General features: G+C 42.1%; 50 protein-coding genes, 2 tRNA genes and 1 pseudogene (2 of these 53 cut by a window edge). 25 read left to right on the top strand and 28 right to left on the bottom strand.

Going from position 1 to position 57,671, the window contains the following annotated elements; translation table 11 throughout:
• The 8 genes from infB to HMPREF9331_RS03610 all read right to left on the bottom strand — a co-directional run.
• On the bottom strand, positions 1-1,725 hold the 5' portion of the coding sequence (gene infB / locus HMPREF9331_RS03645; protein WP_016419786.1) for a translation initiation factor IF-2. Its footprint begins 1,149 nt before the window's first position; the window shows 1,725 of its 2,874 coding nt (coding positions 1-1,725); its start codon is at positions 1,723-1,725; its stop codon lies off the left edge, out of view.
• A 68-nt stretch (positions 1,726-1,793) separates the two neighbouring features.
• The gene (gene nusA, locus HMPREF9331_RS03640; protein WP_016419785.1) at positions 1,794-3,029 is read right to left on the bottom strand and encodes a transcription termination factor NusA; all 1,236 of its coding nucleotides are present in this window, start codon (positions 3,027-3,029) and stop codon (positions 1,794-1,796) included.
• Positions 3,030-3,037: 8 nt separating this feature from the next.
• Positions 3,038-3,502, bottom strand: a complete 465-nt coding sequence (rimP, locus tag HMPREF9331_RS03635; RefSeq protein WP_009642479.1) for a ribosome assembly cofactor RimP — start codon at positions 3,500-3,502, stop codon at positions 3,038-3,040.
• A gap of 133 nt (positions 3,503-3,635) precedes the next feature.
• Complete coding sequence (mnmC2, locus tag HMPREF9331_RS03630) at positions 3,636-4,298, bottom strand: tRNA (5-methylaminomethyl-2-thiouridine)(34)-methyltransferase MnmC2 (RefSeq protein WP_016419784.1); 663 nt, start codon at positions 4,296-4,298, stop codon at positions 3,636-3,638.
• Positions 4,295-8,284, bottom strand: coding sequence for an AAA domain-containing protein (locus HMPREF9331_RS03625; protein ID WP_016419783.1), 3,990 nt, complete (start codon positions 8,282-8,284; stop codon positions 4,295-4,297). The genes mnmC2 and HMPREF9331_RS03625 overlap by 4 nt, the downstream gene beginning before the upstream one ends.
• Positions 8,285-8,397: 113 nt before the next feature.
• Complete coding sequence (locus HMPREF9331_RS03620; protein ID WP_016419782.1) at positions 8,398-9,207, bottom strand: enoyl-ACP reductase FabI; 810 nt, start codon at positions 9,205-9,207, stop codon at positions 8,398-8,400.
• A gap of 356 nt (positions 9,208-9,563) precedes the next feature.
• On the bottom strand, positions 9,564-12,161 hold the full coding sequence (gene mutS, locus HMPREF9331_RS03615) for a DNA mismatch repair protein MutS (RefSeq protein WP_016419781.1): 2,598 nt from the start codon (positions 12,159-12,161) through the stop codon (positions 9,564-9,566).
• A 3-nt stretch (positions 12,162-12,164) separates the two neighbouring features.
• Positions 12,165-12,440 carry a Sec-independent protein translocase subunit TatA/TatB gene (locus tag HMPREF9331_RS03610; RefSeq protein WP_016419780.1) on the bottom strand — a complete coding sequence of 92 codons (276 nt, stop codon included), beginning with the start codon at positions 12,438-12,440 and terminating at the stop codon, positions 12,165-12,167.
• A gap of 253 nt (positions 12,441-12,693) precedes the next feature.
• On the opposite strand from HMPREF9331_RS03610, the gene HMPREF9331_RS03605 reads away from it, so the two are divergent.
• On the top strand, positions 12,694-13,398 hold the full coding sequence (locus HMPREF9331_RS03605) for a phosphoadenylyl-sulfate reductase (protein ID WP_016419779.1): 705 nt from the start codon (positions 12,694-12,696) through the stop codon (positions 13,396-13,398).
• Positions 13,399-13,402: 4 nt separating this feature from the next.
• Here the strand turns inward: HMPREF9331_RS03605 and HMPREF9331_RS03600 are convergent, their stop codons facing one another.
• Positions 13,403-14,056 (bottom strand): alpha/beta hydrolase, encoded by a 654-nt coding sequence (locus HMPREF9331_RS03600; protein ID WP_016419778.1) that lies wholly within the window; start codon positions 14,054-14,056, stop codon positions 13,403-13,405.
• 139 nt (positions 14,057-14,195) lie between these two features.
• The gene (locus HMPREF9331_RS03595) at positions 14,196-15,446 is read right to left on the bottom strand and encodes a dihydroorotase (RefSeq protein WP_040357007.1); all 1,251 of its coding nucleotides are present in this window, start codon (positions 15,444-15,446) and stop codon (positions 14,196-14,198) included.
• Positions 15,447-15,749: 303 nt separating this feature from the next.
• Between HMPREF9331_RS03595 and HMPREF9331_RS03590 the strand changes: the two genes are divergently transcribed.
• The 5 genes from HMPREF9331_RS03590 to HMPREF9331_RS03570 all read left to right on the top strand — a co-directional run bounded on the left by HMPREF9331_RS03590 (position 15,750) and on the right by HMPREF9331_RS03570 (position 20,897).
• Positions 15,750-18,305: a TonB-dependent receptor gene (locus tag HMPREF9331_RS03590; protein WP_016419776.1), complete on the top strand. Its 2,556-nt coding sequence runs from the start codon at positions 15,750-15,752 to the stop codon at positions 18,303-18,305.
• A gap of 110 nt (positions 18,306-18,415) precedes the next feature.
• The gene (locus tag HMPREF9331_RS03585) at positions 18,416-19,243 is read left to right on the top strand and encodes a hypothetical protein (RefSeq protein WP_016419775.1); all 828 of its coding nucleotides are present in this window, start codon (positions 18,416-18,418) and stop codon (positions 19,241-19,243) included.
• Positions 19,243-20,196, top strand: coding sequence for a transketolase family protein (locus tag HMPREF9331_RS03580; RefSeq protein ID WP_009642465.1), 954 nt, complete (start codon positions 19,243-19,245; stop codon positions 20,194-20,196). The genes HMPREF9331_RS03585 and HMPREF9331_RS03580 overlap by 1 nt, the downstream gene beginning before the upstream one ends.
• Before the next feature lies 1 nt (position 20,197).
• On the top strand, positions 20,198-20,518 hold the full coding sequence (locus tag HMPREF9331_RS03575; protein WP_016419774.1) for a translation initiation factor: 321 nt from the start codon (positions 20,198-20,200) through the stop codon (positions 20,516-20,518).
• Positions 20,519-20,537: 19 nt separating this feature from the next.
• Positions 20,538-20,897 (top strand): diacylglycerol kinase, encoded by a 360-nt coding sequence (locus tag HMPREF9331_RS03570; RefSeq protein ID WP_009642463.1) that lies wholly within the window; start codon positions 20,538-20,540, stop codon positions 20,895-20,897.
• Between the two features lie 3 nt (positions 20,898-20,900).
• Here HMPREF9331_RS03570 and purE read toward each other — a convergent pair whose 3' ends face one another.
• Positions 20,901-21,392: a 5-(carboxyamino)imidazole ribonucleotide mutase gene (gene purE / locus HMPREF9331_RS03565; RefSeq protein WP_009642449.1), complete on the bottom strand. Its 492-nt coding sequence runs from the start codon at positions 21,390-21,392 to the stop codon at positions 20,901-20,903.
• Between the two features lie 176 nt (positions 21,393-21,568).
• Between purE and obgE the strand changes: the two genes are divergently transcribed.
• From obgE to HMPREF9331_RS03545, 4 genes are all read left to right on the top strand, one after another.
• Positions 21,569-22,567: a GTPase ObgE gene (gene obgE, locus HMPREF9331_RS03560; RefSeq protein WP_009642472.1), complete on the top strand. Its 999-nt coding sequence runs from the start codon at positions 21,569-21,571 to the stop codon at positions 22,565-22,567.
• A 153-nt stretch (positions 22,568-22,720) separates the two neighbouring features.
• Positions 22,721-23,194, top strand: a complete 474-nt coding sequence (locus HMPREF9331_RS03555; RefSeq protein ID WP_016419773.1) for a hypothetical protein — start codon at positions 22,721-22,723, stop codon at positions 23,192-23,194.
• A 90-nt stretch (positions 23,195-23,284) separates the two neighbouring features.
• Entirely contained in the window at positions 23,285-23,554 is a 270-nt protein-coding gene (gene rpsO / locus HMPREF9331_RS03550; protein WP_009642492.1) for a 30S ribosomal protein S15, read from the top strand.
• A gap of 131 nt (positions 23,555-23,685) precedes the next feature.
• Positions 23,686-25,902 carry a polyribonucleotide nucleotidyltransferase gene (locus tag HMPREF9331_RS03545; RefSeq protein WP_016419772.1) on the top strand — a complete coding sequence of 739 codons (2,217 nt, stop codon included), beginning with the start codon at positions 23,686-23,688 and terminating at the stop codon, positions 25,900-25,902.
• Between the two features lie 596 nt (positions 25,903-26,498).
• Here the strand turns inward: HMPREF9331_RS03545 and HMPREF9331_RS03535 are convergent.
• From HMPREF9331_RS03535 to metK, 8 genes and pseudogenes are all read right to left on the bottom strand, one after another.
• A pseudogene (locus tag HMPREF9331_RS03535) lies at positions 26,499-26,783 on the bottom strand (alpha/beta hydrolase); the annotation flags it as partial.
• Positions 26,729-27,025 (bottom strand): hypothetical protein, encoded by a 297-nt coding sequence (locus HMPREF9331_RS03530; protein ID WP_016419770.1) that lies wholly within the window; start codon positions 27,023-27,025, stop codon positions 26,729-26,731. The gene HMPREF9331_RS03530 and the pseudogene HMPREF9331_RS03535, both read right to left, overlap by 55 nt.
• Before the next feature lie 53 nt (positions 27,026-27,078).
• On the bottom strand, positions 27,079-27,360 hold the full coding sequence (locus HMPREF9331_RS13185; RefSeq protein ID WP_016419769.1) for a hypothetical protein: 282 nt from the start codon (positions 27,358-27,360) through the stop codon (positions 27,079-27,081).
• A gap of 21 nt (positions 27,361-27,381) precedes the next feature.
• Positions 27,382-27,567: a hypothetical protein gene (locus HMPREF9331_RS13180; RefSeq protein ID WP_016419768.1), complete on the bottom strand. Its 186-nt coding sequence runs from the start codon at positions 27,565-27,567 to the stop codon at positions 27,382-27,384.
• A complete protein-coding gene (locus tag HMPREF9331_RS03520) occupies positions 27,564-27,851 on the bottom strand; it encodes a hypothetical protein (protein WP_040357003.1) in 288 nt (95 codons plus the stop codon). The genes HMPREF9331_RS13180 and HMPREF9331_RS03520 overlap by 4 nt, the downstream gene beginning before the upstream one ends.
• A gap of 57 nt (positions 27,852-27,908) precedes the next feature.
• Positions 27,909-28,613, bottom strand: a complete 705-nt coding sequence (locus tag HMPREF9331_RS03515; protein WP_016419766.1) for a YARHG domain-containing protein — start codon at positions 28,611-28,613, stop codon at positions 27,909-27,911.
• 7 nt (positions 28,614-28,620) lie between these two features.
• Positions 28,621-29,772, bottom strand: a complete 1,152-nt coding sequence (nhaA, locus tag HMPREF9331_RS03510) for a Na+/H+ antiporter NhaA (RefSeq protein WP_016419765.1) — start codon at positions 29,770-29,772, stop codon at positions 28,621-28,623.
• Positions 29,773-29,943: 171 nt separating this feature from the next.
• Entirely contained in the window at positions 29,944-31,194 is a 1,251-nt protein-coding gene (metK, locus tag HMPREF9331_RS03505) for a methionine adenosyltransferase (RefSeq protein WP_016419764.1), read from the bottom strand.
• A 221-nt stretch (positions 31,195-31,415) separates the two neighbouring features.
• Between metK and HMPREF9331_RS03500 the strand changes: the two genes are divergently transcribed.
• Positions 31,416-31,488: transfer RNA gene (locus HMPREF9331_RS03500), tRNA-Gly, on the top strand.
• A gap of 23 nt (positions 31,489-31,511) precedes the next feature.
• Positions 31,512-31,584, top strand: a tRNA-Gly gene (locus HMPREF9331_RS03495).
• Here HMPREF9331_RS03495 and HMPREF9331_RS03490 read toward each other — a convergent pair.
• From HMPREF9331_RS03490 to gltX, 4 genes are all read right to left on the bottom strand, one after another.
• Positions 31,584-31,769, bottom strand: coding sequence for a hypothetical protein (locus tag HMPREF9331_RS03490; RefSeq protein WP_040356933.1), 186 nt, complete (start codon positions 31,767-31,769; stop codon positions 31,584-31,586). The two genes, HMPREF9331_RS03495 and HMPREF9331_RS03490, sit on opposite strands and share 1 nt — an antisense overlap.
• 68 nt (positions 31,770-31,837) lie before the next feature.
• Positions 31,838-35,068, bottom strand: a complete 3,231-nt coding sequence (locus HMPREF9331_RS03485) for a UvrD-helicase domain-containing protein (protein ID WP_016419763.1) — start codon at positions 35,066-35,068, stop codon at positions 31,838-31,840.
• A gap of 7 nt (positions 35,069-35,075) precedes the next feature.
• Entirely contained in the window at positions 35,076-35,642 is a 567-nt protein-coding gene (pth, locus tag HMPREF9331_RS03480; RefSeq protein WP_016419762.1) for an aminoacyl-tRNA hydrolase, read from the bottom strand.
• Between the two features lie 6 nt (positions 35,643-35,648).
• Complete coding sequence (gene gltX, locus HMPREF9331_RS03475; RefSeq protein ID WP_016419761.1) at positions 35,649-37,175, bottom strand: glutamate--tRNA ligase; 1,527 nt, start codon at positions 37,173-37,175, stop codon at positions 35,649-35,651.
• Positions 37,176-37,278: 103 nt separating this feature from the next.
• On the opposite strand from gltX, the gene HMPREF9331_RS03470 reads away from it, so the two are divergent.
• The 12 genes from HMPREF9331_RS03470 (at position 37,279) to HMPREF9331_RS03415 (ending at position 45,809) form a co-directional block, all read left to right on the top strand.
• Positions 37,279-37,704, top strand: coding sequence for a hypothetical protein (locus tag HMPREF9331_RS03470; RefSeq protein WP_009642446.1), 426 nt, complete (start codon positions 37,279-37,281; stop codon positions 37,702-37,704).
• Positions 37,685-38,017, top strand: a complete 333-nt coding sequence (locus HMPREF9331_RS03465) for a type II toxin-antitoxin system PemK/MazF family toxin (protein WP_016419760.1) — start codon at positions 37,685-37,687, stop codon at positions 38,015-38,017. The genes HMPREF9331_RS03470 and HMPREF9331_RS03465 overlap by 20 nt, the downstream gene beginning before the upstream one ends.
• 30 nt (positions 38,018-38,047) lie before the next feature.
• On the top strand, positions 38,048-38,587 hold the full coding sequence (locus HMPREF9331_RS03460; protein ID WP_016419759.1) for a tyrosine-protein phosphatase: 540 nt from the start codon (positions 38,048-38,050) through the stop codon (positions 38,585-38,587).
• Positions 38,588-39,660: 1,073 nt separating this feature from the next.
• On the top strand, positions 39,661-40,362 hold the full coding sequence (locus HMPREF9331_RS03455; RefSeq protein WP_016419758.1) for a hypothetical protein: 702 nt from the start codon (positions 39,661-39,663) through the stop codon (positions 40,360-40,362).
• A gap of 17 nt (positions 40,363-40,379) precedes the next feature.
• Positions 40,380-41,180 (top strand): SH3 domain-containing protein, encoded by an 801-nt coding sequence (locus tag HMPREF9331_RS03450; protein WP_016419757.1) that lies wholly within the window; start codon positions 40,380-40,382, stop codon positions 41,178-41,180.
• A gap of 20 nt (positions 41,181-41,200) precedes the next feature.
• On the top strand, positions 41,201-41,884 hold the full coding sequence (locus tag HMPREF9331_RS03445) for a hypothetical protein (RefSeq protein ID WP_016419756.1): 684 nt from the start codon (positions 41,201-41,203) through the stop codon (positions 41,882-41,884).
• Positions 41,885-42,217: 333 nt separating this feature from the next.
• Positions 42,218-42,934: a hypothetical protein gene (locus HMPREF9331_RS03440; protein WP_016419754.1), complete on the top strand. Its 717-nt coding sequence runs from the start codon at positions 42,218-42,220 to the stop codon at positions 42,932-42,934.
• A gap of 1 nt (position 42,935) precedes the next feature.
• The gene (locus HMPREF9331_RS03435) at positions 42,936-43,694 is read left to right on the top strand and encodes a hypothetical protein (protein ID WP_016419753.1); all 759 of its coding nucleotides are present in this window, start codon (positions 42,936-42,938) and stop codon (positions 43,692-43,694) included.
• A 24-nt stretch (positions 43,695-43,718) separates the two neighbouring features.
• Positions 43,719-44,054, top strand: coding sequence for a hypothetical protein (locus tag HMPREF9331_RS03430; protein ID WP_016419752.1), 336 nt, complete (start codon positions 43,719-43,721; stop codon positions 44,052-44,054).
• Positions 44,055-44,245: 191 nt separating this feature from the next.
• Positions 44,246-44,467: a succinylglutamate-semialdehyde dehydrogenase gene (locus HMPREF9331_RS13490; RefSeq protein ID WP_172539826.1), complete on the top strand. Its 222-nt coding sequence runs from the start codon at positions 44,246-44,248 to the stop codon at positions 44,465-44,467.
• On the top strand, positions 44,464-44,694 hold the full coding sequence (locus HMPREF9331_RS03420; protein WP_016419750.1) for a hypothetical protein: 231 nt from the start codon (positions 44,464-44,466) through the stop codon (positions 44,692-44,694). The genes HMPREF9331_RS13490 and HMPREF9331_RS03420 overlap by 4 nt, the downstream gene beginning before the upstream one ends.
• A gap of 44 nt (positions 44,695-44,738) precedes the next feature.
• Entirely contained in the window at positions 44,739-45,809 is a 1,071-nt protein-coding gene (locus HMPREF9331_RS03415; RefSeq protein WP_040356929.1) for a DUF3810 domain-containing protein, read from the top strand.
• A gap of 9 nt (positions 45,810-45,818) precedes the next feature.
• Here HMPREF9331_RS03415 and HMPREF9331_RS03410 read toward each other — a convergent pair whose 3' ends face one another.
• The 4 genes from HMPREF9331_RS03410 to secA all read right to left on the bottom strand — a co-directional run bounded on the left by HMPREF9331_RS03410 (position 45,819) and on the right by secA (position 55,951).
• Positions 45,819-46,433, bottom strand: a complete 615-nt coding sequence (locus HMPREF9331_RS03410) for a deoxynucleoside kinase (protein WP_009641861.1) — start codon at positions 46,431-46,433, stop codon at positions 45,819-45,821.
• Between the two features lies 1 nt (position 46,434).
• Positions 46,435-46,920, bottom strand: a complete 486-nt coding sequence (locus tag HMPREF9331_RS03405) for an Lrp/AsnC family transcriptional regulator (protein ID WP_009641853.1) — start codon at positions 46,918-46,920, stop codon at positions 46,435-46,437.
• A gap of 40 nt (positions 46,921-46,960) precedes the next feature.
• Complete coding sequence (locus tag HMPREF9331_RS03400; RefSeq protein WP_040356927.1) at positions 46,961-52,405, bottom strand: alpha-2-macroglobulin family protein; 5,445 nt, start codon at positions 52,403-52,405, stop codon at positions 46,961-46,963.
• 183 nt (positions 52,406-52,588) lie between these two features.
• Entirely contained in the window at positions 52,589-55,951 is a 3,363-nt protein-coding gene (secA, locus tag HMPREF9331_RS03395) for a preprotein translocase subunit SecA (RefSeq protein WP_016419747.1), read from the bottom strand.
• Positions 55,952-56,463: 512 nt separating this feature from the next.
• On the opposite strand from secA, the gene HMPREF9331_RS03390 reads away from it, so the two are divergent.
• A complete protein-coding gene (locus HMPREF9331_RS03390; RefSeq protein WP_016419746.1) occupies positions 56,464-56,826 on the top strand; it encodes a hypothetical protein in 363 nt (120 codons plus the stop codon).
• Positions 56,827-57,087: 261 nt separating this feature from the next.
• Here the strand turns inward: HMPREF9331_RS03390 and HMPREF9331_RS03385 are convergent, their stop codons facing one another.
• Positions 57,088-57,671, bottom strand: partial view of a RecQ family ATP-dependent DNA helicase gene (locus HMPREF9331_RS03385; protein WP_234945848.1) — the 3' portion only. Its footprint extends 1,372 nt past the window's final position; 584 of the gene's 1,956 nt are visible here — the last part of the coding sequence; its start codon lies off the right edge, out of view — the gene reads right to left on this strand; it ends in the stop codon at positions 57,088-57,090.

The following is a 57,671-nucleotide window of genomic DNA, read 5'->3' as shown; positions in this document are numbered from 1 at the left end:
TGGATTGGCCGCAGGCTTATCTATCTTGTTGATAGCAAAGATAATAGGTACGCCTGCCGCTTGTGCATGGCTGATGGCTTCCTTGGTCTGTGGCATGATGTCGTCATCGGCCGCAATTACGATAATAGCAATATCGGTAATCTGGGCACCACGGGCACGCATGGCGGTAAAGGCCTCGTGTCCTGGGGTGTCAAGGAAGGTAATACGTTGCTTGCTACGCTTGAGGGTTACCGAGTAGGCACCTATGTGCTGGGTGATACCACCACTCTCACCGGCAATTACATTCTCATTACGGATATGGTCAAGCAAGGAGGTTTTCCCATGATCCACGTGCCCCATAACGGTTACTATAGGCGCACGAGGAACTAAGTCCTCTGGACGATCTTCCTCGGTAGGGATAGCCTCATCAATACCTGCAGTGGAGAACTCTATCTGGAAGCCAAACTCATCGGCAACGATAGCGAGTGTCTCCGCATCCAAGCGCTGGTTCATCGTAACGAAAATACCCAAGGACATACAAGCTCCAATCACTTTATTGACAGGTACGTCCATCATGGTAGAAAGCTCATTGACTGTAACGAACTCTGTTACGCGTAAGATGGTGCTTTCTCTTTCTTGTTGTGCTATTTCCTCCTCGCTCTTATGGCGATGGCTGTCGCGTTTTTCTTTACGATACTTAGCACCCTTGGATTTGACAGATTTTCCTTGTAGTTTCTCCAAGGTTTCGCGTACTTGTTTTTGTACTTCTTCCTCGGTAGGCTCTGTTTTTACAAAGATTTTTCCGTCTTTCTTCTTATTTTTGTTTTTGTCTTTGTTATCTTTGTTGTTGCTGTTTCCTCCTTTTGGTGCATTAGGATTGGCTGTATTTTCTTTTTCAGAAGAGATACGTTTGCGCTTGCGCTTTCCTTGCTTATCGCCGGAGGCAGCATCTTTGTTTTTATCCTTGTCCTTGCCGTTCTTTTTCTTTTTAGGCCGTTCGAACTGTGACAAGTCTATTTTTTCACCTACGAGCTTAGGCCCTGTTAGTTTGGTGTATTTGGTTTCTATTACACCAGGTTCGGGTTCTATTTGAGGCTTTTTCTCTTCTTTTTTAGCAGCATCTTTGGAAGAGAGGATAGGCTTGCCAGAGAGTAGTTCTCTACTCTTGTTCTTAAGGTCTTTTTCTTGTTTGCTAAGGGGGCTTTTGACATCTTTCTTGTCTTTATCCTTGTCCTTATGCTTATTTTTGTCTTTATCCTTGTGCTTGTCGGAATGGTTTTCCTCCAGAGCGGGTTCTTTGTGGACTTCTTTTTCTACTACAGCAGGTGTTTCAGAGGCAGTTTTCTCCTTAGGGGTAGTCTCCTGCTGGGGGGCTACCTCTTGGGGCGTAGCTTTTTTAGGCTGATCCAAGTCAATTTTTCCAACGACTTTGGCGCCTGCAATAGTGGCTTTGGCACGAATAATTTCTTGTTCTTTCTGTGCCTTTTCCTGTCTTTCTTTTTCTAAAAGTTCCTGACGGATAGCCTCTTTTTCCCTACGTTGCTCCTGAGTGATTTCTTTAGAGGTCTCACGACTTTTCTTGTCAGAACCAAACTCTTTTTCAAGGAGAGCAATTAGTTCTGCTGGGATTTTGGTGTTGGGTTTGGGATCTATAGTATGCCCTTTTGATTTGAGAAATTCAACTACTCTATCGGTAGAGATGTTGTATTCTTTTGCTGCTTTATTTAATCTTTTATCCTCGGCCATAAATTTTTCTAAGCTCGTTTTTTTATTTTGTCTGATGTGTGTTGGTTGTGTATTATTTGGTTTTTAGGCTAATTTTCAAATTCTTCCTTGAGAATACGCAATACTTCTTGGATTGTTTCAGCTTCCAAATCTACGCGTTTTTCTAATTCTTCAGCACTGTATTCCAAGACACTCTTGGCAGTATCAAGGCCTATGCGGCGGAACTCTTCTATTACCCATGGTTCTATATCGTCTTCAAATTCGGAGAGTTCTACGTCTTCTTCGGCGCCTTCACGGAATACATCTATCTCATAACCTGTAAGCAGGCTCGCCAAGCGTATATTGCTTCCTCCCTTACCGATAGCTTTGGAAACTTCCTCGGAGGCCAAGAGAATCTCGGCGCGCTTGGTTTCCTCATTCACTGTGATAGAGGTGATTTTAGCGGGAGCTAAAGCCTTGCTAATGAATAGGTTGATATTGCTTGAATAGCTGATAACATCTATATTCTCATTGCCTAACTCGCGTACGATGCTACGGATACGAGCACCATTCACGCCCACGCAAGCCCCTACAGGGTCTATGCGATCGTCATAAGTATCTACCGCAATTTTAGCTTTCTCCCCTGGAATACGGGCTACCTTTTGGATAGTGATAAGCCCATCGGCAATCTCTGGAATCTCTTGCTCAAAAAGGCGTTCCAAGAATACAGGTGAGGTGCGGGAAAGAATGATAGAGGGCTTATTTCCTTTGAAATCTACCGACTCTATAATCCCCTTAGTGGTTTCTCCTTTCTTGAAGAAGTCCGATGGGATTTGCTTGTCTCTAGGCAAGAGGATCTCATTGCCTTCATCATCAAGCAAGATCACTGTTTTTCCCTTAATATGGTGTATCTCAGCGGTGTATATAGTTCCGATGAGTTCTTTGAATTTCTTATAAACGGTATTGTTGTCATACTCATGTACCTTGGAGATGAGATTCTGTCGCAAGGCCAAGATCGCACGACGGCCGAGCTGACTGATTTTCACCTCTTCGGAAACCTCTTCCCCTACCTCAAAGTCCGATTCTATTTTGAGTGCCTCGCTCAGTGGTATCTCTGCATTGGGATTCTCCACCATACCGTCATCTACAATAATACGATTGCGCCATATCTCTATGTCACCCTTATCGGGGTTGATGATGATATCAAAGTTCTCATCCGAACCGTATTTTTTCTTCAAAGCAGTCTTGAACACTTCGTCCAAGATGGACATCAGTGCCTCGCGATCTATGAGCTTGTCGTCTCTAAATTCTGAAAAGGATTCTATCAAATCGAGATTATTTTCCATGAGAGTATCTAAAATTTTAATTTTAATTTTGCTTCTTTTATCTCTTCTATAGGCAGAAGAATTTCCTCGGTAACGGTAATTTTCCCTTTTCCTTGTGGTTTGGGCTGGCGCGAGGTGACCTCAAGGGTTACTACTGCATTACTTACCCCTTTAATTACCCCTGTATGGCTTGCTGTAGCGGTCTTGACCTCTACCTCGCGACCTATGTTTTTGGTATATTGGCGCTCTAAAACAAGAGGAGCGGAGATACCACAAGAGCTTACTTCTAAGGAAAAATCCTCCTCTTCTCTGTCCAAATTATGTTCAATAGCACGGCTTAAGGCTACACAATCTTCTATACCGACTCCATTATCGCCATCAATAATTACCTTGATGAGGTTGTCCCCACCTACTGAATAGTCAATGAGAAAGAGTGAAGGATTCTCCTCTAACCCCTTGTCAATCAGTTCTTTTACACGTTCTTTTAAGTTCATATAATTATAAAAAAAGAGGACTTATCCGCCCTCTACCTCTTAATTACCAATTCCGAGTGCAAAAATACAACTATTTTATTAAAAAACAAATGTTTATTAAAAAAATAATTTTTTTTGCACCCAAGGCTCATTTTTATTCTTTTTTAGCTCGGAGCATATCTCGTTTCCCTAAAGCACCAGGGAGCTTTTCTACTTTGAAACCAACGGCTTGCATGGCTCGGCGCGCACTCCCTTTGGAGGCGTAGGTAACCAAGATGCCGCCTGTTTTGAGTGCTTGGTACATACGTTCAAAAAGGGTCTCTGTCCATAGCTCTGGTTGTACACTGGCCGAAAAAGCATCAAAGTAGATAAGGTCAAAACGCTCTTGGTCGCAGATTTGCTCAAAGGATTGTAGCCGCTTTTTAAGGGTAAAAGTGGGGGAGAGGGAAACTGTCTCGTCCCATGGGGTGCTGTGTAGTAGCTCGAAGACAGCCTTCTTATCTCCAGCGTGCAATAGTTCAGGATAGTTCAAGCAGGCGACTTCCTCAGCCGTTAGGGGATAGGCCTCCACACCTTCGTAATGAATGGTCTGCTGCTGCCGCTCATGTTCTAAGAACGTAATAAAGGCATTCAGGCCTGTTCCAAGGCCTATTTCAAGCAAAAAAATCTCTTTTCTGGCGAAGAGTTCTAAACCTTGGTGAATGAAAACATGGTAGGCCTCGCCTATAGCGCCTCGCATGGAGTGATAGTGTTCGCCCCATGCTTCTATTTCTAAGGTAGTGGAGCCGTCTTGGGTGTATATGATCTTTCTTTTCATCGGGTAGCGAGTGTTTTTTCAAGAGCGGAAAGGGCGCTTTTGATGGGCTTATCGGCATGGATACGCATATAATCAAGGCCTGCATCACGGAGAATCTGTTCCTTGTGTAGGTCTTCCAAATAGCCCATAGGCTGCTGGTAGATGGGCTTGCTCAGACACTCTATGGCGATGGGCTTGCCTGAAGGGGGCGTCAGTAGTATATCGATCATATAACCTCCGAAAGGCTTATCCTTGCTAAGACTAAGGGTAGGAAATTGTGTAGAAAGTAGCGCAAAAACTTCTTCTTTGAATAGCAATTGTCCTTGGGTAGTGGCTTCTTTCCTCAGGTTGCCATAGAGGGCGAGACTTTGTAATACTTCCCCCATAGCTTGACTATTTCCCTCACTTACCGCTTTGGTATAAGCCAGATAGGCATAGAGTACGGCCTTGCGGTTGTTGGCCTGCTCTTGGGCTAAGGCATCAGCATAATTGAGAAATACCGCCTCAGGTATGGAATTGCATACATAGATTTTTTCTTTGGCACGGGTGATGATCACATTGAGCAACTTATAGCCTTTTTGTTGGTTTAGGGGGCCAAAACTCTGGACAAACTTGCCATCTTTCTTCTTTCCATAAGTTACCGAAAGGATAATGATATCTCGTTCGTCTCCCTGTATATTCTCTAAGTTCTTGATAAAGAGGCCTGCTTGTTCTAGTGCGGTGAGTTTCTCGGCAAATTCTTGTTCGGTAGGCTGGTTCCTGAGCCACAGCAGTTTCTTTCGGATAAGGTTGCGCTGGGTGATGTTGAAAGTGGCTACCCCTACGGAGGGGTAACTGCCGTCCTCTCTGGGGGTGATTTCTCTGAGAATCTCAATGACCTTGAGTGCCTCGGCTTCGTTGGTATATTCGTGAAAAGTGCCATCTACCTGGTAGAAGTTGATAGGGTTTTCACTCTCAAAACGAGGCAAGGGGCGTAGTTTCCCATTGTAGAAAGCTACATTGGAAAAATCTATCAAGTAAGGGTGTTTGGAACGGTAATGGAAGTCCAGATGATGCTTATCGTACTTGTACTCAAGGGCAAAGTCAAGCAGCGACTCTACCGAGAGCAGCGAGTTCTTCTGGAGGGCTTGGTCTTCCTCGTCTATCTCTTCCTCATCTTGGTAGCCGCCGTCAAAGATCTTACTAAAGTAGTTGCTCGGAGGCATCTGGTGTTCGTCCCCTGCGATGATAACAGTTTTTCCCTTGAGAATAGCAGGGAGGTTGTCTTCCAATTTCAGCTGGCTGGCTTCATCAAAAACGACATAGTCAAAGTAGAAGTTCTTTCCTTGGAAAAGGTTACAACAGCTATCGGGGGTGGTGAGTACTATAGGGAAAAAGGTGGTGAATAGGTCTGTATCTTTGCAGGCTATCTGCCTGAGGGATAGGCGGCTGTGCTTTTCACTTCGGCGCTTATTATATAGGTTGGCCACTGTCAGCTCCTTGTGGTTGGTCTCAAAGTCCTTGACGGCTGCTATTTGGGCTTGATCCCAGTATTGGGTAATCAGCTGCTGTTGTGAGGCAGCAAAGCGGCGGAGCTTTTCTCTGAAATCCTCATAAGTATTGGCCGAAAAGGCGCTGAGTGTCTCCGATTTTTTGAGCAAGAAAGCCTCATAATAGGCATATAGGAAAGAGGCTTCCCAGTTGAGTGCTTGGGCTTGTTCCAAGAGCAGCAAACATTGCTTAAGTAAAGCAGAAAGTTCTGCTTCGAAGGCAAACCATTGATAACCTACCTCTAAGGGGTTGTTGTGATCGTTTTGGTATTGGTTGTGTTGCTCCAAAGCACCCTCTATATAACGCTTGAAATCAAAGAAAGTCAGCCCCTGAGGGGTAGCGGCTATATAAGCATGCTCCTTTATTTGTTCTTTTAGTTGGCTTAAAGCTCTGGTGAGCGCATGTAGGGTATCGCTGGCAAACTTAGGATCGTAGAAGTTGGCCACATCCAAAGAGGCAAAGTCAGCAGCTACTTTTTCCTCGAAGTGGGCACTGGCTCGGCCAAGTTCCTCTCGATAGCGAAGAATCTGCTCCTTATTGGAAAAGAGGTTATCGGAAAGGGAAAGCGGGGCAAAATTGGGATGTAGGCTAATCTTCTTAATCTCTTGGCAAAGCCATAATAAGCGTTTTTGCTGAGTGATAGCCTCCTTGCGTTGGCTCATGAAGAGTGCGCTAAGCTTATAGAAAAAGCTTTCGGTACGCTTACGATTGTATTGGTCGGCATCGGCAGGAAGCAGGCTGGTAAGGGCTTCTGTCTCATTTATATAGGTAGTGAGCAGTTGGATTTGCTCAGAGAGTTCTTCCTTGCGCTTATATAGATATTCCCCCCTATACTGCTCATATAGGGAAAGAATCTGTGCCCATTGTTCTTTATAGCTGTTAAAAGTGGCTTCTGTATGATGTGCTGTTTGCTGATAAGGCTTGGCTATGAGTGTCTTAGGGTTGTATAGATAGCCCTCTTTGTAGGGGGCAAAAGGGGTGTAAAGTCGCTGGGCTGGGGCGAGGGTTTCCCTGAGCGCCTCATGTTCCTCATCGGTAAAGCTTAAGGGGAGTCCTTGTAGGGAGAGAGCAGTGCGCTGTGGAGCATACTTGAGCAGTTGTCCCATAAGTTCCGTCCAGTTTTCCCCAGAGAGTAGGGGAGTGAATAGCTCTTTGTGGTGTAGGTTGATGGCTTCTTTTAGCTGCTTTAATCCTCCAATTTGTGTGTCTTTGGCCTCTTGTGGGTAGGGGGGAATTGCCTTTTTGAAAGCGGGGTCGTCCAAGATATTGCGCACAGCATCCACTACCAATTTTCTATCGGCTATGCTGTCCTTGATAAGAATGGTGTATTTGCCTAAGCCATGATTCTCTAAGGAGTGGTGTAGTACCTCTAGGGCGGTTTGCTTCTCACAGACTACCAAGACCTTCTGTTGGTTCTCCAAGGCATTGACCAAGATAGCCGTAAGGGTTTGGCTTTTTCCCGTACCAGGGGGGCCTTGTATGAGCAGGTGCGATTGGGTGCGGAGTTGCTCTAGCACTTCCTGCTGAGAAGGGTCGGTAGGAATACTGGTAAAGGTTTGGAAATCCTCTTTAGGCGTACTCTCGCGTGGGGAAAACTGCTCCTTAAGGCTTTGGTAATCATTGATGATGTTTTGTTTCTGTACCTCAAAAAGGGAAAAGAGTCCAGCCTTCTCAATCAGCGCATTGCCTTTTTCAGGCAGGAGTGCCTCGTAGGCGGCCTTGGTTTTGATAGGGCTTATCTCTGCATAGTTGTTCTCTAAGAAATCAAGGTTCTGTTTGATTTTTAGCTGACTGAGAAGGTCGGTACATATCTGGTAGAGTTCCGCTTTGTCTATCTTGCCGTCTTCGAGCATTTGGTCAGGGATAGGGGCAATGGTAACATGGGAGTCGTTCTGCAAGTGATTGATAAGCACTTCGTTGATATAGATAGGATCATCCTCACTGCGGCTAATCTCCCAAGTGTTGAGCTGGGAGGTAGGACGTATTCTCACCGACCAGATAAGTATAGGAGCCACTGTGATCTGCCCATCAGTCAAATCGCGTCTGGCTAAGATAGGAAAACCAAACCCCAACGCATTGACACCTTTTTCCTGAAAGATGGCCTCACTCTGGAAAATGAGATTATCTACCCCATCGGAGAGTTTTTCCAAAAGCTCTGCTCGCTCTTTGTTCTCGTCTTTTTCGGTTGTTTGCTTTTTTGCTCTTACAGCTTCAGCGGTTTCTACTATGGTATAATCCCGCTCATCAATAGCTGTAGAGGGTGTATCGTGCAGGGAGAAGGTGAATTTGAGGTTTTTCACGGTCAGTAAGTCCAAGACGAACCGCTCAGGTAGGCTCTTGAATATAGCTGAAAGTCGCGCTAAATCGAACTTATAGCGCGAGTTGCTCACTACCGCATTGAGGTGTACCCCTCGGCGATTTCCTATTTTTAATTTCTGCCCAAAAAGATCAAATACTTCTTTGCTAAAAGGCTCCATAATAATGACTAATGATTAATGACTAATGACTAATGACAAGTAATGAATGACAGATAACAAAAAACTATCATTAATAGCAATGATAGTTTTTTGAATTATATAAAATGAAAAAATTATTTACTCATATGAGCGATTACCTCAGGAGTGACCCCTACATTGGAGAAGCCGCCATCGTGATAGAGGTTCTGCATGGTAACCTTACGGGTAAGGTCGCTGAAGAGGGTAACAACATAGTTGGCACAGTCATCAGCAGTGGCATTGCCCAGTGGAGACATTAGCTCAGCGTAGGTGATAAAACCATCAAAGCCCTTCACACCTTGTCCAGCAGTGGTAGGAGTAGGGGACTGGGAGATGGTATTGATACGCACATGCTTATCCTTACCATAGAAGTACCCAAAACTACGCGCGATAGACTCCAAGTAAGCCTTGTTGTCGGCCATATCATTATAGTCAGGGAAAGTACGTTGGGCCGCGATATAAGTAAGTGCTACGATACTACCCCATTCGTTCATTGCGTCATTCTTATGGAGGGCTTGGCACACCTTATGGAAAGAAAGCGCCGAAACGTCCCAGCCCTTGGCATAAAAGTCATAGTTAGACTCAGTATAAGGGATATTTTTACGTACATTGACCGACATACCTATGGAGTGTAGTACAAAATCCAGCTTACCACCGAGGATTTCTACCGCTTTGGTAACCAAATTCTGTAAGTCGTCCATATTGGTAGCATCAGCAGGGATTACTTGAGCACCTGTTTTTTCAGCTAATTCATTGATTTTTCCCATGCGCATCGCAATAGGCGCATTGGTAAGGACAAACTGGCCTCCTTCTTCATGTACGCGCTCAGCGGTTTTCCATGCTATGGAGTTCTCATCTAAAGCACCAAAGATGATGCCTCTTTTTCCTTTTAATAAGTTATACATAATATATTGTATTTAATTCTATCGCACAAAAGTAAGGATTTTATTTGAAATAACAAGCGGAAATGAGTGAAAAGTGAAAAATGAATAATGAAAAGTTTTTGCAAAGATACAATTTTTTCTCGTAAATAACAATTGGTCACTTGTCACTAGTCGTTGGTCACTTGTCACTAGTCGTTGGTCACTTGTCACTAGTCGTTGGTCACTTGTCACTAGTCGTTGGTCACTTGTCACTAGTTGTTAGTCACTTGTCACTAGTCGTTGGTCACTTGTCACTAGTCGTTGGTCACTTGTCACTAGTTGTTGGTCACTTGTCACTAGTTGTTGGTCACTAGTCACTAGTCGTTAGTCATTACTCACTATTTTTTGAGCATTTTCTTAATACTATTGAGTTTCATCAGTGCCTCTATGGGGGTGAGGTTGTCTATATCGGTATGAATGAGCTGTTCCTTGATACTTTCCAAGAGGGGATCGTCCAATTGGAAGAAACTCAGCTGCATACCTTCTTTGTTCTTTTCACTGAGTTGCTCCTTGTTGTCTTCTAGCTGATGTGTTTTCTCCAATTTCTCAAGCACTTTTTCTGCTTTTTCTATCACATAGGGGGGCATTCCTGCCATTTTGGCTACATGAATACCGAAACTGTGTTCGCTACCGCCCTCCACGAGCTTGCGCAAAAAGAGAATACTTCCCTTGACTTCCTTGACCGAGACAGAAAAATTCTTGATACGGGCAAACTCGTTTTGCATCTCATTGAGTTCGTGATAGTGAGTGGCAAAAAGGGTCTTGGCATGGGTAGGGTGCTCATGTAGGTACTCGGCTATAGCCCATGCAATAGAGATACCATCATAGGTACTGGTACCACGACCAATCTCGTCCAAGAGGATAAGGCTTCGCTGGGAGAGGTTGTTGAGAATCAGAGCGGCCTCATTCATCTCTACCATGAAAGTAGATTCCCCTTGTGAGATATTATCACTGGCACCTACACGGGTGAATATCTTATCTACAATACCTATCTGTGCTTGCTTGGCAGGGACAAAACTACCTATCTGAGCCAATAGGACGATTAGGGCAGTCTGTCTCAGGAGGGCAGACTTACCACTCATGTTAGGCCCTGTGATCATCATAATCTGTTGGCGCTCATTGTCTAAATAGATATCATTGGCTATATAGGGTTGGGTAGGGGGGAGCTGCTGCTCTATCACAGGATGGCGTGCTTCCTTTAGGTTGATAACTAAGGAATCGTCCAGCTGTGGGAGCGTATATTGGCGCTCTGTAGCCAAAAGAGCAAACCCACAGAGGGTGTCTATCTCTCCTATGGCAATGGCTGTCTGCTGTATAGGAGAGATATAGGCGATGACCTCTTGGATGAGCGAGGCGAAATATTCCTGTTCTAAGATAGCAATACGCTCCTGAGCATGGAGGATTTTCTCTTCATATTCCTTGAGTTCTTCACTGATGTAGCGTTCGGCATTCACCAAGGTCTGTTTGCGTACCCAGTGAGCAGGTACCTTGTCCTTATGGACATTGCGCACCTCAAAATAGTAACCAAAGACATTATTGTTATCTATCTTCAAGGAAGAGATATGGGTCTGGGCAATCTCTCTCTCTAATAGCTGGTTGAGGTACTCCTTACCAGAATGGGAGAGGTTGCGTAGCTCATCTAGCTCGGCCGAGAAGCCCGCTCGGATGGTATTGCCTTTTAGGATATTCACAGGGGCATCCTCTTCAAGGGTATGGCCAATTCTCTCACATAATTCCTCTAGGTCACAGATACGCTCAAAAAGTCTCTTGAGGGCAACTTCTTCGAAGGGGAGAGTAATTGCTCTTAAGGGAAGTACAGCAAGTAAGGAGTTTTTCAGATAGATAAGCTCTCGTGGAGTGATTTTTCCTGTGGCTATCTTGGAAAGCAAGCGCTCAATATCGCTTACCTTGTGCAGGTGATCCCTTACTTGTTCTCTAAGTTCGGTGTGGGCGACTAAGGCTTGTACCACTTGGTGGCGCTCTTGTATCTGGCTAAGGTTTGTTAGTGGTAGGGCAAGCCAACGCCTAAGCATACGGCTACCCATAGGGGTCAGGGTCTTATCAATGACTTCTAAGAGGCCGACACTGCCTGCTTGTCCTCCGCCATATAGTTCCAAGTTTCGTATGGTGAACTTGTCCATCCATACATATTCTTCGTTTATGATAGGACGAATACTGGTGATATGCTGTAGCTGGTGGTGCTGTGTCTCGGATAGGTAGTGTAGTATAGCCCCTGCACTGATCCAGCCTTGGCGTAGCTGTTCTACGGCAAAGCCCTTTAGAGAATTGGTCTGGAACTGCTTGGTTAGTGCCTCATAGGCAAAATCTTCTTTATAGACCCAGTCTTCCAAACCGAAGTAGTGCCAGCCATTTCCAAAGGCGTCTTCTATCTCCTTGCGCTGTTTTTTGGCAATGAGCACCTCATTGGGCTGAAAATTCTGTAGGAGCTTGTCTATACAAGGGATATCCCCTTCAGCCAAGTAGTACTCACCTGTGGAGATGTCCAAGAAAGATACCCCACACAAGGGGGTATGTAGCCAAACAGAGGCTAAGAAATTGTTCTTACGCGTCTGTAGTATGTCGTCACTGAGGGCAACCCCAGGGGTTACTAGCTCCGTAACGCCACGCTTGACGATGGTTTTGGTAAGCTTAGGGTCTTCTAATTGGTCGCAGATAGCCACGCGGTAACCAGCCTTGACGAGCTTCGGTAGATAATTGTTCAGGGCATGATAAGGAAAGCCAGCTAAGGAAGTGTCCTCACTGCCATTATTGCGAGAAGTCAGTACGATACCCAACACTTGTGAGGTCTTGACGGCGTCCTCCTTGAATGTCTCATAGAAATCGCCTACCCTGAAGAGCAATAAGGCATCGGGATACTTTGCCTTAATCTGGTTATATTGTTTCATCAAGGGGGTTTCTTTGCTCGTCTTTGCCATGTGTTATCGGTTTCGTTTGATACTTCCCAGTGGGTCTTCTAAGCCTTCTTTGGCTTTCTCTACCTCTTGTTTTACTTCATCAATCAGGGAGGTATCTATACCTGATTTCTCTACGCTTTTGTTGATTTCTTCCTTAATCTCGGCGGTGGCATCCCTGAGTTGTCGCATGCCTTTGCCCAAGGTACGGGCGATTTCAGGAATTTTATTGGTGCCAAAGAGCAGCACCGCCACAAAGAGTACAAATAATAGTTCAGGAGTACTTATAAATAAAGGTATCATTGAGCCATGAAAATTTTCTGCAAATGTACAAAAAATGTACTAAACAACAAAAAATACATCAAAGGAGTTTCTAAATATAAACACTAATCAAGAATCATCTTAGTCAGCATCTATATACTACACAGTATCAATCTATTACACTTATTTGGATATAATCTAAAACCATATATAAAAGCTCTTTGAGTAATTAATCATTAATCATTAACCATTAATCATTATTTTTCGTATTTTTGCATTTCCAAACCTAAAAATAATGCATCCTGATATAGATTCGTTGCTCACAGCAACGGCCTCTCTTACAGAGACAGAAATACTCGCCCTCCTTACCGAGCGCTATCCCGATAAGGTGGTTTTCTCCACTAGCTTTGGTATGGAGGATCAGGTGATTACCGATTTTATCATGAAAGGACACTTCCCTGTCAAGATCTTTACTCTAGATACAGGGCGCCTTTTCTACGAGACTTATACTACTTGGCAGCTTACCAATGAGTATTACCATACCAAGATTACCCCTTACTATCCCGATGCAAAAGCGATAGAGGAGTATGTACAGGACAATGGTATCAATGCCTTTTACCAGTCCGTTCCCTTGCGACATGCGTGTTGTCATATCCGCAAGGTAGAACCGCTCAAGCGTGCTTTGCAGGGGAATAAAGTATGGATCACAGGACTTCGTGCCGAACAATCACCCCATCGCGAGCAGATGCCCATGGTGGAATGGGACGAAAGTAACCAAATCATCAAGGTACATTTGCTCCTACATTGGAAAACAGAGCAAGTGTTATCCTTCCTTCGTAGCCATGGAATCCCCTATAACCCATTGCATGACAAGGGTTACCCCAGTATTGGCTGTGCCCCCTGTACACGTGCTGTCAAGGAAGGCGAAGACTTCCGTGCAGGCCGCTGGTGGTGGGAGCACAAGACCAATAAGGAATGTGGGTTACATGTGCATAAATAGCGTTTTATTCTCTCTGCTCAATCCAATTCTTCATGGCGTAGAACATCTCGGCTGAGAACACATGTCCCGAAGCAAACGTCTGATAAGAATAATCGATATGTAGCTTCTTGAGTAGCTCTATGGTTTCTTCTGCCCAATCCAAGGAGACAATTTCATTGGAATATCCGTGTAATAGACAGATTTTCAATTTCTTAAAATTGTTTTTTTGATAGTTAAAACTCAATAATTTTTTATCTATGTAACTATTGATGGCCACAACTCTTTGGAATTTATCGGGGAAAGAAAGAGCTAATGTAAGACTAAGGATACCACCTTGGTCAAATCCTATAAGGGTGATCTGTTCTGTATCAATATTGAACCGATCACAAGCCTGTCCTAAAAAAGTTAGGAGCTTCTGCTGTGCAGCTTGTGCTTGCACTATATCGCACCATTTGGAGGCCCCAAACTCTATAGCATACCAAAAAAACTCAATATCTGATAGCTTGTAGGGAGCTTGTAGGGAGATTACAATATACTCCTGAGGGAGTTCATTGGCTATGGAGAAGAATTCTTCTTTGTTTTGTCCATAACCATGTAGCATGAAAATGGCGGGAGACTTGCCACTCTCCTGCTCTATAATAGCAGGTCTTACCAAATAGTTTAAAGAAAAACCTTTCATCTTTTGGTAGAAAATGGTAAAATATTGGTACACCTATATGTTTGGAGCATATAGGGAAGTGTTTCTAATTTTTGTTAGAGTTTTTTTTCCTGAAGTTAAACAATAATATATATATACTTTTTGTAGAAGTTGGAGTAGCTTATCTTGAGAACCAGTGACCCCTAGGGGAGATCACGCCCAAGACTTTTCCTTTGACTGTCTCTGAGACAAAGGCACAATTTTTAGAAGAAGATTTGATCGAATCTTTGTCAAATACCCGCTCTCCCTTGTCGGTAAAGAGGGTTATATCTGCTTTCTGGCCTACTGCAATAGGCGATACAGGTAGGGAGAAACGTTTTTTAGCAGCGGTAAGCATCTCCACAGTTTTTTCCACTGAGAAGTGTCTTAGCATGATTCCTAAGGTAGCCTCAAGACCTATGCTTCCGAACTCTGCAAGGTCGAACTCCTTAGCTTTGCATTCTATATCAAGGGGGCAATGGTCAGAAGTTACCATATCTATAACCCCGCTTTCCACTCCTTTGCGAAGGGCTTCTACATGCCGCGTATCACGCAATGGGGGAAGTAGTTTGTAGTCAGTATTGAAGTTGCCTAAGACTTCATCTGTAAGGTGTAGATTACTCACTGCCACACTACAGCTCACATCTAGGCCTTTAGCTTTGGCTGCTGCTATCAGAGCGACAGATTTTTCAGTAGAGATTGTCGGAATGTGTAATCGTCCACCAGCATATTCGAGGATGGAGAGGTCTCTCTCCACAATAATTTCTTCAGCAAGTGCGGGTATTCCCTTTAGTCCTAATCGGGTAGAAGCTATATGTTCATTCACTACTCCCTTGCCCATGATAGAGCGGTCGCAAGGGAAAGAAATCACGATACCACTAAAAGGCGCTGTGTATTGCAAGGCAATCTTTAGCAGATTGGCTTGCGGAATATACCGCTTATAATCTCCAAAAGCCACTGCCCCTGCACTTTGCATATCGTACAACTCGGCTAGGTATTCTCCCTTGCTCTCAGTGGTGAGAGCACCTATAGGGAAAATCTCTGTAATGGCTCCTTGGGTAGCACGTTTTAAAAAGCCTACTTGGCTTCGGCTCTCTGTAATAGGGTGTGTGTTGGGATTGAGCATCACCTGCGTAAAGCCACTCTCACAAGCTACCTTTACGCCATGGGCTAAAGTCTCTCGCTCCTCGTACCCTGGTTCTCCAAAACTCACACTGCTATCAGTCCATCCTTGTGAAATGTAACAATTCTCTAACACTTCATCGGCATCTTGGCAAGTGATTTCAGAGCTAATTTGTTTGATGTTTCCATCTTCTATCAAGATATCCTGGGTTTGTCCATGGTAGGAACTGTCCGTGTCTATGATAGTTACATGCCTTAACAAAGTTTTCATAATTCCCTTTATCTTCACCACAAAGATAATCATTAAATTTTAAATAGCAAACGTTTTTCCCGTTTTTTTTGTGTTAAAGTTTCAGAAGTAACGAAAAAGCTATCTTATAGGAGAAACGAGTCTTTTTTATTAATATTAATTATTAGATAGGAATGTTAAAACATCTTGTAGATAGATGCTATAATTGATTTTATTTATTAGAAATAAAGTAAAATAGTTAAAAATAAATTTATTTCGCAACTATTTGTTATATCGGGAAAAACTCGTAATTTTGTCCCAGTCTAAATAAAAAATATTTAACAAATGATTTTACACAAAAATCTCTTACTATTTATTGTGCTTTTGTTGAGCGTGAGCCTTCAGGCACAATATAAGATCAAGGGTAAGATCCTTGATGAAAACAAGTTACCTATCACCCAAGCGACTGTCAAATCGGTAGCTACAGGAGAGAGTACCCTTACCGATGAGAAGGGAAACTACACTCTTACCACCTCCGATGAGCATCCTTCTCTGCAAGTAAGCAAGGAGGGCTACGCACCTTTGGAGTTTCCAGTAGTCCTACAGGACAATGAAAATAGGGTTACCTATGTGGAGACAACCCTTCGTCGCAATGCGGAAGAGACACTCGCGGGGGTTGTAGAGTTACAGCCTGTGGTGATCTCAGACAACCCAAGCCTTGTAGCCAACTCGGTGGGATTGGCTAAGATAAAACTTGACAAAGTGGCAGGAGGTACCAACTTGGCCGACCTAAGAAACCTAAACATACAGCGTTCCCAAACCCTCAAGGATGCTCTCCAACGTGAACCTGGAATTATTATCCAAGATTTCTTCGGGGGTAATGACCAACCGCGTCTTAATATCCGCGGTTCAGGTATCCAAAGTAATCCACAATCACGTGGGGTGGCGCTCTCCCAAGATGGTATTCCGATCAACTTTGCCGATGGTTCTTATATAATAGGTGTATTAGAACCCCAAGTGAGCAACCTCGTGGAAATCTATCGTGGTGCCAATGCGCTCGAACATGGAGGCGCTACCCTCGGTGGGGCTATGAACTTTGTTACCAAGAATGGCTACAACGCTTCTCCCCTAAGTGTGAAAATGGAAGCTGGTAGCTTTAACTACTTCAATAGTACGATTTCCTCAGGCTTCTCCGCTGGTCGCAATGACCTCTTTGTAGCTTCGTCCTATAACCATAGTGATGGCTACCGTACCTATAATAGCTCTAAGCGCTTCAATGCTTTGCTTAATGTAGGGCGCAAGTTTACCGATAAGTTCGAGGCACGTCTCTATGCCTCCTTCACTGACCTTTATTTTGATATCCCAGGCCCTCTTACCCGCTACCAGATGGAAAGTGATCGCAAGCAAATCAACAAAGCACCTAAGACAACTTTCCCATATGCCTTTGGCCCTAATGTGGTACGCGACAAGCCTAACCGAAGCAGTAAAATCGCTCGCTTTGGTACCAAGTTGGCTTATCAGATCAATGCCAATAACCTTATCTTAGCTACCCTTTATTACCAATATGCCGATGATGCCTTTACCTATCCTATCGCCAACGGAGTACGTCAGGACTTCAATAATGACTATGGGGTACGCCTCTCTTATACCAATACAACCGAGAAAAACGATTTTACTCTTGGCTTACAATACAGCCAAGGCCTTATGCACCAATCCCGTTTCCACAACGATCGCGGTAATTTCGGTGTCCTCTTTGCCAAACAAGATCTTACAGCCAACCATGCCATAGCTTATGTATCTGATACATACAAGATTACCCCTTCCCTCTTGGCCAATGTAAGCGTACAAGGTAGCTACGATACTCGTAAGGTAGAGGACAAGTTCACAGGGGCTAAGCGTCCATTCCTCTTTGTGGCACCTAATGGTTTGCAAGCTCGTGCCTTGCCTAACCCCAACGCAGCTACTCCTGTAACAGGTGATTTCTCTTACAATGCAATCAATCCTAAAGTAGGGGTGATCTATAAGTTTACTGACCGAGCACAAGTTTTTGCCAACTTCTCTCGTAGCTACGAACCACCTACTTTCTTAGAAATTGTACGTCTTACAGGTAGTGCTATACCTAATCCTAACCGTCCTCCCGTACCTGATCCTAACCATCCTGTACCTCCAATTTATAGCAATAGCTCCAATGTCAACTCAGGCCCTACCACCATTACCATCTCTGATCTTAAGGCTCAGCAGGCCTCCACTGTGGAGCTCGGTACCAAAGGAAATTTAGGACGGGCTTTTGTATGGAATGTAAGTGCTTACCACTCTTGGGTAAAAGATGAAATCTTCACCATAGCCGATGGTAGTGTAGGGGTAGGAGGTAATACCGTTAATACGCCTTATGCTACTATCCACAGAGGGTTGGAGGCTGGTTTGCAATCTACTTTCCTTACTCATATATTCTCTGCCAAAGAAGATACTTTCACCCTTTCTGTTAATTATAATTATAGTGACTTCTACTTTGATGGAGGAGAGCTTAAGGGCAACCAAATTGCGGGTATTCCTACCCATTACCTCTTTACAGCCCTCACCTATAAGCACCCTATAGGAATCTTTGCTGAAGTAAACCTCGAATCACTTCCAGTAAAGACCCCTATTGACCATAAAAATACGCTATACCAAGACCCTTACAGCCTTGTAGGGGCACGCTTGGGTTACAAAAAAGGACAATGGACTTTCTTCTTGCAAGGCAACAACTTAGCTGATAAGGTATATGCCTCCAGCTATTTGGTACAAGCAGAAGTTACCGCACCCCCTATGCGACTTAACCCTGCCGCTACCCCCGATGATAAAACCAACTTTATCCCTGGGGTAGGAAGAAACATCATAGGCGGTCTCTCCTTTACTTGGTAGTGGTTCTTTTTCACATCTTTCATAGAACTTTGTCAGCGCAAAAACGCTGGCAAAGTTTTTTTGTCTAATAGAATTAAAAATAGTATCTTTGCACGCCGATAGTAAGCATTATGAAACTGACTACTCTGTTGGAAACAAAAGGGATAGACCCGCAGCCTCTACAGGATTTCAAACCTCATGGGGGTGTTATTCTCATCGACTACAACGAGCGTGAGGTAATCCTTGAGTGGATAACACAATGTAACCTTGGCTTTGAGCTACTGCCCTTGTTCTCCAACCAAGAGAGTGATTGTGTGGCTATCTATACTACGGGCTTTCTAAAGGGTAAAGTGGTAATTGTAAGGCACGATGAGGCAGTATTTGCACCTCAGTTTAGGAGTTTGGACTCGTTCCTAAAGGCTTACGAAAAGGCAGCTATGCAGGCCGACTTCTACGATTGGGAGGATATAGAAGTATATGATTATGACTATCCTATAACAGAGGAAAAGCAGGCGGAGCCAGCTATATGGCAGGAGTGTTGGCAGCATATAAAAGCCAATGATTTTACCTCCGATGTACAAAAGGAGACGATACAAATCATGGCCATTTGTCTCACCCCGACTTCCCAGTTAGATACTTTATTGCCCTTCATACAAAAAGAATTTGCTCTTAAAGAAGATATGTCAGTGATAGCTTATGCTATAGATGTGTTAGGCATTACCCATCAGTATGAGCCAGCCAAACCTTTGATAGCAGAATTGCTTAAGACAAGGCGATTTGCTGCCTATTACAGGCGAGGGGAGTTGTACCGTGGAGAGTTTGAAGTAAAAGAGACTTTTATAAGGAAAATCATGTGCCCACTGCTTAGGGTGATTAATGTTCCTTTTATGTTGTTGAGTCTTTTTTTGTGGAACTCAAAGATAGATTTAAAAATAAAAACGTTAAAAAATAATATCTGATGAAAAAATATACCGATACAGGCAAAAAGGACACCCGAAGTGGTTTCGGTGCAGGACTTGCCGAACTGGGACGTAAGAATCCTAATGTAGTGGCGCTTTGTGCCGACCTCATTGGCTCACTCAAAATGGAGAAATTCCAAGAGGAAAACCCTACTCGCTTTTTCCAAGTGGGCATTGCCGAAGCCAATATGATGGGTATTGCCGCTGGCCTTACCATAGGGGGAAAGATTCCTTTTACAGGTACTTTTGCCGCCTTCTCCACTGGACGTGTATATGACCAAATACGCCAGTCTATCGCGTATTCCAATAAGAATGTAAAGGTGTGTGCCTCCCACGCGGGATTGACCCTCGGTGAGGATGGTGCTACTCACCAAATATTAGAGGACATAGGGCTGATGAAGATGTTGCCCAATATGGTGGTCATCAACCCTTGTGATTATAACCAAACCAAGGCAGCTACCCTTGCCATAGCCGACTATGTAGGGCCTGTGTACTTGCGTTTTGGCCGCCCTGCGGTGCCTAATTTTACTCCAGAAAACCAAACCTTTGAGATAGGTAAAGGGATTTTGCTCAACGAAGGTACCGATGTGACCCTCATCGCCACAGGTCACCTTGTATGGGAAGCCCTCCTAGCTTGTGAAGTCTTAGAACAAAGAGGTATTTCGGCCGAGGTGATTGATATTCACACTATTAAGCCTTTGGACGAAGAGATGATACTTGCTTCTGCTCGCAAGACCAAAGCGGTGGTAACTTGTGAGGAGCACAACTATTACGGTGGCTTAGGTGAGAGCGTAGCACGTGTATTGGCACAGCACTACCCTGTACCACAAGAGTTCGTAGCGGTTGATGATACCTTCGGAGAAAGTGGTACCCCTGCCCAGCTCATGCAGAAGTACGGGCTAGACAAGGACGGTATACTTAAAGCAGTAGAAAAGGTGCTTAAAAGAAAATAAGATGCTCAGAGAACAACTCCAACAACTCTTTCCTGACCATAAGGAGGAAGTACTCCCCGAAGAACCTACTTCCAATATTTGGCTACAGGACGAGCCTCTCTTGTGCAAATACGAAAAGCGCAATGGCAAGCCTATCACTCTGATAGAGGGCTATACAGGTGCCGATGCGGACTTCAAAGTATTGGCCAAGGAACTCAAAACCCGCTTAGGGGTAGGAGGAACCGTGAAAGAGGAAAAGATCATCATCCAAGGGGATTACCGTGATAAGATTATGGAATTTCTCAAGGAAAAAGGGTTCAAGCTAAAAAGAGTAGGGGGGTAAAGTCTCAAAAATAGATAAAATGAAGAAATTTGTAATTGGCAGGCTCAAGAGTATGGGCTATGCCCTACAAGGGTTTTGGCTGCTCATTCGCACCGAAGACGCCATTATTACCCATAGTATAGGTTGTTTGTTATTTGCAGGATTGGGGTTGTATTTTCAGATTACCCCAGACCAATGGATGTTCCAGCTCTTAGCTTTTGGAACGCTCTTGGCTGTAGAAGGGCTTAATACAGGCCTAGAAAAGCTCTGCGACTTTGTCCATCCCGACTTTCATAAAAAAATAGGCGAGATTAAGGACATTGCCGCAGGAGCCGTTACCATGATATTCCTCGCTGTGGCAGCAGTATTAGCGTTTATTTATATACCATACCTGATATAATGATTAATGATTAGTCACTTGTAATTTGTCACTAGTCACTAGTACTGCTGCTTCCAATGATTTTTTGTATTGGGAGATTCCCTCTTGTATCTCTTTGTGAGCAACCCCCAAGATCTGGGCGGCGAGAATCCCTGCATTCTTAGCCCCGTTCAGGGCAACAGTGGCCACAGGTACTCCCGCAGGCATCTGTAGGATAGAAAGCACAGAATCCCAACCATCTATGGAGTTGCGGCTCTTGATAGGTACCCCAATCACAGGCAGCGGACTTACAGCCGCAAGCATACCAGGGAGGTGTGCTGCGCCTCCTGCTCCTGCAATAATCACATCTATCCCCTGCAAATGAGCATTTTTTCCAAAGGAAATCAGCTTCTCAGGGGTGCGATGGGCTGAGACTATATCCACTAACACAGGGATTTGCATCTCTTTTAAGAAGTCTATGGCTTCTTGCATAACGGGAAGGTCGCTCTGACTTCCCATAACTACAGCTACTTTCATTACTATGAAGAATTAAAACAGAAAGCAAAGATACAAAATTAATGATTAATAAGATAATGATTAATGATTAATTTAACTAATGAGTCAATGAGTCAATGAGCCAATGAGTCAATGAGCAAATCGGCAAATTGACAAATCGGCAAATCGGCAAATTGACAAATCAACTAATTAAATTTATGACAGAAGGAAATTTCACCGATTACGTAAAAGTATATGTTCGTTCAGGCAATGGGGGCAAAGGCTCCACTCACTTACATAGGGAAAAATTCGTAGAAAAGGGCGGCCCTGATGGGGGCGATGGAGGTCGCGGAGGCGACATTATTATCCGAGGTAATAAAAACCTATGGACACTCATCAACTTTAAGTTTCAGCAGCACTTCCGTGCCGAGCATGGGGGCGATGGCGGTGCCAATCGCAGTACAGGGGCGGACGGAAAGAGTGTCTACTTGGAAGTGCCCTTAGGAACTATTGTCAAGGATGCCCTCACCGATGAAGTACTTTTTGAAATTACCCAGGACAAAGAGGAAAAAGTAGCCCTCAAAGGGGGCAAGGGCGGACTGGGCAACTGGCACTTCCGTACGGCAACCAACCAGACCCCTCGCTATGCCCAACCTGGTATACAAGGGGAGGAGAGAGAACTGCTCTTAGAACTGAAAGTCTTGGCCGATGTGGGCCTTGTAGGTTTCCCCAACGCGGGCAAGTCTACCCTGCTTTCTGTGCTTACCTCGGCTAAACCCAAAATAGCTGACTATCCTTTTACAACCCTAAAACCTAACTTAGGTATCGTTCAATATCGTGATTTCCAGTCTTTTGTCATAGCTGATATCCCAGGGATTATAGAGGGTGCCTCCGAGGGGAAAGGCCTAGGCCACTATTTCCTACGCCATATAGAGCGCAATTCAGTGCTCCTCTTCCTCGTTCCTGCCGATAGTCCTAATATAGTGGAGGAATACCACGTCCTTCTGCGAGAGTTGGAACGCTATAATCCTGAGCTATTGGATAAGCAACGAATCTTAGCCATTTCCAAGACAGACCTCCTAGATGAAGAACTCAAAGAGATGATCGACACCGAGCTTAAAACAGCTAATTTACACCTGCCTTATTGCTTTATTTCCTCCGTCGCAGAACAAGGAATTTCCGCCCTCAAAGATAGATTATGGCAAGCGCTCCAATAATTAATATAAATTATATTATGAAACAATCGTTTATTCCATATAAACACTTAAATATAAAAATAAAAATAACATTTAATTAACGTGTTAAAATATAGCCAATTTATTTTTTTCCTTTAATTTTGCACCACTTAAATCTTAAATATAATAGGCTAAATGAAACGAGCCATAGTTGACTACAAAAAACTAACTAAAGACATCTTAGCCCTGCTGGTGGAGAAGTATCCAGAGGGCTATCAGGATCGAGATGTTATCCGATTCAAGAATGCTAAAAACGAGACAGTAGAAGCCCTTGAGGTGCGTACTGAAGACACCATTTACTTGGTGAAGGTAAGTACCCGTTTGGCCACTACCATGGAACGTTATGACGAAGATGATGATGACTATTACTATGGAGAGGGTATACAGGCAGACACCTTGGAAATGACCAAAGAGGACGAACTCGCCCTTAAGCGCAAAAAGGATATTTCCAAGACTTCTTCTCGCGTAGAAGAAGATGACGACGATGATTATGAGGATGACGAGGATGATGATTATGATGATGACGAGGATGATAACGAGGATGAAGATGACGAGGATGAAGATGATGAAGACGAAGACGAGGATGATGACGATGAGGACGAAGATTAAATATTTTTAAAAAAAGTTGTGTGTGAAAAATATTTATAGTATCTTTGCCCCCGATTTTAAAATACATAATAATCATTAAATAATATTGGAATGTATCTAACAAAAGAAACCAAAGCAGAAATTTTTAAACAACACGGTGGCAGCGAGAAAAATACTGGCTCAGCTGAGGGACAAATAGCCCTTTTCACCTTTCGTATCAATCACTTAACAGAGCACTTGCGTGCTAATCGAAAAGATTACAATACAGAGCGCTCTCTTGTAAGACTCGTAGGTAAGCGCAGAAGCCTACTGGACTATCTCAAAGAAAAAGATATCGAGAGATACCGTGCTATTATTAAGGAATTAGGCATCCGAAAATAATTTTGTTATCAAACAAAAGGGGCTTTATGCCCCTTTTGTTCTATATAAAAGGCCATAAGATAGTAGTTTTTCATTGGAAATAAACACAAAACACACAACACTATTTGTTTCATTTTTAATAAAAAACTTTTATGATTCCAGAAGTAAAAAAAGAAATTATTGCTCTTGGTGATGGACGTACTATTTCCATAGAAACGGGCAAACTCGCCAAGCAGGCAGATGGTGCTGTGGTGGTACAAATGGGCAATGCTATGCTCCTGGCTACCGTCGTGGCCAACAAAGAAGCTGGCGAAGGGGTGGATTTCCTTCCTCTAACAGTGGATTACCGTGAAAAATTTGCCGCTGCTGGACGCTTCCCCGGTGGCTTCTTCAAGCGTGAAGCACGCCCAAGTGATCAGGAAATCCTCACTATGCGTTTGGTAGATAGGGTATTGCGTCCGCTCTTCCCTAAGGAATATTATTGTGAGGTACAGGTGATGATTCAGCTGATGTCTCATGATGAGAATGTAATGCCCGATGCCTTGGCTGGATTGGCTGCTTCGGCTTGTTTGGCAGTATCGGATATTCCTTTTGATGGCCCTATTTCAGAGGTGCGTGTAGGACGTATCAACGGAGCGTTTATCATCAACCCTAGTGCACAGCAATTGGCAGAATCCGATATGGATATCATGGTAGGAGCTTCTAAGGAGTTTGTAGCTATGGTGGAAGGGGAGATGGACGAAGTATCTGAAAAGGATATGGCCGACGCTATCCACTTTGCCCATGAAGCGATTAAGGTACAGATAGAAGCCCAAGAACGCCTCCGCGCTCAGGTAGGTAAAACCATACGCGCCTACGAAGTGCCTCAAGAAAACGAAGAAGTAGCTAAGAAAATATATGAATTCTGCTATGACAAATGCTATGAAATAGCTAAGGAAAATACGACCAAACATGAGCGTAGCGATAAGTTTGACGCTGTAAAAGAAGCCTGCAAAGCGCTCTTTACCGAAGAGGAATTAGAGGAATATGAGCCTTTGGTAAGCAAGTACTTCTCTAAAGCTCAAAAAGAAGCAGTACGCAACTTGATTCTCAACGAAGACCTCCGTTTGGATGGTAGAAATACCAAACAAATACGCCCTATATGGTGCGAAGTAGGTTATTTGCCTTCTCCTCATGGGTCGGCTATCTTCACCCGTGGAGAAACACAATCCCTCACTACCGTTACCTTGGGTACTTCTCGTGAGGCCAATGTGATAGATATTCCTTCCGAGCAAGGAGAAGAGCGCTTCTACCTACATTATAACTTCCCTCCTTTCTCCACTGGTGAAGCACGTCCGCTTAGAGGGACTTCTCGCCGTGAGGTAGGACATGGAAACCTCGCTCAGCGTGCCCTCAAGCGCATGATTCCAGAGGATTGCCCTTATACAGTACGTGTGGTGTCTGAGATATTGGAGTCCAACGGTTCCTCATCTATGGCCACTGTATGTGCAGGTACCTTAGCTCTTATGGATGCAGGTATCCAGATGAAAAAGCCTGTTTCAGGAATTGCCATGGGACTCATCACCGACGGAGATAAGTATGCCGTACTTTCCGACATCTTGGGCGACGAAGACCACTTGGGTGATATGGACTTTAAGGTAACAGGTACTAAGGATGGTATTACTGCTTGCCAAATGGATATCAAGATCAAAGGACTTACCTACGAAATCCTTGAAAAAGCCTTGGAGCAAGCCCGCGAAGGTCGTATGCACATCTTGGGCAAAATCACCGAAACGATAGCCCAGCCAAACCCAACCGTGAAGCCGCATGCGCCTAAGATTGTACGTCTTGAAATGCCTAAGGAATACATCGGTGCTTTCATTGGTACAGGTGGTAAGAATATCCAAGACCTACAAGCCCGCACCAAGACTACCATTGTGGTAGAAGAAGTAGGCGAATTAGGTATTGTAGAAATCCTCGGTACCGATGCCGATGGTATCCAAGAAGCGGTAGATGCTGTATACCATGTATCTTTTGAGCCTGTAGAGGGCGAGATATACAAGGTACGTGTAGCCCGTCTGGTGGATTTTGGTGCTTTTGTAGAGTTTGTACCAGGCAAGGACTCCCTCCTACACGTTTCTGAAATCGCATGGGAACGCGTAGAGAACCCTGCCGATGTACTCAAGGAAGGGGATATAATAGAGGTAAAATACCTCGGTATAGACCCTAAGACCAAGAAGACCCGTGTATCCCGCAAGGCACTCCTTCCACGTCCTGAAAACCTAGAAAAGCGTGAAAGACCTCATGACAAGGAAAAATCTCGCGATAAAGAAAAATCTTCCGATAAGGAAAGAAAGGACAAACCCCACTTCAAAAAAGACAAAAAATAGCCTTTTAAGTGAATAATTAATAGTGAAAAGTGAAGAATTACCCTGCATGATTCTTCACTTTTTCATTATTCTAACTACTAACCACTAACCACTGACTACTAATCTAGTATAATTTTTGCACTTACTAATAGAAAATAATTTGTACCTTTGTACTCAGAACTCAGATATAATAGATAAAATTAATACTGTTTTTTAGATTAGTATTTGTCTATGCCAAGAAAATTGTTTTATCTTTGTTGTATCTGTATAAACAGAAATAGGCTCTGCTGGGGAGCAACCTATCAGGGATAATACAGATGTTATACAAAATGTTGATGAGAGGTTGTTTCTTTTTAGGACAACCTCTTTTATCAATATTTTGGTAATCCTATGCCTTTAAAAAAAACATCTTTTCAAATAGCTGCAAAGGTAGATAAAATAAGGGATTACACAACTTTTGAGCAACATTTTTGTCCATTAAGTTGCCTTTTACTATTTGCCTATATTCCCAAATCAAAAACAAAAGGGGGACTGAAAATAGTTGGTTTTATGCAAAACATAAAAATAACTACTTTCAGTCTCCCTATTTCAAGAAATATTAGCTTGAAGCTTATTTTTTATTGAAGATTTTCACTAAAGAATGTCTCCAACTTATCAAACGGAATTATACCAGCTTGATTGTCGTAAAAATCAGTATGACGGGCATTGGGGACAATAAAAAGTTCTTTCTTCTCGGTACCAATTGATTTGTAGGCATCTTCACTCATATAACGTGAATGAGCATTTTCTCCTGCAATCATAAGGGTTGGCACCTCAATTTCGTTCGCATAGGCTAACAATGGAAAATTCATAAATGAAAGCAATGTAGTGGCTGTCCAAACATGATTGGAAACAGAACGCTCACCGAGAAAACACCTTCATTAACTAATTTGCATTGTTTATCCAGCAAAGAAATAAGCGCTTCGGGAATGTTATAAGTAGTGGTAATCTCCCCTACAAAATGTTGATATTGTATGCCCTTAGCCTCATACGTTCTATGCCAATGGTAGGTGATTTCCCAAAAAGGAGTATTGTGGTTATCGGTAATAAGGTCTATTAAATTCATATCAATCATAAAAACCCCTTTCTCGCAGTTGGACTTCATACTGCTAATGATTTTTCAATATTTTGGAAATCTTTTCGATAATACTTTCTTCTTTAGGAAGATCCGCCTTCTTTTTCCTTATTTATTATAGCGTTATCAAGTATCGCACTTTCATAGTCGGCAGGCTCTAAATCACCATATATATATTCATTATTTAGCTGATATTGTTTTGCTATTTGTTCTTCCCAATCAATATATTCTTCCTTAAAATCAATAATACCAGAAGGATACCCTTTTAACCAATACATATTACCTTTTACAAGCAACATCGCCCAATGATACTGTTCTTCATGAGTGATAAATGCTACTTCATTAATAGATTCAGGCATACGCATCCAGTCTGAGTTTTCTACCAGTCAAGTAGCCTCTTCCATAGTCACCCCACCATAATGCACTGCCAAATGCTTAAGCCACTCACAAGCGGAATAGTGGTTATACACACAGAAATCACCCTCTTCATTATAGTAAATTATCCCATCTCTAAGTCCGTTAGGATGTGGGGTAGTATCAATATCTTTTAATGCTTTTTCAAGTTCGGTCATATTGTTTGTGCTGCTATAATTAGTTCCTTTATTTGAGTAGTAGGGCATTCTCCTTCTAAAAATAGCACTCCTGTACACCCTATATCTATAAAATCAATAGAACGGCCATACATTTCTATTTGTTTTAGGGTGAAATTTACCTCTACCAAAGTGTTATTGTCCATTTTTATAAGATTGAAAACCTCTCCTTTGTGAATAATATCCCCTGCAATCATTCTTCCTGCCACTGAAAATGTATTTTCAGTAATAACTGAAAGCTTTTCTACTTGAAATATTTTATTCATAGGCATAAAAGTAATTCATTAGTATCGTCAAAAGAAAAAGAATATCACTTTTTCTCTTTATCCTGCCATTACAGACTCTATAAATACCAATTTTTGTTTATCCCAGCGGAACTCCCAACTTATATTGCTTTCTATAACCTCAAACTCATCCGTGTCATAGACTTCCTTAATCTTATCTTCTGATACTTTTTTAGAATGACCATTTTCATCACACTGAATTGTCACTTTATTACCTTCAATCCATATAAAATATCGATTTGTCTGTTTAAAATCATCAATTTCTGCACTATAATACCCTTGATTTTTAATCCAATGAATATCATCTATATCTATTTTAGCAATGGTTTTACTAAAATGCTCATTATAGTTGCCTTGGGGAATAGGACTATTGCCTTTTAGGGTTGCTACTTTTAAACTTCGCAATGCTTCTAATAGTCTTTCTCTATCAGCTTTTAGTATTGCCGTGCGTTCTTGAAATAGCTTTACATTTTGCTCTTCCACTGCGTTGAGTTTCACTTTACTATTGTCACTCACAGGTTTATACCACGGTTTTTCTTCAAAGTAATTGCTTATTTCATAATCCTTGAACTTATAGCCTTTGCGAGCGTAAAGGTCGTTGGTAAGGAAGCGCAATTCATCTATGCTCAATTTGCTGATTTGTTGTTCCTTAATCACTTGGGTAGCACAAGTAGCACAATCTTTTAGCTGTGCCGTAGCGCTTAATGAGAATAACGCTATTGATAAAAAGTATAGGTGTTTCATATAGTTTCTAAACAGATTTGTTTTCTTTCTTAGTGACACTTCTTAGCAATATATATCCCAAAGCCCCCGCAAGTATGGAGGCCGTTAGAATAGCAAATTTGGCTGCATCTTGTAGTTCATGTTCCTTAAAGGAAAGCAAGGAGATAAAGATAGACATGGTAAAGCCTATCCCTCCCAATAGCCCTACGCCTATCATATGTATCCAACGACTGGCATGTGGTAAGGTGCTTATCTTTAGCTTAACGGCTATAAAGGAGAAAAGATTGATCCCTATGAGTTTGCCCAAGATAAGCCCTAAAACAACTCCTACTCCCAAAGAAGAGGATAATCCCTCTATCATACCTGACTTATAGGTGATATTGGTATTGGCCAAGGCAAAAATGGGCATAATGATATAGCCTACAGGGATTTGTAGGGCATGTTCCAGCTTTTCTGAAGGAGATTTTTTACCTTTTTCCGCATTAGCAGGCATAGTAAAGGCTAAAATAACCCCTGCTATAGTAGCATGTATTCCTGAATGGTGCATACAATACCACAAGAGTACTCCTAAGAGCAAGTAAAATACGATTTTTCTCACCTTAAGATAGTTCAATAGGCATAATACGGCTATGATTCCCCCACTATAGAGCAGGTAACTCCAGTGAATCGCATCGGTATAGAAGAGGGCAATCACCACAATAGCTCCCAAGTCATCTACTATGGACAAGGCTGCTAAAAAGACCTTAATCGCTATAGGCACCCCCCTGCCCAACATAGAGATGACTGCCAAGGAAAAGGCAATATCTGTAGCCATAGGAATCGCCCAGCCCTTGCTATAAGGTGTCCCATAATTCAGTAAGGAAAAGATAACCGCAGGCACGATCATCCCTCCTATAGCAGCTACTATCGGGAGGGAAGCACTCCTGATATCGGAGAGTTCGCCCTTGAGGATCTCCCGCTTGATCTCCAATCCTACCAATAGGAAGAAGATAGCCATCAGGGCATCATTAATCCACATACTGATCGAATAAGGCCCTACCTCTTGGTCTAAGAGTGCCTGAAAACTTTCCGCCATAGGGGAATTGGCGATTGTCAAAGAAAGTACTACACAGAGGATCAACAACACCCCTGAGGACTGATTCTTAGAAAAGAATCCTTTTAAAATTGCAATTAGTTTCATGATAGTTAATCTTTTATTATAGTTTGATATTTAAATATTTATAATTGGGGAATCTGTGATTTACACTTAGTTTTACAATACTGAATTGTGCGAATAGTGTTCACTTTAATAATAAAAAGAGACTATCCTTATCGGGGTAGTCTCTTTGGTATATTAGAGTTCTCTGAGACGTTATAGTCCGAAAGCCTTTCGGATCGTCTCTACATAGTCTAATTTTTCCCAAGTGAAGAGTTCTACCTCTATGGTTTTGGTGTTATGATAAGGAGAAGCAAATACTTTCTTTACCACTTCAGGGTTTCTTCCCATATGTCCGTAAGCGGCGGTTTCGCTATAAATAGGATAACGCAGCTTCAGGCGCTGTTCTATATCATAAGGGCGCAGAGAGAAAATATCTCTGACCTTCTGAGCAATTTGTCCATCGGTAAGGGCTACCTTGGAGGTGCCATAGGTATTGACATAGACACCTGTAGGCTCGGCTACCCCAATGGCATAGCTTACCTGTACGAGCATCTCATCGGCTACGCCTGCCGCTACCATGTTCTTTGCTATATGGCGGGTAGCATAGGCAGCACTTCTGTCTACCTTGCTAGGGTCTTTCCCTGAAAAAGCCCCCCCTCCGTGAGCCCCCTTGCCCCCGTAGGTATCTACAATAATTTTGCGCCCTGTAAGTCCTGTATCTCCGTGAGGTCCTCCAATGACGAAAACCCCTGTTGGGTTGATATGATATTTGATATTTTCATCAAACAGATGCGCATATTTTGGGTATTGTTCTTTGATACGAGGAATGAGTATATGAATCATATCCTCTTTGATTTTGGCAAGCATCTTCGCTTCAGTATCAAAGGGGTCATGCTGAGTGGAAATCACAATACTATCAATACGTACAGGCTTATTATCATCGCTATACTCAAGAGTTACTTGGCTCTTGGCATCGGGACGTAGATAAGTGATTTGGTTATTCTCACGGCGCAAGGTAGCCAATTCGCGTACAATGGCATGAGAAAGCGCCAAAGGGAGTGGCATATAAGTATCTGTTTCACGAGTAGCATAGCCAAACATCATCCCTTGGTCGCCTGCTCCTTGTTCCTCTGGAGAGTGGCGTACCACCCCTTGGTTAATATCAGGGGATTGCTCATGAATGGCCGAAAGCACCCCACATGAGTTAGCCTCAAACATATAATCACTCTTGGTATAGCCTATACGCCTTATAACATCACGAGCGATTTGCTGTACATCAAGGTAAGTTTTGGATTTCACTTCTCCTGCGAGAATCACCTGACCAGTGGTTACTAAGGTTTCGCAAGCCACCTTGGACGAAGGGTCAAAAGCAAGGAAATGGTCAATGAGGGCGTCGCTAATCTGGTCAGCGATTTTGTCGGGGTGTCCTTCGGACACGGATTCGGAAGTAAATAAATATCCCATAAATAAAGCTTATGAGGAGATTACTGGTTTAGCATCTTTTATCGCCTATGCGATGAGGTAGCAATCAGTCAAATCTGTCCTCGGTTAATAGTGGGGCAAAGTTACGGTTTTATTTTTGGAAATAAAACAAATAAGTCCATTATTTTTCTTGGCAGAGAAAAAAATGAGATTTTATTTTGTGGGATAAAAAAAATGTTTTAACTTTGCACCGTCAAAAACAAGCGGGAGTAGCTCAGTTGGTAGAGCGTCAGCCTTCCAAGCTGAATGTCGCGAGTTCGAACCTCGTCTCCCGCTCAATTTCTTTCATATTTATTTTTGCGGAAGTAGCTCAGTTGGTAGAGCGTCAGCCTTCCAAGCTGAATGTCGCGAGTTCGAACCTCGTCTTCCGCTCAAGAAAAAATCCTTGATAACATCAAGGATTTTTTTGTTTTATTAAGAGCTAAAAGCTCTTTTTTATTATAGGCACGAGCTAAAGCTTGCGCCAGCGGGTTTCTTGTTCTATTAAGAGCTAAAAGCTCTCTTTTATTGTGGGCACGAGCTAAAAGAAACGCGCCAGCAAAGAGGCTAATTGCCATTAGCCCCTACACCTGCTCATGCTAATTTTTCGTGAACCATTTCTGATTGACTATAGCTCCCACGGATTTCACGGATTTTTATGTAATAATTTTTTCACCGTAATCTGCTGATTGATAAACACTAAGAATGATTGTGTTACCTTCCAGCCTGTTTGCTCAAGGGTTTGGGCATAGCGCTTGAGTTGGGTTTCGTACTGAGGGTGATCGTCCCCTGTCTTGTAATCAATAATTACAGCAGTCCCCTCTTTAGAGTCATAGACTACACGGTCAGGGCGGAGGTACTCTCCTGAGACATCCAACCATTCACGTTCGTTATAAACCACATATCCCCCTGTATAATAATCTTTTAGCAAAGGGTGTGAGGTAAGCTGCTGTAGTTGCTGCTCTAGGATTGGGCGCTGCTGCTCAGTGATACGCCCCTCTGTAAAGAACTGTTGTAACACTTGGGGTATATCGGCCTGAGTGGTAAGCTGTCCCAATAGTTCATGTAGGAGTGTCCCTCGTGCTATGGCATCCTCCCTATGGGTATTCCACATAGAGCCTGCATGGGTTACAATGGTATAAGAAGGTGCCAATACCGCTCTTTGTTTGAATGGGATATAATCCGCCGCTTCAAGAGGTTGTTCCTTGATAGGGACTAAGTTTCCAAAAGTATAACGGGATTGCCCTTCATTCCATAGCCCTTTTTCCTCCAAATAAATCTTTACAATCTCGGACAAGGTACTGATTTTATCCTCTTTCTCTCCCTTAGGAGGATCGCAGAGTATATAAAGCAAGTCTTTGGGGCGTGTCATGGCCACATACATGGTATTGATGGTATCCAAAAGCTCCATTTGGCTCTGCTGGAGTACAATATCGGCGTCTATCTTTTCCAGACCACTGTAATCATCTATCAACAGATGTTCGAAGCCATGATATTGTTCTTTAGGGACACGTATCCACAGTGTGTCTTTAGCCGAACGCAACTTGTCATTGACTTTTGTATAGATGACCACTGGAAATTCTAAGCCTTTACTCTTATGAATGGTCATGATAGAAATCGCATTGACCCCTTCGGGAGCACTTATGGCCAACTTATCCTTTTTTTCTTCCCAGTAAGCAAGGAAATCGGCAATGTTGCCTCCGCGTACGCTCTTATATTCGTATATGACATTGAGGAATTGTGCCAAATACGCATCGGAAGGCTTGGCTAAACCAAATACCCTTATCGCATAGCCTATGCCTTCATAAAAAGAATACAAATGGAAGTGCGATAAAGAGAATCCCATAGCTGCGAAGAATGTATCCACAGGCTTATGGGCATATTGGCTCATAAAATCATGTATCTCGGTAATATGCTTGACCTTGGTATAAGAAAAGAGTAATTCTATCTTCTCCTTTTCATTATTTTGATAGAGCGAAATGGAGATTAGGTGTATGAGAAATTGTATTTCAGGTATATTTTTAAGCAATAAGGCCTCTGATGAAATCACATTATACCCCTTTTCAGACAATTTTTCAGCTATTTCAATACAGTCTGCGTTTCTGCGAGAGAGTATACAAATATCTTTGTCCAAGTAACCGTTATTTTTAGCCTCTTTTATATACCCTTCGATAGTTTCTATATAAATATCTTCGTCTTTTAGTACATTTTCATCATCTATAGTTTCCTCTTCGGAGATTTGCTGAACTTCATTATCTTTTGCCTGTACAAATTCTATACTTACAAAGCCTTTTTCCTTTTCTTTATCGGGAATATTCTGCTTAGCATTGCGATATAGTTCATCATACCTATACTTTCCACTGTTGTTAAATAACAAAGGGTGTCCAGCTACAAAGAGGAAGAAATCATTATTGAAGTCAATCACCCCCCTACGGCTACGGAAGTTATAAGCGAGATTCTCTACTTGCTGTTCTATATGGAAAGGAATTTTTTCCTTGTTATACAACTCCATAAACTGTTCAGCCCTTCCCCCACGCCAGCGGTAAATGGATTGCTTGGCATCACCCACTATAAGCAAAGACCCTTGTTGCTTGCTGAGGTTCTCACTATGTACCGCATCAGCGATTAAGGGCAACATATTCTCCCACTGCAAAGTGGAAGTATCCTGAAATTCGTCAATAAAATAATGCTGGTAGCGAGTCCCTATTTTCTCGTAGATAAAGGGCGAAGGTTCCTCCATAATCGTTTGGTGAATAATGCTATTAAACTCAGAAATTGGCAATATATTCTCCTCTTCCTTAATAGCCACAATCTCCTCTTGCAAGCTCTTTAGCACCGCCAAGAGGGTAACATTCTTTATCAAATGTCTGTAAAACTGTTCCCACCAATAGCTTTTCTCTATAGAATGAAGCAAATCGGCTATCCATGCCTGTTTTTCATCCAATAATTGTGCCATGGCAGGCTCACTCTTAAGGAGTGTCTTGGGATACAGCGGTTTATTGTCCGCATCTACAAACCAATTACGAGTAAAAGCTGCTTTATCTACGGCAGCCATTCCTGTATTTCTGATTTTCTCAAAGAAATTGTACAAAGAACCCCGCGTGAAGTGAGCAGAGGTGAGTGCCTCCTTTTGGGTAAAGGTAAAGAAATCCTTTACGGCAGCTCCCACAGCTGTATATAAGTCCTTACGTTGTTGCTTTAGGTCGTCTTTAAGAAGTTGAAAATCTGTTAGTTGCTTTCCTTCTAACTCTCGTATATAGGCATAATGATTCTCATTGGTCAGTAGTTTAGAAATTTCAAAGAGTTCAGCCTCAATATCCCAATCCTTGTCCTCTTCTATCTTATCGCGGGAGAACTCCAAGAGGAGCTTGGTTAGGAGCTGGTCTTCATTGGTTTTCTTGAACAAGTTCTCTATGGCCAAACGCAGCAGGTCATCGGTCTCCAAAAACACCTCAAAGTTAGGATTGAGCTTTAGATCAAAGGCAAAGGAGCGTATCAGTCGCTGGTTGAATCCATCAATAGTTGTTATGGTAAAGCCTGCATAGTTATGCAATATATGCTTAAGCACCTTCTGCGAACGCTCTTGTAACTCCTTGTGTGTAAGGTGTAACTGCTCGGCCAACTGGAGAAACATTGCATCATCGGACGCCTTTTTCTCGCCTTGCTTCACCTGACTATCGGGCGTGGCGAAAAGGAGCAACTGGCCTATGACCCGCTCCTTCATCTCGTTGACCGCCTTGTTGGTAAAGGTAATTGCCAAGAGCGTTTTGTAAGCCTCCACGTTCTTGGTCGCCAAAATAAGTTGCAGAAAAGACTTTACCAGAGTAAAGGTCTTCCCACTACCTGCCGACGCATTATAGATTTGAACATTGGCCATAGACTTTTTACTTATTGTTATACAAATTCATGGTAGTATCGGCACCCGCTAAACCAAAAGAAAGGATCGCCTCACTTATTTTCTCCAATCGCTCAGGGAGCAAGGCCACTTCTTCCTCGCTCCAGCGGCCTAAGACATAGTCTATTTGGGTACCCTTGGCATAGTTGGCACTGATACCAAAGCGCAAGCGAGCATAAGAGGTCGTTTGGAGTTCCTCTTGGATATTTTTAAAGCCATTATGTCCTCCATCGGAGCCTTTTTTCTTGATTCGGATACTCCCAAAAGGCAAATTCAGGTCATCGGCAATCACCAAGAGGTTTTCTATAGGCACTTTTTCCTTATCCAACCAATACTTAATTGCCTTTCCACTTAGATTCATAAAGGTAGAAGGCTTCAAGAGGATAAAGGTACGCCCTTTGTGAGAGAAAGTAGCCATATCGCCCAAGCGTACCGTGGTAAATTCTACCTGTTTTTGCTCGGCCAAATGCTCTACCGCCAAAAAACCAATGTTATGGCGGGTATAGCGGTATTCCTCTCCTATATTTCCCAGACCTACGATAAGGTATTTTTTCATAACATACTATGCTTTAGGGTATTGAGCCAAATGTAACAAGCGACCCACGGTCTCTTCGCGCCCTAAGATAGCGATGATAGAAAACACATCTGGCCCCTTCATCTCCCCTACCAAGGCAAGACGAATGAGTGGCATCACTTGGCCAAGACCTAAGTTCTGTTGGCCAATGAAATCCTTGATCTGTGCCTCTATATGATGAGCAGTAAGGTCAGTTAGGCTTTCTATTACAGTGATTAGCTGAGTTACTATCTCGGCTGAGTTGTCTTTCCACTGTTTTTTAAGCGCTTTGGCGTCGTACTGAGTAGGCGCTTCAAAGAAGAAATGTGCCAAGTCCCAAAGGTCAGTTAGGAATGTAGCTCGTTCGCGGATAAGAGAGACTATCTCAGTGAGTTTGTCCTTGGATATTTTAACACCTTTTTCAGCCACTATAGGAGCGAAATCCTCCACAAGCGTAGTTACGGGTATTTTTTGCAAATATTGGTGATTGAACCACTTGATTTTTTCTATATCAAAGTGAGCACCTGCTTTATTGACCTTTTCTAAGTCAAAGAGCGCAATCAGCTCCTCTACTGAGAACAACTCCTGCTCTACCCCTGGGTTCCAGCCCAATAGCGCGAGGAAGTTCACCAAGGCTTCAGGCAAGTAGCCGCCTTCGCGGTAGCCCTTAGAGATATTTTTAGTTATAGGATCCACCCATTCCAAGGGGAATACAGGGAAGCCCATCTTGTCACCGTCACGCTTGCTGAGCTTGCCATTGCCCATACCCGCAGGCTTAAGGATCAATGGCAAGTGGGCAAACTGAGGAGCCTGCCAGCCAAAAGCCCTATACATAAGCACATGCAGCGCCATGGAAGGTAGCCACTCCTCCCCACGGATCACATGGGTAATCTCCATAAGGTGATCGTCTACGATATTGGCCAAGTGATAAGTAGGCATACCGTCGGACTTGAAGAGCACCTTGTCGTCCAAGAGCTTGGTATCCACCACTACCTCGCCACGAATCAGGTCATGCAGGGTAAGGGTTTCCTGTGGCATCTTAAAGCGCACTACATAAGGCACGCCTTCTGCTATACGTTTTTTCACTTCTTCGGGGGAAAGAGAAAAGGAGTTATTGAGCTTTTCGCGGTTATGCCAATTGTAGATAAAGGTCTCCCCGCGTGCTTCATAGTCTTTGCGCTGCGCATCCAATTCTTCTGCTGTATCAAAGGCATAGTAAGCCTCACCCTTGTCCAAAAGCAGCTGGGCATACTCGGCATATATTGCCTTGCGTTCGCTCTGGCGATAAGGGGCATGAGGGCCACCCTCCTTGCCCACGCCTTCGTCATAGGTGATGCCGCACCACTGAAGGGCTTCCATGATATAGGCTTCTGCCCCCTCTACATAACGCACTTGGTCAGTATCCTCAATGCGCAAGAGGAAATCTCCACCATGTTTTTTAGCAAATAAATAGTTAAAGAGGGCAGTACGTAGCCCTCCTATATGTAACGGTCCTGTAGGACTGGGTGCAAAGCGCACCCGTACGCTCTTAGTCATAATGATGTTTGTTTATCAAAGCGCAAAAATACGAATTAATTAGCAATTTTGCTAATTTGTCAATTAGCAAATTAATTCGTACTTTTGCAGGAAAATAGATACTATGACAGCTACAGCCCTACAAAACAGTTTGTACCCCTCTTTTGGTGTGATTAACTCTTTCTCTATATACGAGTATAAGGACACTGAATATGAGGAGTATGCCCTCTCTGTACTTCGCCTTGCCAACGATAATCTCAGCCAAAGTATTGCTCATTTTTGGAAACTTCCTTTTACTGAAAAAGAGATCAATTATCACCTATTGAGCAAGTTAGAACCTTTGCTAAAGGTATTACAGAAGATTACCTTAGAGGAAGAAGTCTCTCAAGAGATACAGAGAGAAGCCTTGTTGTTTATAGACAATGCCTTAACCTACAAGGACTTACTGACAGACTATTTTGAAGAAAGAGAACTCCTATTGAGCAATTCCAAACGAATGATTACTCCTATTCTAATTAAAAATTTAGATGATGAAATACAGACAAGGTGATATCATTGAGATTAATTTTCATTTCCCTGATGTAGGATTTAAGCCTCATTTTGCTATTATTGTTTCTAATGATGAGCTTCAAGAATTAGAAGGCTATTTGTATGTAGTACTTATTTCTTCTAAAAGACAGAATCCAGAATATGCTTACACATTAACTCCTGAAATGGTTTCCTATTCCTTTGACAAACAGAGTTATGTAAAATGTCATATATTAGAACTAAGTACTAATAGAGATATCATACGAAAAGTAGGTACAATCAAACGCACTTATTTGTTAGAAATACAAGAAAAAATCGAGGAAGCAATCTTCTGAAACAGAATTACATTCTATAAAAACTAACCTTTGAGAACATTCCTATTACTTTTTTTACCTTTATTACCCTTATGGGGGCAGACCCCTGCTACTGTCGTGCATTCTCAGGCAAATCTATATCAAGTGGATAGTCTGCTATATCGCAGCGAACAGTTGGTTAAGGCTGATAAGGAGGTCATTAAGCGTACACCTATCAAGACCATTATCAACCTGCGATATTTTACTCGTTCCAAGGACAGAAAGGTATTCCTCCCCACCGATGGGATTACCCTTATCAACCACCCTCTACTTACTTGGCGTATCACCCCCAAGGACATTGCTCAAGTGCTCCAACGTATTCGCAAGGCACAACAGCAAGGGGCGGTACTTATCCATTGCTACCATGGTGCTGATCGCACGGGGATTATGGTTGCTATGTACCGTATTATCTACCACGGCTGGAGTATCGCCGCAGCTAAAAAAGAAATGCTCCAAGGCCCCTATGGCTATCATAGCATCTGGAAAAACTTAGAAGCACTATTTACTGAAGAGACAGTGGAGGAAGTGAAGAGAATTTTACCGGAGGAGTGAAGAATTCTCTAAGAGGTTGTCCAAAAGTTCTAAAATACTGATTTTTAACGTATAATTTTTCCATCAAATGAATTTAGATATTACTTATTTAAGTTTCGCAAGTTGTTCTAAGCCGCTTCAGATAGGGGATTCAAATTAATCCATTTCATAAGTTGCTTATTTTTCAGGTATTATTTTTGTTATTAGTTCTTCAAAAGGTATCTCAAGAATCTCTGTTAAATCAAGAACTAATTATCTGATAATAAGTAATATACGTTCATCTAAGCTAGGCGTCTGAGTGTCTTTCTGTATATCTTTGAATATTCCTCCAATAGTCTGCTATTCAAGCTCTTTTTTGGCTAACGAGAGTAAGCTGTATTTTAACATCACAATTGATGTATAGGCTGTCTGAGCATCAAAGTCTACAGATTGACACTTGGGGGTGGAATTGGCACTTTTCACCTGTAGTAGAAAAGTTTTTTAGTTCTGATAAATTTTTCGTACCTTTGTCTCGTAGCATATTAGTATGAGTTTTGTTTTTTTAATATCACAAAATTAGTGATTATCAGTGACTTCACCAAATAATATGTTACTTTTTTTGTGCCTTTTTTTCACTAAATCAAGCTCTGAAATAGCTTGTGAAACTTAAATGATGGATATAAGAGAGACAATAAATAACAACTTTTATTGTCCCCAATGCCCGTCATACTGATTTTTACGACAATCAAGCTGGTATAATTCCGTTTGATAAGCTGGAAACATTCTTTAGTGAAAATCTTCAATAAAATAAAGTCATAAAGAATAAGTTTCAAGCTAATATTTCTTGAAATAGGGAGACTGAAAGTAGTTATTTTTATGTTTTGCATAAAACCAACTATTTTCAGTCCCCCTTTTCTTTTTGATTTGGGAATGTAGGCAAATAGTAAAATGCAACTACAAAACCCCAGTAAGTGTGTTTCTTATAGTTTGTGCTTGAGATTTGCTTTCAAATTTTAGCTAAATTAAAAAAGAATCACTATCTTTGCAGAAACTAAGTAACAAACAAGAACAATTCTTATTTTTTGTACAGAACGTACATTATTCATAGAAACCTTATGAAACACCTACTTATTTTATTCCTGCTCCTTACGGCCAATACCTTTGCGCAAGGGCCTTTTGGAGATTATGCCGTAGTAAAAGACAAAGACGGCTATGTAAACATTCGCGCTAAAGAAAACGTAAAAAGCCAAATTGTAGGCACTTTGCCGAACAATACACTTATATACACTTTCTTTGGTGATGATGAACCTAATCCTTCTAACTGGGTATATGAAAAGAATGGTTATATACACAAAAGCCGCCTAAAAAAGATAAATGAATTTCCCTCTATAGGTAAAGAGAAAGAAACAGAGAATAGTATTACTATTACCGATAAAGCCATTAGCGTAACCCTTACCCAACAGCCATTTGACAAAACCAAACACAAGATTACCAAGAAAAAACATAAAGAGTATAGTGAGTATATTATTGATGGAAAGAGAGCTCAAGGGTTAGACGGTGATTTGTTTTTACCTGAAGATCATTACAAGAGTATTATTGTAACTATCAACGGCAAAAACGTACCTATCCCTAAAAGTGCTTATGATGATTTGTATGAGATTGCTATTTGGAATACTAACAATTTTGCGTATTACGATGAGGAAGATGATATACTTTATATTATTGCACATAATGGAGATGGGTATCTTGTTTATGAAGTATGCTGGCAAATAGTAAAAGGCGAGTATAAAACCCGTATCATCGGAGAACCACTTTAATAATTGTTAATTATCAAATGAAAAATTTGCTACTATTTCTTTTCTTAGTTGCTAATATATCGTTAGCACAACAGCGATACATTGGACAAATAAATGACCCCGATGGCTATACTAATATCCGGAAATCCCCTAATAGCAAAGCAGAGATTATAGGCAAATTGCTGAAGAATGAATATTTTTTCTATACAGAAAATTCAAGCGATTGGTATGAAGTGAGCACCCAACGCAAAGTACAAGGTTTTGTACATAAAAGCAGGATTCAGAAAGTTAATGATAAGGAATTGATTGCGCTAAAAATAAATTTTGGCGATTATGCTGAAAATACCCATGATACGATTGTAAAACTTAACATATTAAAAGAAGCGAATCCTTTCTTTATCATTGGGTACAACTATCCCAAAATACCGTATAAAGAAACAGAAGGGAATGAACTATCGGTAAGTAATAAAGATATTAAGTTAGAATTTGTTACCAAAAAAGTAAACAAAAGCAATTATAAGTTCAAGATTAACAAAAATGGAGTAACAGAAATGATTACGGAAAAGGGAGAAAGTGTTTGGGGGTATTTCTATTCAAAAGACTATCCAGAAAAAGAAATTGCCTATATTCGTATTATATTTGTAGGTAAAACGCCTTATCTTTTGCCTAAAACCAAATATCTATTCAATCCTAGCATTTCATCAATAAGGGTATATGATAGAGGAAACGGACAATATATGATTGATTTTATGGGAGGCGATGGCGCTGAAGGCTACAACGCTCTTTTTGTATTTGATGAAAAAGGATTGGTAAAGCGATATTTGTATAGAAATTTTTAATCATAAAGATAAACAACAAAATGAAACACTTACTTATTTTATTTTTTCTCCTTACGACCAATGCCTTTGCGCAAGGTCCTCTTGGAGATTATGCCGTAGTAAAAGACAAAGACGGCTATGTAAACATTCGCGCCAAAGAAAATGTAAAAAGCAAAATTGTAGGTACTTTGCCTAACAATACACTTGTGTATGGTTTCTTTGATAAAGAATTTAACCCTACTAACTGGATTGAAGTTGATAAAGGGTATGTGCATCAAAGTCGCTTGAAAAAAATATTTGACTTTCGTGCTATAGAAGGAAAAGTGCAAGGCAATAGTGTTATTTTTGATGATAAGGACGTAAAAGTGACCATTACCAAACAGAAGTTCGACAAAACCAAGCACAAGATTACTAAGAAAGGCCAGGGAAGTTATGAACAATTAATCATTGATGGTAAAGAAATAATATATGGATGGGACGGTTCACTAGCTCAAGACCATTACAAAAGTATTACTGTAACTATGAAAGGCAAAAATGTACCTATCCCTAAAAGTGCTTATGATGATTTGTATGAAATTTCCTATTTTAGCAGTTCCATATACTACGATGAGGAAGCGGAGGCACTTTATATTTATGCAGTTAATGGCGAAGCTGGTTTAGCTTACCAAGTGTGCTGGCAAATAGTAAAAGACAAGTACATAACCCGTATTATAGGACAACTTTAATGATGTAACTAAAATTACCAAATATATGACACCAACAAATAATAAACTTAAAGTACAAGATATTGAAATAAATATCAGAGTGATTAATGAAGCTGATTATATAAGTTTAATTCCCTCGAATTCGGGGGAATTAAAAATGAAGCAGGGATTAATCACTTCTATAGTTTTAAAGAATGTTTTAAAATTTTAGTAGAAACCATCAAAGAACAACGTGCTGTTTTAGACAAAGTAGATTATCTGAAATCTATTAAAAAACTTTCAAACGATACTTATATAAGTATGGAAAGCAACAAACAACTTGACAAATAGCTCATTATCAATTATTTATTAAATATGAAACACTTACTTATTTTATTCTTCCTCCTTACGACCAATGCCTTTGCACAAGGTCCTTTTGGAGATTATGCCGTAGTAAAAGACAAAGACGGCTATGTGAACATTCGCGCTAAAGAAAGCGTAAAAAGCAAAATTGTAGGCACTTTGCCTAATAATACACTTGTGTATGGTTTATTTGATACTACACAAGATGAAACTGGTGAAGAGATATTTTTTAATTGGATTGCTGTAGATAAAGGCTATGTGCATAAAAGTCGCCTAAAGATGATAGGCGAATTTCCTTCTATTGGCAAAGGTAAAGAGCAAGGCAATAGTATCACCATTGCTGGTAAAGGTATCAGCGTAACCCTTACCCAACAGAAATTTGACAAAACCAAACACAAGATTACCAAGAAAAGACATAAAGAGTATAGTGAGTATATCATTGATGGAAAGAGAGCTCAAGGGTTAGACGGTGGTTTATTTTTACCTGAAGACCATTACAAGAGTATCACTGTAACTATCAACGGCAAAAACGTATCTATCCCTAAAAGTGCTTACGATGATTTGTACGAAGTGGCTATGTATACTGATAATAATGCGGTATATTATGACAAAGAGGAAGATACAATTTACATTATTGCCCATAATGGTAGTGGCGCTTTTTCTTACGAAGTATGTTGGCAAATAGTAAAAGGCGAGTACAAAACCCGTATCATCGGAGAACCGTTTTGATATGGAAAAACAAGTACACTTTATTCCTTTCAATATAGAAGATAAATTTCCTTTTCGGTTGGAGTTTATTGAAAAGACAGTTTTCAAAAACACCTATTTTCAGATAACTTACTTAAAGTTTAAGGGGCATATAAATACCCCTGATGAGCAACAATTATTGAGCTACTTTATAGAAAAGAATTTAGATGAAAACGCTAAAGCTGTATGTCGCATTTTAGATTTTGCTGAATTGATTTTCAACACTGTTCCTAATATAAGAGAGGAAGTGATTATCTCACTTCAAAAAGTATTTTCCAATCCCTTTACAAGCAAACTAGAGGCTATGAATTTTTTGATAGAAAAGAACATCAAAAAGTTTCCCAATGCCTCATATAAGCATTATGAGCAATTGCCTAAAATGGAAAAATTAGAACGAGATAGCCAGCTAAGCAAAGTAACAATAGAAACATTTCTATCTGAAAATGATACTATTGGAATGCTTAAGCTCATAGGTATTTATCCTTATAAAGGAAGTTTAGAGGCTAATTATATTCAGAACAGCATAGATATGTTTGTAGAACTGACTCCTATACAAGCACTTATAGTAGATGTTACCGATTTCAGTTTAGAATATGATTGGGATAACGATTTGTGTGACCTAAAACCTGCCAATCCTAAATATCATCATATACCCATTTATTATTTGGATAAAGAAAAACGAGATTTTATGTCAGAACACAACAATATGATCCTCAATCTAAATGAAATTAATGGATTATAAGAATTTTGAAAAGAAATTACAGAAATGAATACTATAACAGACCTCACAACTATTGGTACTATACTTAAAGAATTCAAAGCGGATAGTGTTCTTCTGACTCAGTATACTCCTACATTTAGGAGAGTAGTGCTATACCTTACAGAAAAGGACACAACAGCAACCTTATATCTTATAGTCATAGGGAGTAAATATATACAAGGAAATTTCAGTTGGCATAATCCTTCTTTTGAGATTACCTATAATGAAATAACCCAAGAAAGCCTTATTGAAGATAAGGCAAATGGGTTTTGTCTTACCTGTGATGGAGGGATTATACTTGTAGAGAGTACTAAAGGAAGTAATTTTGAAATTATACAATGAAACAATGTATTTGTAACCAGTTAGCTGATATTGTAGAGGGGGAATCAATCAAAAACTTTCAAGGTAAAATAGCTTATAAAGAGATAGCTTTTTATCCTACACAATGGGTTACCCTTTATAGATGTGAATGTTGCTATACATTTTGGAAAGAAGCCTATAGAGCAACAGGACACGGTGAAGTGCCATTTCTGATGAAAATAACTTTACCTCCTTGTGCTACAACAGAAGACCTGCGAAAATGTATGGTTGTTGTTAGAAAGATATTAGATAGCAAAGCTATTACTGTTAATGATGAGCAGTGCCAGGCCATAGCTTTAGAAGTTATGGGGATTTCTTATGCCAAAGGAGGAGACTATTCCCCTGAAATTATCAAGAGTTTTGCTGAGGGTTATTTAAATATAGTTGAAATATGAAATTACAAGCAACCCTATATATTCCTGAAGATGAGGAAGATTTTCATATAGATATTTATGATGAACAAACTCCTGATTATCAAATAGCAGAAATATTCAGGGAAGGCGATAAAACAATCATTGATATATACAACAATCCTAATGATACCCACAAAAAATTGGATTTGGAAGAGTTTATTAGAGTACTTTTAAAATCGTATAAAGAATTGAAAATCCGATTGTTATAAATTTTTTATACAGAAACAAATAACATAACCTCTTTATGTCGCAAATGAAAAAGAAATATACAACTTATGGAAAACTCCTTTATATAGGGCTATTTGTAGCACTGTATGGGCTTTTCCGCTATAAGCCTGCACTTACTGAGCAGTGGTATAGCACAGGGCTTTATCCCTATATAGGCAGAACAGTACGTTTTTTGCTCGGTTGGATTCCTTTTTCTGTGGGGGATGTGCTCTATACAATACTTCCCTTGGGGGCACTGTACTATATCATTAGGTATTTTAGGCAGCTACGTAAGAGTCCTCTTCGTTTCCTTAGGAAAGTAGGGGAGGGGCTTGTTCTAGTGGTGAGCTTGTTTTATTTCCTTTGGGGGTTCAACTATTATAGGCAACCCTTATCGGTACAGTTGGGGTGGGATTTTTCTTATACCGAGGCAGAACTAGAGCAGGCAACCCAAAGACTTATCAAAGAGGCCAATGCCTTACACGAACAATTAGAACCCTTAGCATCACAAGCAGCGAAGATGCCCTTTACTCCAGCAGAGGTGTATGAGAGAATACCTCAGGGATACAAGGTGCTTTCGCATAAGTTTCCCAGATTTATGCTCTATACGTCTAGTCTTAAATCGTCCTTATATAGCAAAGTGCTTACCTATATGGGCTATAGTGGCTATCTGAATCCTTTTACAGGAGAGGCACAGGTGAATGCCTTGGCTACTCATTATAGCTTTCCTGTAACAGCAGCCCATGAGGTGGCACATCAATTGGGTTATGCCTCGGAAAAGGAAGCCAATTTTATTGGTTTTTTGGCTACTTATCACCATAAGGAGCCCTATTTTAGGTATAGTGCTACTCTTTTTGCCTTGCGCTATTGTATGAAAGAAGTAAGACAGCTATCACCAGAGCAGCATGACGCTTATAAAGCACAACTACGAGTAGGGATTTTAGAGAATTATACTGAGGCTTATCGCTTTTGGACACAGTATGAAAACCCCATGGAAGAGGTTTTCAAACAAAGTTATGATACTTTCCTTAAGGCCAATGCCCAAGAAGGAGGCATACAGAATTACGATTATGTAACAGGTATGCTTATCTACTACCTTACCCATATAGATAAGTGAGAGAGGACTTTAGAAAAGTCCGTGTATAGAGGTATCTATACGCTGGATAACTTCTCCTAAGTCCTCTTGGTTTTGTACAAAATCTACCCTATCTACATCTACAATGAGGAGTTTTCCTCTGTCATAGCTGCGAATCCAGTCTTCATAACGCTCATTGAGCTTGTTGAGGTAGTCTATAGAGATACTACTTTCGTATTCGCGACCTCTCTTTTGGATCTGATTGACCAGATTAGCAATAGAACTTCTTAGGTAAATCAGTAGGTCAGGAGGTTGTATAAAACGCTCCATTAGCTCAAAGAGAGATAGGTAATTGCGAAAATCTCGCTCGGCCATCAGTCCCATAGCATGCAAGTTGGGGGCAAAGATATAAGCGTCCTCGTAGATGGTTCTATCTTGGATAAAATCCTTCTTACTCTGGCGAATATCAATGATTTGGCGGAAGCGACTATTGAGGAAAAACACCTGTAGGTTAAAGCTCCATCGCTCCATATTGGCATAGAAATCGTCCAAGTAAGGATTGTCCGATACATCTTCGTAATGTGCCTCCCACTTATAATGCTTGGCAAGTAGGGCGGTCAAGGTAGTCTTGCCCGCCCCTATATTTCCAGCAATAGCAAAGTGCATGTTACTTCTTATTTTCTTCGTCCAACATACACTTAATCATAGACGTATTCTTGATACTCTGAATGGTGAAGGCACTCTGTATATTGGAGATGATATCCAATTTGGAGATTTTATGCACCACAAAGTTTTGGTAATCCTTCATGTCTCTGAGGATGAGCTTGAGTAAGAAGTCATAAGGGCCAGCCATGTAATAGGCCTCTTGTACTTCATCAAGGCTGCGGACATATTGTTCGAACTCTTCAAAGAGTGTCTCTTGGTGGCGGATGAGCTTCACTTGGCAATAAGCCACAAGGGTCTTGCCTAAGGCATCGGGATTGACTACGGCTACATAGTTCTGAATTACATTGAGGGCTTCGAGCTTCTTGATACGCTCATGTACAGGAGTGATAGAAAGATTTACTTTCTTGGCTAGTTCCTTTACAGATTGTTTGCTATCTCTTTGTAATTCGTCTAATAGAATCAAATCAATTTGGTCAAATGTTATCATATTCGTGTATTTGTCGGCAAAGATACGATTTTATAGTTAATTATTCTACTTTTATCCATTCTCCAGCATTGCGAGTGTTGTACTTGATGTTGTACATAGCCTCGGCGTGGGTACCAGGGAGGTAATATTGCCCTTTGTACGAAGCATTGAACTTGAGGGTAAATGTCTTGGTTTCCCCTGCGGATAATCCGAAATATATATTAGCTCTATCATCTCGGATATCGGCATAATCCCATCGGCTGCTATCGGTATCATAGTCGGTGTATCGTGTATTGATAATCTCCCAACCTGAGGGGACAAACTGGGTAAGAGCTACATTGGTTACTCTACTTTGTGTGGTATTGGTAACCGAGATAGTACAAGTAAAGTTGGTTCCTTGTGGCAGAGAAGCTACCGAGAGCGTTCCATTCTTGGAGGTATAAGAGGTGGAGATCTTAAGGCCATTCTCTTGTACCAATTCCTTACCTACAGGTGGAATACCACTGGTAACCACACGTGCATAGAGGGTTACCCCCGACTTGTTCTGTAGGGCAATCTTGTGGTTTCCAAGGGAAGCGGAGAGTACCTTGGAGGCATAGCCACTAGGGCTATTGGAGAGCGTAGCACTTTCCTTGCCGAGCTGATAGTTGAGTGTCCAGTTCTTACCTGTCTTGTTCTTAGCCACATAACGTGCCATAGCATAGAGGCTGTAGGCGGTTGTTTGGGTACTGAGCCATTCGGAAGAGGAGAGTCTATCGGAGATCTCCAAGGCCAGATCAGCAGCCAATTCCGCTTTGCCCAGTAGTAGGGCTGTTTCTAGCCCCATAGCCTTATTTCGTAGGGTAGAGCCATAGCTGAAATAGTCATCTTCCTCACTATCGAGCTTTACCTTGCTGAATAAGGATTCGGCAACTTTCTTCTGACCAGCTAGGGCATAGGCAGCCGCTAAGCGAGCACGAGCCGCATTGCTTACCATAGAGTTGGACATCTCCCTGAGCCTATTCATGGAGGCTATATCGGCACTATTGGCCAAGGCCAAAGTATAGAGGCGATAGGCCTGCTCAAAGGTAGAGGATTCTCCTTTGTATACCCAATTGCGCGCCATCATCTTCTGATAGCTAATCCATTTGGCTTTGCTACCACTTGGCAAGGAGAACCCTTTTTTCTCAGCTTCTATATAGAACTGACCAATGTAGGAAGTTGCCCAATCATCAGGGTAGTCAGCGCCTTGCCAGTAGGAGAAACCTCCGTTAGGCAGCTGATTTTCAGAGAGCTTGCGTATGGTGGCGCTTACATTCTGTTGTACTTCCTGTTGTTGCTTAGTGGAGAGTGTCTCAAAATCAGCTAAGTACAACTGAGGGAAGCCCTTTGAGGTCAGCTGTTCGGCACAACCATGAGGGTAGTCTATTAGGTATTTCAAGCGTTGGGAGAGGTTCACTCCAGGGAAAGAGGATACTTCCAAGACACTAGTATAGGTGCCTTTTTCTCCAAATACTTCAAAACCAATATTTTGAGAAGCGTTGGGTTGTAGTACTGTGCTCTTTACCTGATATACTTTAGGATTAGGGTTATACACATCCATTTCTACCTCATAGGTAGATTTTTCACCTCCTGCGGTGGCCTCTACTGTTACCTTACCGATACCCGTTTCATTGACCTTGAGGGAGAAATAAGCCATTTTCTCAGCGGGTTCTGTGAAGGACAATTGTTGTTGCCCTTGACTGCTAAGAGAGAATTTCTCATTGGTCTTTACACGAACAGTCACGTTTTTCACCTGTTTTTCATTGGCAAAAACAGTGACAGGTAGGGTAATGGTTTCCCCTGGTACGGCTTTTCTTGGCAAGGAGGCCAATACCATCACAGGACTCTTAATCGTGGCGGTCTTTTCTGCACAACCAAAGGCATTAGCCTTAACATCGGAGGCCACTACCATCACACGAGCCGAACCTATGTAGTTAGGAATATCTATCTGGTGGGTTTGACTTCCGCCCTTGAGGGTGAAAGGCCCTTGTACAATGGTGAGTGGCTTGAATCGGTTGGCCTTTTTAGCCTTGCCTACTCCTAAGTCTTCGTCACCTCCTATACTGAATATCTGGTTAATAGTACCTCCAAAGGCACCGATGACATCGTTATAGATATCCCATGTTTTCACTCCTAAGGCTGTTTTGGCAAAGAAGGTATTCCAAGGGTTAGGTGTTTTGAATCGGGTAAGGTCAAGCAGTCCATCCTCCACGATCGCCAAGGAGTAGGTCATAGGTTTGCCTGATTTTTCTCTGACCTTGATAGTTACTTGTTTTTCAGGGCGTAATACCTCAGGCATCTCTATAACAGGTTCCAGCTTGGTTTTAGGATTATATACCGAGATGGGAGCGATACCATAGAGACGGATTGGCGCATCGTTTTGGGTCTGTGCATGCGGTTGCAAGAGTGTTACATACAGATAAGCATTAGGTGCCATCTCTTCAGTCACAGGTACTTGGTAAGTTGTTTTACCTTTTTGGGTATTGACCCAATAGGTGTTGAGTACTTTGCTGCCATTCTCTACCGAGATGAGTGCACGCCCATCGGTATCGGAAGGGAAGGAGATCACCACTTTCTCTCCTACCTTATAGTCTTTCTTATCGGTGGAGAGCATGAGCATGGTGGCTTCTACCCCTGCATCTTCGTCATTGTCTCCCCATGAGTAAAAGCGAGCATCAATACCAGCCTCGTGGTTGCTCTGGCTGTCTTCGGCTAAGAAGAAATAGCGACCAGAGGCACCTCTTTCAATATTGACATTGAAAATAGCCTTTCCATCCCCACCTGTGGTTGCTTCTAAGGTAAAGGCAGGGGTTTTGGAATCGGAGGCATTGTAGGTGGAGATGTTGTAATCGGAAACGTCCCACCACCAGTTTTTATCCAATTTGTAGGCGTAGAGCTTCACCCTGTGGCCACTGATAGGTTTTCCTCCTTCGGAAAGTACCACAGTTTGGAACTTAGCAGGCTTGCCTGTCTCATAGTAATAGCTATCGTTAGGCGCCTTGATTCCCACGTAAGATGAGAAAGGAGAATAAGTAGCCGAAGTAACATCGGTACTAAAGTCACCACCTTGCTCATTGGCTTGGGTCAAGAGGTTGATTTTCAGCATCTGAGAGGCATCCTTCAATTCCTTAGGCAAGAAGAAGAACGAAGCCTTTCCTTGTTCGTCGGTGTTTCCGCTGAATACAGCAATTTCCTCAGAGGAAAACTCAAAAGACGTATTGTGGAAGGTATAGCTTTCGTAGCCTTTGAAAGGCTTGGCCTTAGGATAGATTTTTCCTGTAATATCCACTTTTATATTACCAGCAGGTACCCCTTGTAGCCAATCCACTTGTAAGGAAGCGTTTTCTCCTTCGCTGGAGATAAATTTCTCAGATAGACTGTTGATGATTTTCAGTCTATTAGGCTTGATGGTCTCTACTTTAATAGTCTTGGAGTAGGAGGCACTGCCCACAGTGATTTGGCAAGTCCAGTTGCCTGTAGGGGCATCGGGGCTTGTCTTGAGGTTGAATAGATAATGGTTCTCAGGAGTCGTAGTCTTGACCAATTGCTGTACTACCTTTCCGTTGGGATCAGAGAAAGTGAGCTTGATAGGCAGGCTTTCGGGTAGCTTATTGGCAAAATCATTGAAGATGAAGCCCACTGAGATATTATCCCCAGGGCGCCATACCCCGCGTTCGGTATAGATAAAGGCATTGCGTCCTTTTTCAAGTTCCAAGCCATCTACTTCGTACTTGCTCACCGATTGGGAGGAGCCATCATCTATCTTGGCATAGGTGGTATTCTTGTCCTTTTGAGCGATGACAAAGTAGGCACGCTTGGCGGTGGTAACTACCGCTTTTCCATCGGAGTTGGTGGAGGCTTCTGCAATTTTTTGTTGTTGGTAATCAAAGAGTTCTACCTTAGTACCGCTTACAGGAGCAGTGGTGAGCAGGTTATTGACTACCACCATATAGTCGTTGTTCTGACCACGCTTAACTAATACCCCTAAGTCAGTGGCCAAGATATTGGTTTCTACATATTTCTCGTAATAATAGCTATCCTTACAAGGATCATCTCTTTCGTCCCAGTTATAGGCTTCATAGTAGTCGTCATCATAATCACTGATGCTTTCTTCGCCTATAGGTAAGTTTTCTTCCTTGATAGGTTTTTTATCATCATTACAATTGAGGGCATATTCCTTCTTGAAATCTATTTTGACACGATAGATAGCGCCGGGTTCAGGGGAGATGAGCTTAGAGAGGTCTATGGCATGAGTACTCCACTTGGAGAGTGAGCCATTGCCAAGCCCATGGATAGGTACCACCTTACGGGCGATAGTAGCTCCTACACGCCGTAAGTTATAAGAACCACCTAGGTTGTTATCCTGCAAGAATTGCAAGATGTTGTTCTGATAGATTTTCATCACGCTCACCTCTACCGCTTTGAGGTTGATGGTCTGGAAATTGACCTTTAGGTTTTGGGAGCTGGGCAGTATAGTACCATTGCGAACAAAGCGTACTTCAGGTTTGATAGGGTCAAACTCTATTTTGCCTGTATAATCATAGGTCATACGCTCACCATATTGGCTTCTGATACCTTGGAAAGCCTTGATGGTGATTTCTTTCTCAAAATTTTCATCGGCATAGAGCTTGAGGGTATTACCAGAGATGGAGTATCTGAGGTCTCCCTTGTATTCAGGTACAGTGACCAGTCCCCTAAGGTCTTGTTTCTTATCCAAGGGGGCAGAGAAAGTCATGCTGAAAGAATTGTGTTCGCCTTCATTCTGAAGGAGTTGCACCACACCAAACTGGTTGCTGGTAGGAATCGTTAGAGCACTCTCCCCCTTGCTTTCTATATCATAGCGATCGCCATCCCACCAAATGCGAAGGGTCTGTTGTTTGTCCTTGGGAGTAGGGATACTATCCACGATGAAAGCAATCTGAGTAGCACTCTCGGTTGCCTGTGGTTTTATACGAAGGTTTTGCCCATCAATAGTAGCGGAAACCAACTCAGGGAGCATCTCAGGGGAGATGTTGTCGCTGGCTTCCAGATAAGCATTGAGGAAATAATAGTCTCGGCTATAGGACTGTAGATCACGTATATCGACCTCAAAGAGGAGACTTTGGGTACGTACATGGAAGTAGAAACTTTTTAAGTCCTTCTTCACATCAAAGAGCTTATCCAAGTGTAGTGTAACGCCATATTCCTTGTTGTGCTCCAAGGATTCGTTGGGGACAAACTTGAGCAAGCTACCCTCAAAAATCACCTTACCCTCCACTGCGGGAGAGAATTCGAAGAGCTTGGAGGTATCCAAATCCTTCAAGCGCTCTTCGCTTAGGGCTTCAGTGAGGATTACTTCAATAGGGCCATTGGCGGGAATAGTTCCAGCACTAAAGCCTGTGATATACTCTCTAAAGAGCGCAGGATCACTGTCCTTATGGCCATTGTTTTTGGAGCAAGCCACCAATAGGAGGCAAGCCATGAGGTAGAAAAGAAAGTTCTTCATAATGCTATATTTAATAATGTGGCTAGAGACCCACCTATTCATTCCGCAAATTTAAATATAAATTTGTAATTATACAAGTGTTATCGTGGAAAATTATAGAAAAAAATTCTTAGGCCTTAAAAATAGGAAAGAAGCACTCCCTTTAGGAAGCGCTTCTTTCTGATTATGGATATATAGTAAGGCCTAACGCTTGATCACCCAATCGCCTCTTTCTAAGAGAGGGAGGGCTTGCTTGTATTTCATTTCTTTGGTCTCTCCATTGAGGATATTCTGAATGGTAACCTTGTCATTACGGCCTATTTTGGGTTGGTCACGTACGATAGGTTCGGTTACTTGTGGGGCAGGGGAGGCCTGCTGACCTGCTTCACGATTTCTCTGAGCTAGTTCGTCGGAATTGAGTACTTCCTCCTTGCTTGTCTGCAACTGCTCAGGAGCGCGTCTTACCTCATGAGCTTCCTGTACAGGGGGAGCCGCCTGTGGCAGATGCGCGTGGAATAGGAAGGCAACAATTTCCTTATTGACCCTATCGACCATATCCTTGAAGAGGTTGTAAGCCTCAAACTTATAGATAAGCAAGGGGTCTTTCTGCTCGTGAGTGGCTAGCTGAACGGATTGTTTGAGTTCGTCCATCTGGCGTAGGTGTGTTTTCCACGCATCGTCTATGATAGCCAAGGAGATATTTTTCTCAAAATCCACAATAATTTGCTTTCCTTGACTTTCGTAGGCCTCCTTAAGGTCAGTGGTGATGTTTAGTCCCTTTTGTCCGTCGGTGAAAGGCACTACAATACGCTCAAACTGGTTGCTCTGATCCTCATACACACTCTTGATGACAGGGTAAGCAATGGCAGCATTGGCCTCGCTATGCGCCTTGTAGAGGGCGAGCAGATCAGGATAAATGCTCTTGAGCAACTCCTTGGTAGGCTTTCTATGGAAGTCCTCTTCGGAGACTTTAGGTTCTACACCAAAGTATTTAAAGTGTTCGTATTCGAAGTTTTTGTAATCATTGCCAGGCTTGTTGCTCTCTAGGATAGTCTCAAGGGTATCATAGATAATATTGGCAATATCCACCTGAAGGCGTTCTCCGTAGAGGGCGTGGCGGCGGCGCTTGTAGATTACCTCGCGCTGAGCGTTCATCACGTCATCATATTCGAGCAAGCGCTTACGAATACCAAAGTTGTTTTCCTCAACCTTTTTCTGTGCTTTCTCTACGTTTTTGGTAATGATTGGGTGCTCTAATACTTCCCCTTCCTTGAGACCTTGTCCTAAGCGGTCAAGGAACTTGATGGCACGCTCCATACCATAGAGGCGCATAAGGTTGTCCTCAAAGGAGACGAAGAACTTGGAGCTACCTGGGTCTCCCTGACGACCAGAACGACCACGCAGCTGCCTATCCACACGGCGGGAATCATGTCTTTCTGTACCGATAATAGCCAGACCTCCAGCCTCTTTCACCTCATCGGTGAGCTTGATATCCGTACCACGACCAGCCATGTTGGTAGCTATGGTAACAACCCCTTTCTTACCAGCTTCGGCAACGATTTCCGCTTCCTTCTTGTGGAGCTTGGCATTCAATACGTTGTGAGGTATATTGCGGAGCTTAAGCATACGGCTTAGCAGCTCAGATACCTCTACTGAAGTGGTACCAATGAGCACAGGTCGGCCAGCTTGGGAGAGGCTTACAACCTCCTCAATCACCGCATTGTACTTCTCACGTTTGGTTCTATAGATCTGGTCATTTTGGTCTTTGCGGGCAATAGGACGGTTGGTAGGGATTTCCATAACGTCCAGCTTGTAGATTTCCCAGAACTCACCCGCCTCGGTAGTGGCTGTACCTGTCATACCTGCGAGCTTGCGGTACATACGGAAGTAGTTCTGTAGTGTAATGGTTGCATAGGTCTGAGTAGCGGCTTCTACCTGTACGTTCTCTTTAGCCTCAATGGCCTGATGGAGTCCGTCAGAATAACGACGTCCGTCCATGATACGTCCTGTTTGCTCATCTACAATAAGCACTTTGTTGTCAATTACCACATATTCTATATCCTTTTCAAAAAGGGTATAGGCCTTGAGCAATTGGTTGACGGTATGGATACGTTCGCTTTTTTCGCCAAACTCTTGGTAGAGCTTATCCTTGAGGGCATTTTCTTCCTCTTTGGGAAGGTGTTGTTTTTCAATATTGGCAATTTCAGCCCCTATGTCAGGCATTACGAAGAAGTTTTTATCTTCTCCTTGCGACATTTCATTGATACCCTTATCGGTAAGTTCTATTAGGTTATTTTTTTCATTGATAACAAAAAGAAGATCCTCATCTATCTTGTGCATCTCGCGGTTGTTATCCTGCATATAGTAGTTTTCAGTCTTTTGAAGGAGTTGCTTCATACCCTCTTCGCTGAGGAACTTAATCAGTGCTTTGTTCTTAGGAAGTCCGCGGTGTACACGCAGAAGGAGTACGCCTCCCTCTTTGGTATTGCCTTCAGAGATGAGTTTTTTGGCCTCAGCCAAGACATTGGTCAAGTGCTTGCGTTGTTTCTCCACGAGGGCTTCTACCGCAGGCTTGAACACGTCGAACTCGTGGAACTCCCCACGAGGCATAGGGCCGGAGATGATCAGTGGTGTACGCGCATCGTCAATGAGTACCGAGTCGACCTCATCCACAATCGCATAATTATGAGGGCGTTGTACAAGTTCGTCAGGGGTATGTGCCATATTGTCACGAAGGTAGTCGAAACCAAATTCGTTATTGGTACCATAGGTAATATCGGCAGCATAGGCCATACGACGACCAGGAGAGTTAGGCTGGTAGTTATCAATACATTCTACCTTAAGTCCATGGAACTGAAAAAGAGGCGCCATCCAAGCACTGTCTCGGCGTGCCAAGTAGTCATTGACAGTAACCAAGTGTACCCCGTTGCCAGTGAGGGCGTTGAGGTAAAGTGGCAAGGTAGCCACTAGGGTTTTACCTTCCCCTGTCTGCATCTCGGCGATTTTTCCTTGGTGCAAGGCAATCCCCCCAATGAGCTGTACATCGTAATGTACCATATCCCAGGTGATGGCCTTTCCTGCAGCATCCCAAGAGTTTTTCCAAAGGGCTTTGTCTCCCTCTATGCTTACATAATCCTTCATGGAGGCTAGCTCCCTATCATAAGGAGAAGCGGTAACCTCAATGGTCGGATTATCCACAAAGCGTTGAGCAGTTTCCTTTACTACAGCGAAGGCTTCAGGGAGAATCTCATTAAGCACCTTTTCACCAGCCTTGTAAGCCTCATCGGTCAGCTTGTCTATTTCAGTATAAAAATCTTCTTTTTGGTCAATATCATCGGTAGCATCGGCTTGGGTTTTGAGGGATTGTATTTTCTGCTCAAACTCCGAGCGAGCGGCGGCGATACGCTCCTTAAATATGGCGGTTTTGGCACGTAACTCATCGTTGCTCAGCGACTTATATTGCTTTTGGTGTGCGTTGATCTGCTCTACCAGCGGCGCAATTTCCTTCATATCTTTCTTGGCCTTATCACCGACAAAGATTTTTATTAATGAACTTATCAAACTCATAAAAGTATTTTATTATATAATTAAATTAGAAAAAACAAGTAATACACTCAAAAAATATACCATACTTATTTTGGCTGACAAAAGTACAAAAAAAATCTGTTACCAACCTAAAAAAACTGACATTTTTTCAGTTTTTTTGATTTATAGCTAATTTGGAGAGTTATGTGATAAAGAGGGATAGATGTAAATGATTGATATTCAGAATCTAATAGATCTATCACGCATGCTGGTGTGAGTTAGCAGCTTGTGCCTACGAGGGAGATTATATTTTTAGGTAAGACGCAATTTATTGCGTCTCTACATAGGCGCAGGCTAAGACAACTCCTGATGAGCGTAGTTTTTCGTAGAGACGCAATTTATTGCGTCTTAGATAGTTGAGAATAACATTTTAACGATTGATTGGTGTCATTAATCATTAACCATTAATCATTAATTTAACTTCTTTTTATTATTACTGATTATTGATTTTACGATTTAAATGTTGTAATTTTGCAACCTATTTATATTGAAAAATGAAAAAGCAAATCATTCAAGTGCTTTGGGGTATTGCTCAAGGACAGCCTCAAGTGCAAGGAGAGACAGTTGTTTATCCTAACATACGCGAACAGCTCAATGCCATTAAAGCCCTAATGAGTATTGAAGGCTGGGAAGAAGAGCAGGTACCTACACAACAATCCTCTCCAGCTGAGCGTCCTGCAACACCTATTGAGCAACCTACAATGTCTATTGAATATCCTACAACACCAGCAGAGTGCCCTGCGGCATCAGTTGAGCACCCTATTGTCGCTACCCAGTCTCGCCCTATGCAACCAAGACAAAGACCTGCACGAAAAAAACAACTCTTTATCCGAGGTACAAGTATCCCAATTGGTTAATTAATTTAAGTTTCGCAATTTCTGTAACTTATTGATATTCAAAACCTCCCCCTACCCCCTCCAAAGGGGGAATGAGATAGTTCATGATTCTCAAGGAGTTATAGAAAGGGCATTTTCCAGATTTATAGACAATTTTTATCTTTTTCAACGAATTTATTCCCCCTCTCGGAGGGGGCAAGGGGGAGGTTTTCTTTGCAATATATTGATTATTAATCAATTATAAGCCTAATTATAACCTAAAAACGACTTGCGAAACTTAAATTAATTAGCAGAAAACTGATTATTGGGTAATAGCCTTATTTTTTCCTCGTCTAAGAGTAGGGTGAGCACTTGTAGCACCTCCCATTCGTGGTAGGAAGAGGCGGAACATATCTCTTGAGAGCTCATGGGGTTGTAGGCGATGAGGGTTAGCAGCTCTTGAGAGATGATCGCTATTCGCTCTTTTGAAAGGGCTTTTTGCTTGCGCGCTATACAGTGCGAGCAGATGCCACAATCTTGCGCAAGTGTTTCCCCAAAGTAGGCCAGCAGAAAGCGCTGGTTACAACTATCTGTTTGTTCTATATAGGCAAGTACGTCTTTACATTGTGCTTCTTTATGTTGGTTGAACCACTTGACCTGCGGAGCAATATAGTTGATGGTTCTATCGTCATCACGAGGCATGAGAAAGGTAATTTCGGCATCGGTATGCTCGTTTTTGTAGGCGATAAGTCCGTCTTGTTGTAGTTTTTCCAATTGTTGTTGTATTAGGGAGCTGCTTATATGCAGGTTGGCTGCAATAGTTTCTACCCTGAAAGAGATATTTTGCTCATGAATTCCTGCATACTTACGCATAAGGAAAAAGAGGA

Source organism: Capnocytophaga granulosa ATCC 51502 (assembly GCF_000411115.1).
Classification (GTDB): domain Bacteria; phylum Bacteroidota; class Bacteroidia; order Flavobacteriales; family Flavobacteriaceae; genus Capnocytophaga; species Capnocytophaga granulosa.
Note: the sequence above shows the minus strand (reverse complement) of the source record. Positions and strands in the feature narration are given on the sequence as shown.

What these genes read in the sequence shown, in the direction of transcription:
- HMPREF9331_RS03610 (WP_016419780.1), bottom strand. Translation starts at nt 12,440, where the DNA reads ATGATACCTTTATTTATAAGTACTCCTGAACTATTATTTGTACTCTTT.
- rimP (WP_009642479.1), bottom strand. Translation starts at nt 3,502, where the DNA reads ATGAACTTAAAAGAACGTGTAAAAGAACTGATTGACAAGGGGTTAGAG.
- HMPREF9331_RS03590 (WP_016419776.1), top strand. Translation starts at nt 15,750, where the DNA reads ATGATTTTACACAAAAATCTCTTACTATTTATTGTGCTTTTGTTGAGC.
- HMPREF9331_RS03450 (WP_016419757.1), top strand. Translation starts at nt 40,380, where the DNA reads ATGAAAAATTTGCTACTATTTCTTTTCTTAGTTGCTAATATATCGTTA.
- HMPREF9331_RS03435 (WP_016419753.1), top strand. Translation starts at nt 42,936, where the DNA reads ATGGAAAAACAAGTACACTTTATTCCTTTCAATATAGAAGATAAATTT.
- secA (WP_016419747.1), bottom strand. Translation starts at nt 55,951, where the DNA reads ATGAGTTTGATAAGTTCATTAATAAAAATCTTTGTCGGTGATAAGGCC.
- HMPREF9331_RS03445 (WP_016419756.1), top strand. Translation starts at nt 41,201, where the DNA reads ATGAAACACTTACTTATTTTATTTTTTCTCCTTACGACCAATGCCTTT.
- HMPREF9331_RS13180 (WP_016419768.1), bottom strand. Translation starts at nt 27,567, where the DNA reads ATGACCGAACTTGAAAAAGCATTAAAAGATATTGATACTACCCCACAT.
- nusA (WP_016419785.1), bottom strand. Translation starts at nt 3,029, where the DNA reads ATGGAAAATAATCTCGATTTGATAGAATCCTTTTCAGAATTTAGAGAC.
- mnmC2 (WP_016419784.1), bottom strand. Translation starts at nt 4,298, where the DNA reads ATGAAAAGAAAGATCATATACACCCAAGACGGCTCCACTACCTTAGAA.
- HMPREF9331_RS03555 (WP_016419773.1), top strand. Translation starts at nt 22,721, where the DNA reads ATGAAACGAGCCATAGTTGACTACAAAAAACTAACTAAAGACATCTTA.
- pth (WP_016419762.1), bottom strand. Translation starts at nt 35,642, where the DNA reads ATGAAAAAATACCTTATCGTAGGTCTGGGAAATATAGGAGAGGAATAC.
- HMPREF9331_RS03455 (WP_016419758.1), top strand. Translation starts at nt 39,661, where the DNA reads ATGAAACACCTACTTATTTTATTCCTGCTCCTTACGGCCAATACCTTT.
- HMPREF9331_RS03490 (WP_040356933.1), bottom strand. Translation starts at nt 31,769, where the DNA reads ATGGCAATTAGCCTCTTTGCTGGCGCGTTTCTTTTAGCTCGTGCCCAC.
- HMPREF9331_RS03410 (WP_009641861.1), bottom strand. Translation starts at nt 46,433, where the DNA reads ATGCACTTTGCTATTGCTGGAAATATAGGGGCGGGCAAGACTACCTTG.
- HMPREF9331_RS03570 (WP_009642463.1), top strand. Translation starts at nt 20,538, where the DNA reads ATGAAGAAATTTGTAATTGGCAGGCTCAAGAGTATGGGCTATGCCCTA.
- HMPREF9331_RS03430 (WP_016419752.1), top strand. Translation starts at nt 43,719, where the DNA reads ATGAATACTATAACAGACCTCACAACTATTGGTACTATACTTAAAGAA.
- HMPREF9331_RS03470 (WP_009642446.1), top strand. Translation starts at nt 37,279, where the DNA reads ATGACAGCTACAGCCCTACAAAACAGTTTGTACCCCTCTTTTGGTGTG.
- HMPREF9331_RS03420 (WP_016419750.1), top strand. Translation starts at nt 44,464, where the DNA reads ATGAAATTACAAGCAACCCTATATATTCCTGAAGATGAGGAAGATTTT.
- obgE (WP_009642472.1), top strand. Translation starts at nt 21,569, where the DNA reads ATGACAGAAGGAAATTTCACCGATTACGTAAAAGTATATGTTCGTTCA.
- HMPREF9331_RS03575 (WP_016419774.1), top strand. Translation starts at nt 20,198, where the DNA reads ATGCTCAGAGAACAACTCCAACAACTCTTTCCTGACCATAAGGAGGAA.
- HMPREF9331_RS03440 (WP_016419754.1), top strand. Translation starts at nt 42,218, where the DNA reads ATGAAACACTTACTTATTTTATTCTTCCTCCTTACGACCAATGCCTTT.
- HMPREF9331_RS03595 (WP_040357007.1), bottom strand. Translation starts at nt 15,446, where the DNA reads ATGAAAACTTTGTTAAGGCATGTAACTATCATAGACACGGACAGTTCC.
- HMPREF9331_RS03520 (WP_040357003.1), bottom strand. Translation starts at nt 27,851, where the DNA reads ATGAATAAAATATTTCAAGTAGAAAAGCTTTCAGTTATTACTGAAAAT.
- HMPREF9331_RS03585 (WP_016419775.1), top strand. Translation starts at nt 18,416, where the DNA reads ATGAAACTGACTACTCTGTTGGAAACAAAAGGGATAGACCCGCAGCCT.
- HMPREF9331_RS03600 (WP_016419778.1), bottom strand. Translation starts at nt 14,056, where the DNA reads ATGAAAGGTTTTTCTTTAAACTATTTGGTAAGACCTGCTATTATAGAG.
- HMPREF9331_RS03400 (WP_040356927.1), bottom strand. Translation starts at nt 52,405, where the DNA reads ATGAAGAACTTTCTTTTCTACCTCATGGCTTGCCTCCTATTGGTGGCT.
- purE (WP_009642449.1), bottom strand. Translation starts at nt 21,392, where the DNA reads ATGAAAGTAGCTGTAGTTATGGGAAGTCAGAGCGACCTTCCCGTTATG.
- HMPREF9331_RS03515 (WP_016419766.1), bottom strand. Translation starts at nt 28,613, where the DNA reads ATGAAACACCTATACTTTTTATCAATAGCGTTATTCTCATTAAGCGCT.
- HMPREF9331_RS03415 (WP_040356929.1), top strand. Translation starts at nt 44,739, where the DNA reads ATGAAAAAGAAATATACAACTTATGGAAAACTCCTTTATATAGGGCTA.
- rpsO (WP_009642492.1), top strand. Translation starts at nt 23,285, where the DNA reads ATGTATCTAACAAAAGAAACCAAAGCAGAAATTTTTAAACAACACGGT.
- gltX (WP_016419761.1), bottom strand. Translation starts at nt 37,175, where the DNA reads ATGACTAAGAGCGTACGGGTGCGCTTTGCACCCAGTCCTACAGGACCG.
- HMPREF9331_RS03605 (WP_016419779.1), top strand. Translation starts at nt 12,694, where the DNA reads ATGCATCCTGATATAGATTCGTTGCTCACAGCAACGGCCTCTCTTACA.
- nhaA (WP_016419765.1), bottom strand. Translation starts at nt 29,772, where the DNA reads ATGAAACTAATTGCAATTTTAAAAGGATTCTTTTCTAAGAATCAGTCC.
- HMPREF9331_RS03405 (WP_009641853.1), bottom strand. Translation starts at nt 46,920, where the DNA reads ATGATAACATTTGACCAAATTGATTTGATTCTATTAGACGAATTACAA.
- HMPREF9331_RS03625 (WP_016419783.1), bottom strand. Translation starts at nt 8,284, where the DNA reads ATGGAGCCTTTTAGCAAAGAAGTATTTGATCTTTTTGGGCAGAAATTA.
- HMPREF9331_RS03620 (WP_016419782.1), bottom strand. Translation starts at nt 9,207, where the DNA reads ATGTATAACTTATTAAAAGGAAAAAGAGGCATCATCTTTGGTGCTTTA.
- metK (WP_016419764.1), bottom strand. Translation starts at nt 31,194, where the DNA reads ATGGGATATTTATTTACTTCCGAATCCGTGTCCGAAGGACACCCCGAC.
- HMPREF9331_RS13490 (WP_172539826.1), top strand. Translation starts at nt 44,246, where the DNA reads ATGAAAATAACTTTACCTCCTTGTGCTACAACAGAAGACCTGCGAAAA.
- HMPREF9331_RS03465 (WP_016419760.1), top strand. Translation starts at nt 37,685, where the DNA reads ATGAAATACAGACAAGGTGATATCATTGAGATTAATTTTCATTTCCCT.
- HMPREF9331_RS03530 (WP_016419770.1), bottom strand. Translation starts at nt 27,025, where the DNA reads ATGAAGTCCAACTGCGAGAAAGGGGTTTTTATGATTGATATGAATTTA.
- mutS (WP_016419781.1), bottom strand. Translation starts at nt 12,161, where the DNA reads ATGGCAAAGACGAGCAAAGAAACCCCCTTGATGAAACAATATAACCAG.
- HMPREF9331_RS03580 (WP_009642465.1), top strand. Translation starts at nt 19,243, where the DNA reads ATGAAAAAATATACCGATACAGGCAAAAAGGACACCCGAAGTGGTTTC.
- HMPREF9331_RS03390 (WP_016419746.1), top strand. Translation starts at nt 56,464, where the DNA reads ATGAAAAAGCAAATCATTCAAGTGCTTTGGGGTATTGCTCAAGGACAG.
- HMPREF9331_RS03545 (WP_016419772.1), top strand. Translation starts at nt 23,686, where the DNA reads ATGATTCCAGAAGTAAAAAAAGAAATTATTGCTCTTGGTGATGGACGT.
- HMPREF9331_RS13185 (WP_016419769.1), bottom strand. Translation starts at nt 27,360, where the DNA reads ATGCGTATGCCTGAATCTATTAATGAAGTAGCATTTATCACTCATGAA.
- HMPREF9331_RS03485 (WP_016419763.1), bottom strand. Translation starts at nt 35,068, where the DNA reads ATGGCCAATGTTCAAATCTATAATGCGTCGGCAGGTAGTGGGAAGACC.